Genomic DNA, 55,302 nt, shown 5'->3' on the forward strand with positions numbered 1-55,302 from the left:
TGGGCGAGGGCACCACGGTGACGATCAGCCTGCCGGTGAACGGGCCGAAGGGACGTTTGAAGGGCAAGGACGGCGGCGTGCTGGCGATGCCCGCGGTGATGACGAAGGGGGACAGGAATGGCTCGCTCCGCAAAACAGGCTAAGGCAGTCAAGCGCCGCGGCAGCACCTTCGAGGACGGCGCGATGGCCGTCGGCGGCATGATCTCGCGCAACCCTGTCCTGGTCGGCGGCTCGACCGCCTTCCTGGTGACATTGTTCTACGTCTCGGCCAATGCGCTGTGGTACCAGCCGTTTCCGCATGCCGGTGCGTTCTTTGCCACCAGGAGCATCGAGGACTTTCCGCGCACAGGCTCAGACGAGCCGGAAACCACCATCAACATCGTGCGCCCGGCGCCGGTCAAGAGCGACCCGACCGTCGAAGAGGTCCAGGGCATATTGAAGGACCTCGATTTCTACTCCGGCACCGTCGACGGCATTTCCGGTCCCAACACGCGCAAGGCCATCCAGGCCTACCAACAAAAGGTCGGTCTGCCGGCCTCGGGCGAAATCGACGCCGTGCTCCTCGACCAGCTCGGCGCCAGGCAGACGACAGCGGCCATTCCGCACCCGGTGACGAGGCCCGTGGACAGCGCCGCCGCCCCGGCCGTCGCCGATCCCACGCCCGCACCGATCCCGGCCTCTGCGCCGGCCGATGCAGAGGCGCAGGCGCCCGATGCCCGTATCGTCAAGATCCAGGCCGGGCTGAAGGCATTCGGCAATGACGATATGCAACTCGACGGCGTCGTCGGCGCCCGCACCAAGGCGGCGATCAAGGAGTTCCAGTCGCTGTTCGGCCTGCCCGAAACCGGCGAGCCCGACGAGCTCGTCTACGTCAAGATGCGCGAGATCGGCCTGACCAACTGACCCTTGGGCAGTGGCTGTCTGGGCCGTTTCTGTTTCCGGCTCGTTGCTGTAAAGAGCGGCGCATGTCCACCGGAAACCTCCTATGCGTGTAACCACCGATCTGTGGGTGTCGGCCATGTTGCGCCGGGTGTTTGCGGCTGGCGGTTTTGCCGCCGTGGTCAAGCGTGGTGCGACCGAGGCCGGCGCTGTCTTCGTGCTTGCGCGGAGCAGGCTGGGCGAGGTCACCCTGTTCGGGCCGGCGCCGCAAACGAGCTACGATTCGGCCAGGCCCGACGACCGTTTCTTCACCCTGCTCGGTTCGGGCGACGATGCCGCCGTGCTCGACGCCAGGTTGGAGCGCGAGAAAAAATTCGATCCTGATATCTGGGTGGTCGAGATCGAGGCCGGCGCCGTTCCGGTCGAGGAACTTTTGTCCGTCAAGACGCCTTGAGGGCCGCGGCCGGATCGTCGCCGTTCGACGCCTGACGGCTTTCGGCCTTCGCCGCATCCGGTCCTTTGCCGCGGATCGCCCGCGACAATGTCTCGGCCTTCCAGCTGCGCACCCTGTCCAGCGCCGCCTCGCGATGCAGCAGCCGGTAACGGTCGAGGAACAGCCGAATCGCCTGCGGATGCGGAAATTCCCTCGGATAGACGGCGACCGCGATCAGGAAGGCTCGGTCCTCGCTGAGGTCGAGTGCCCTGAGCGCAGTAAGCAGCGCGGCATAGCTCGATTGTTCGATCAATGACCGTGTCGTCTGGAAATCGATGTCGAGCGCATCGGCGAGTGCGGTCTGGAAAAAGGCGGCATTGCCGGTCAGCGCCGTCTCGCGCAGCTTGACGTAGCTCGCCTGGCCGAGGAACGGGTTGACGCTGGCATCCTTGCCGGCCGTATCGGGGCGCATCATCGCGCGCAGCCGGCGCCTGGCGTTCTCGGCGGCATTGCCGAGGGGCTCCCGCGTTTCCGTGCCCGCGGCAGCGACGGCCGCTTCGTTCGACGTTATCGCCTCGGCATTGCCCGGCGCTGCCTCGGCTTTCGCCGGCATTGCCTTCACGATCGTCTGCGGTGGCCGCATCCTGACCAGCGTTGGCTTTTCGAGCGCCTTGATCAGATCCGATATGGTCGGGTTCAAATCCTTGCGCCGCGCAATGGCGCGCGCATGCGGCAGGCCGTGCCGTCCGATCAGCGCGATGAGGTCGATGTCGCTCAGCGCGCGCGAGCGGATGAGCAGGGGAGCGGCGATGTCGACCGGCTCTTCGGCCAGTCGCCGCACCAGGGCGTTGGGCGCATATTCGCATTCGGAAAGTGCCGCGGCGACATAGCGGCGCGATTCGACCGACACCTCGTCGAACAGCGGCAGCGTCAGATCCTCGAGCTGGGCGATCTCGCGGCGCGACGGCCGGGTCAGCGAACAGAACGCCGACACCACGGCGCGGAACAGCCTTTCGGCCTTTCCCGATTCAGCCCGAATAGCGATTTGCCTGAAATCCGAAGATGACACGGAGGATACGCCCGACACTCGACACGACCTGGACCACGCTCGACCGGGACTGTGTCGGTTTCGCGATTACCAAGAACAAAGATCAAGTTAGCGACGATCCGTTAGCGCTCCGTTAACCCTCTGCCCGCCTTAATCATATTTGGAGGCGTTGCGTTGTGCTCCGGGGCAACCGAGAGGAATGCGCGAACCATGGGCATGGTACTGTCTTTCGTGCCGCGAACGGCACCAACCAATCGAGCAAGTCAAAACACCGGCACGCCGGCGGCGGTGATCATTTTCCCCGGCGTCCGCTACGAACCTTCGCCGCTAACCGGCGATGCGAGGCCGAGCGGTCCGGACAAGCCGGGTGCGCCGAGGACTCCTGTTCCGCATCATTAGGGTGCCGCGGTCGAAATCAGTAATCCTGCAGCTCGCAGGAACTCTGCTCCAGAAACCGTGAGACGACAGGCTTCCAGCTGTCGTCGGGCACGAAGGAGCGGATGACGAAGATGCCTTCCTCGATCGGCGCTTCGACGAAGATCGCGCCCTTCAGCTCGTCGGGCAGTTCCCTGCGCACATCGATCATCTGAGCCGGCGTCAGCACCACGGTGTCGAGCACGCCGCCGGTGGCGCTGTGGTCGTTGAAGGAATAGAGGTTGTGGCCGCTGCGGTCATAGACCGAGACCGACCAAAACGGCACGGTTCCCGGCGCCTTGACCCGCACCATTCCCTCGGCAAGATCGAAGCGGCAGGCCGCGGCGTAAAACAGCGGGTCGACGGATTTCACCACCGGCGCGCCGCCGGCCTCGGCGTCGAGCCTGGTCATCTTGTAGAGGTCCGAGGCCATCGCCAGTCGCGACCAGGCGTCGCGTTCGGAAAACTCCGGCACCAGCATCAAGACGACGATATGCACGATGCCGGCGCCGAGCAGGCCGAGCAGGACGCTGTGCAGCAACTTACGCATTGCAGCCGGCCTTCACGATCCTGGGCAGCGTCACATCGGAAAGGCCGGTGCTGCTGGCGATCGGCGTGTCGTAGAAGGTGAGCACGAAATACATCCGTCCGAAGCCCTCGGTCAGAAGCCAGTTGCCGGGGGTCGGGCGGTTGCCGACGGTGATGATCACCGAATTGTTGGGCTGGCGCAGCACCTGATAGGACTGCAGCGCCGCAAGCCTCGGCTTGTCGGTGTCGACCACGCCGAGCGATTGGTCGGCAGCATAGAGGGTCCAGAAGCGGGCGGTAGGAAAGCCGCCTTCGATCGTATAGGCGCATTCGCGCCTGAGCTGGTCGCCGCCGGCATCGCGTTCGGCGATGAAGGAGAGCCCTTCGGCCCGGCCGAGCGCCAGCACGCCCTCGCGTGCCACGCGTGCCTTCGAATAGGGGTCGGCTGCTTGCGTGCCGATCTCGGGGAAGGCGGTCCACTGGCCGATCCTGATCGCGCCGACGCCGTCCTGTGCCTTCAGCGCATACCAGACGCTTCCGCCGCCGCCGCCGATGGCGATGGCAAGCGCGATGAGCGTCAGAAAGGCGTTCTTGAGCATCAGGAGCCGGGAACAACAAAGGATTGCCGCTCGGGGATATCGCGGGGCAGGGGCTCGTGGCAAGGCCGGCATCCGGCTGAATTGGCCGCTCAGAGCGCCAACAGCGTCTCCGGCGCCTTGGGCGGCTCGAGCACGGGTGCTGCCTGGAACATCTTGGTCATCTCCCGCAGCGTCTGCGTGGTGCGGCTGGACAGCACCGGCGGGCGCTCGGCGGCGGCTTCAGCCTCCGCCTGCTCGGCGTTCTTCTTTGCCGCCTCCTCGGCCTTGGCCGCGACTTCGGGATCGATGAAGGGATGGTCGAGGCCGGGGATCGGCTTCAGGTCGATGTTCTGGTGCGCATAGACCATCAGCCGCTGCCACACCATCGCCGGCAGCGTGCCGCCGGTCATGTTCTTGGTCGGGGTGAAGTCGTCATTGCCGAGCCAGACGGCGGCTGTGTAGTTGCCGGTGAAGCCGACAAACCAGGCATCGCGGTAGGATTGCGTCGTGCCGGTCTTGCCGGCGACCACGATGTTGGGAAGCTGGGCGCGCCGTGCCGTGCCGATCACCGGCACTGCCGCCAGCATGGTGTTCATGTATTTCAGCGCCTGCTCCGACAGCACGCGGTGCGGCGGCGGCGCGTCCTTGGCGAAATCGTAGACCACCTCGCCGCCGGTGCGGGTGAGGAGCTGTGTGATTCCGTGCCGCGAACCGACGAAGCCGTTCTGCGCGAACACGCTGTAGCCTGTCGCCTGGTCCATGACGGTCATGCCCGACGTGCCGAGCACCATGGTCTTGTGCCCTTCGAGCGGCGACTCCACGCCCATCGCCTCGGCCATCGCCTTGATCGGGCCGATGCCGAGATAGTCCTTGGCCAGTCGCACCGGCACGGTGTTGATCGATTTGGCGATCGCCGTGATCAGCGTCACGTTGCCGGCCGAGCCGCCATTGTAATTGTGCGGCGACCAGCCGCCCCAACTGATCGCGCCGCCGGAAACAACCGAGTCCGGCGTGAAGCCGTGCTCCATCGCGGTGGCGTAGACATAGGGCTTGAAGGACGAGCCGGTCTGGCGCAGTGCCTTGGTGGCGCGGTTGAACTGGCTGGCGCCATAGTCGCGGCCGCCGACGATCGCCCTGACCGCGCCATTGGTCTCGATGACCACCACAGCCCCTTCAGTAACGTTGTATTCCTTGCCGAACTGGCGCAGGTGGAATTCGACGGATTCTTCAGCCGCCTTCTGGATGTTGGCGTCGAAAGTGGTGTGGGCGACAAGCGAGTGCTGGCCGGACTTGGCGGCGATCTTCTTGACCTCGTCGAAGGCCCAGTCGAGGAAATAGTCCGGGCTCTTCTGTTCGCCGCGATCGACGACGTCGGCTGGATGAAGCCTTGCCTGCAGCACCTGGCCTTCGGTCATGAAGCCGGAATCGACGAGGTTCGACAACACCACATTGGCCCGCGCTCGGGCGGCTGGCAGGTTGATGTGCGGCGCGTATTTGGTCGGAGCCTTGAACAGGCCGGCCAGCATCGCCGCCTCGGCAAGGTTGAGGTCCTTGACGCTCTTGCCGAAATAGAAATCCGCCGCCGCCTCGATGCCGAAGGTGCCGCCGCCCATATAGGCGCGGTCGAGATAGAGCTGCAGGATCTCCTTCTTCGACAAATTGGCCTCCAGCCAGAGCGACAGGAAGGCTTCCTTGATCTTGCGCTGCAAGGTGCGCTCATTGCTGAGAAACAGGTTCTTGGCCAGCTGCTGGGTGATGCTGGAACCGCCCTGGACGACGGAATTGGCCCGCACATTCTCGAAGATCGCGCGCGACAGGCCGAGCACGTCGATGCCGTAATGATCGAAGAAACGCCGGTCCTCGGTCGCCAGCACCGCCTTGATGACATGGTCGGGCATCTCGTCGACCGGCACCGAGTCGCGCTGGATGATGCCGCGCTGGCCGATCTCGTTGCCGTAGCGGTCGAGGAAAGTGACGGCAAAGTCGCCCTGCGTGCGCCAGTCGCCGGTGGTGATCTGGAAGGCCGGCAAGGCCAGCGCCAAGAGCACCACGATGCCGCCGGCGCCCAGCGTAAACCCTTCGCTCAGCACCTCGACGATGCCGCGCCGCCAGCCTTTGACGCGGAAACGCCGGGAAAAGATGGTCGCCGCTTCCCAGAACTGGCGCGCCTTGAAGCCGGTCTCGTAGAGCGAGGAATCGAGCCACGCATCCACCGCAAGCAGCGCCGCTGCGATCGGACCTCTTCTCTTGCGTGGCTTCAAAGGACTGGTCATTCCAGAATTCCGCCCCACGCCGTGACCTGAGAGCCGCATGCGGGCAATTTCAGGACGGCGCCCCGAAGAAGACTATTCGTCCATTTTAGCACTGCTCACAAGGGCAGCGAAGCCACACCGCGCGGTTTGTTGACCGGGGTAGAGAAGGCTTCGAGGCTGATACGTCTCGCCGATGTCAGCGCGCCGCGATGAAGCGCATGAAATGCGCCACGTCGGCCTCGCTCGGCTCCTGGCCAGTGAAGCTGCGCAGATAGGCGGCGAGATGGCTGACCCGGGCCTCGACCGGTTCCTTCAGATCGAGCACGTAGTAACCGATCTGCATGTAGTAGAGCACGCGGGCGCGGATGAAGGCGTCTTCCTCGTCATAGCCGTGCCGGCGGTACATGTCGCGGATGGCGACGAGGCGCTCGTCGTCGGCCTGGTCGATCATGCGCCGCACGTCATCGGAGCGGCGCGCCCATTCGCGGATGGCAAAGTCCAGCCGGGGATCGAACAGGCGCTCGTCGGCCCAGCATTCGAAGACGTTCATGACGCCCATGATGATGCTTTCGGCCGGCCGCTGGGCGCGTTCGACGATCGCCTTGGTGTTGGTGTCGTGCCAGTGCGCGAGCAACTGGTCGAGCAGGTCCTGCCGGCTCTGGAAATACCAGTAGAAGCTCGAGCGCGAGACGCCGAGCTTCTGGCCGAGCGGCAGCACGCGCACGCTTTCGATGCCGTCCGAAATCAGCGTCTGCAGCGCCAGATTGATCCAGTCCCAGCGCGTCACCTTGATGTTGCCGGGCGCCGGCTCGTCCTGGGGTGCAATCATGATCATGACCGCACAAGTGCCATGGCGCGCAGCGGCGTGCAAGTGGTCTGTACACAAGTGTCTAGACACATATGTACAGTGCCTGTATGGTGAGAGCATCCAACGAGAGGGAGAGGCTCGTGAAGTCGCACTATCGCGCAGTCGTCATCGGGGGTGGGGTGGTTGGCGCCTCGGTGCTCTACCATTTGGCGCGCTTCGGCTGGAGCGACGTGGCGCTGATCGAGCGCGCCGAGCTGACCGCCGGTTCGACCTGGCATGCGGCCGCCGGCTTCCATGCGCTGAACGCCGACCCGAACATCGCAGCGCTGCAGGACTACACGATAAAACTCTATCGCGAGATCGAGGCCGAGTCCGGCCAGAATGCCGGCCTGCACATGACCGGGGGCGTCAACATGGCCAGCGACCCCGCTCGCTGGGAGTGGCTGAAATCGGCCTGGGCGGTGTTCCAGTCGGTCGGTATCGAAACCGCGCGGCTGGTGAGCCCGGCAGAAATCAAGGAAATCTGCCCGATCGTCGATGTCGGCGATGTGCTGGGCGGCCTCTACGATTCCAACGAAGGCCATCTCGACCCCTACGGCACCACCCATGCCTATGCCGGGGCGGCGAAGAAGCGCGGTGCCGAAATCATCCTGCGCAACCGCGTGCTCGACCTCAAGCAGCGCGCCGATGGCGGCTGGGACGTCTTCACCGAACAAGGCACGATCGTCGCCGAGCATGTCGTCAACGCCGGCGGTCTCTGGGCAAAGCAGCTCGGCCGCATGGCCGGCGTCGAGCTGCCGGTGACGCCGATGGAGCACCACTATTTCATCACGGAGGACATTCCGGAGGTCGCGGCGCTCGACAAGGAGCTTGGCCTCGCCGTCGATCTCGACGGCTTTGCCTATCTCCGCCAGGAGCGTAAAGGCGTGCTGCTCGGCGTCTACGAGCAGAACCCGAAGCATTGGAACATGGATGGCGCGCCCTGGGACTATGGTATCGAGCTGATCCCGGAAGACATCGACCGCATCAGCCCGGAACTCGCCAAGGCCTATGAGCGCTTCCCGTGCCTGGCGACGGCCGGCATCCGCAAATGGGTCAACGGCGCCTTCACCTTCACGCCCGACGGCAACCCGATCGTCGGCCCAGTGCGCGGCTTGAGCAACTACTGGGTCGCCTGTGGCGTCATGGCCGGCTTCAGCCAGGGCGGCGGCGTCGGCAAATCGCTGGCCGAATGGATGATCCATGGCGAGCCACAGGCCGATATTTTCGGCATGGACATCGCCCGCTACGGCGCCTTTGCCGCGAACCGGGAGTATCTGAAGCAAACGACGCGGCAGTTCTACGCCCGCCGCTTCGTCATGACCTTTCCCAACGAGCGCCTGCCTGCCGGTCGGCCGCTGAAACGCCCCGGCGCCTATGACGGCATGACGGCGGCCGGATGCGAATGGACGGCTTCATGGGGTCTCGAAATCCCGGCCTATTTCGCGCCGATGGGGTTTCGCGAAAACACCACGCTGAAGCGCTCCAACGCCTTCGACATCGTCGGCGACGAGGCGCTGCAGGTCCGCCGCGCCGCCGGTCTTGTCGATACCTCCGCCTTCTCGCGCTACGCGGTGTCCGGGACGGGCGCGGAAGCCTGGCTCGACCGGCTGCTCGCCTGCAGGCTGCCGAAGCCGGGACAGGCGAGGCTGGCGCCGATGCTCGGTCATGATGGAAGGCTGAAGGGTGATCTCACCGTCTTCAACTGGGGCGGCGGTGAATACTGGATCATGGGCTCCTACTATCTCAGGGAATTCCACATGCGCTGGTTCGAGGCGCATGGGGCCGACGGTGTCTCCGTCGCTGACATTTCCGACGTGACATCAGGCTTCCTCGTCACCGGACCGAATGCCCGGGCGATTGTCGAACCCACCACGCATCAGGATGTCTCGACGAACGCCCTGCCGTTCATGGCTTGTGGCGCGTTCGACGTCGGCATGGCGCAAACACGGGTTGCCCGCCTGTCGATCGCCGGTGAGGTAGGCTTCGAGATCAATTGTCCGGCCACCATGCATGCCACCTTGCGCGACACCCTGCTTGCCGCCGGCGAGGATCTCGGCCTGGCGGAAGTCGGCTTCTATGCGCTGAATGCGCTCAGGCTGGAAAAGAGCTTTGGCATCTGGTCGCGCGAGTTCACCCAGGCCTACACGCCTGCCCAAACCGGGCTCGGCCGTTTCATAGCCTTCGGCAAGGGCGATTTCATTGGCCGCGATGCCGCGCTGAAGGAGCGCGATGGCGGTGGCGCCAGGCAATGCCTGGTGACGCTGGAGGTCGATGCCGTCGACGCCGACGCCAGCGGCTTCGAGCCAGTCTGGCACAAGGGCCGACGCGTTGGCTTCGTCACCTCGGGGGGCTATGGCTACACGGTCGGCAAGAGCCTGGCGCTGGCGCTTGTCGACCGCGATTTTGCAGCCGAGGGCACGGCGCTGTCGGTGCATATCGTTGGCGTCGAGCGGCCGGCGCGCGTCATTCTGGCCTCGCCCTACGACCCCGAGGGCAAGGCGATGCGGCAATGAGGAGGAACTGCCATGATCGATGATGCTGCACGCGACACCAGGCGCGAGCGCCGGCGCGGCCGCACCGGCGAGGCCGGTAGCGAGTCGAGCCGCCGCCCGGACTATCGCTCGCTCAAGAATCCCTTCCTGCCGCAGCCGGTCTTTTCGGACGACCAGGTGGCGGCGATCCACGATACGGCGCTGCGCGTGCTGGAGGAGCTTGGCATCAAGGTGCTGCTGCCCGAGGCGCGCGAGCGATTTGCCCGCGCCGGCGCGCTTGTCGACGAGGACAGCCAGATGGTGTGCATCGGCCGCGACATCGTGGCGACAGCACTTGCCTCGGCGCCAAAATCCATCCGGGCGCTGGCGGGCGACCGTAGCCGCGACCTGATCCTCGAACTCGGCTCGATGGCCTTCCTCGCCGGGGCCGGCGCGCCCAACGTCACCGATCTCGAACGCGGCCGGCGGCCAGGAACGCTTGCCGCTTTTGAGGAATTGACCAAGCTGATCCAGCACTTCGACGTGCTGCATATGCTTTGCCCGTGCATCGAGCCGCAGGACGTCGACAATCGCTTCCGCCACTATGCCGTCAACCGCGCCCAGCTGACGCTGTCGGACAAAGTCCCGTTCATCTTCGCCCGTGGTACGCCGCAAGTCGAGGACGGGTTCGAGATGGTGCGGCTGGCGCGCGGGCTCTCCGAAGACGCGTTCCTTGCCGGCGCCCATTGCTACACCGTCATCAACACCAACTCGCCGCGCCAGCTCGACATCCCGATGGCGCAAGGCATCATCGACTTTGCGCTCGCTGGGCAGATATCGATCATCACGCCCTTCTGCCTGGCCGGCGCCATGGCGCCGATCACGGTGGCAGGCGCCCTGACCCTGCAGCATGCCGAGGCGCTGGCCGGGCTGACGCTGGCCCAGATCGTGCGGCCGGGCGCGCCGGTCGTCTACGGCTCGTTCTCCTCCAATGTCGACATGAAGTCGGGCGCTCCCGCCTTCGGCACGCCGGAGCATGTCAAGGCGACGCTAGGCGCCGGCCAACTGGCGCGCTTCACCGGCCTTCCCTGGCGCTCCGGCGGCGGCAGCGCCGCCAACATCTCCGACGCGCAGGCCGCCCACGAGACGCAGTTCGCGCTGTGGGGCTCGGTGCTGGCCGGCGCAACGGTCTGCATCCACGCCGCCGGCTGGCTGGAGGGCGGCCTCAGCGTCTCCTTCGAGAAGCTGATCACCGACATCGAGGCGCTGCAGACCGTCGCCGAACTCTGCGCGGCGACCCCCGGCGACAATGACGCCATCGGCTTCGAGGCCATCGCCGAAGTGCAGCCGGGCGGACATTTCTTCTCGGCCGGCCACACAATGGCGCGCTACCGCACCGCCTTCTACGAGCCGCTGGTGGCCGACTGGTCGAATTTCGGCAACTGGACGCAGGCCGGCTCGAAGAGCGCGACCGAGCGCGCCACGGGTATCTGGAAGCGGCTGGTGGCTGATTTCCGACCGCCGGCGTCCGCCGCTGCTACGTCAGGCATCCTCGATGAGTTCACCGCACGCCGCACCGAACAGGGCGGCGCGGCACCCGTCTCGTGACCGGGGCATGCGCCCGTTACATCGGGCGCTTGTCGCCGGCCTTTTGGGGGTCGCGGCGTATCGTGCCGGCATCGGCTTTCCGGTGCTTGTCGGCGGCAAGCCTGCGAATGCGGTCGAAGCGGCTTTCCTCGGCTGTTTCAGTCGCCGGGACGGTATTTGGCTTCGGTACGAACGTAATCATTTGTCGATCTCCTTGCCGCTGGTCCGCGCCGGGGAAGATGCCCCGGCGGCTGTCTTTCAGGCTCTCGTGAAGAGTTCGTTTGTCTCGAAGAGGTCGAAGAGTTCAGGCTGCGAGAGCGACCGCACAGCTCGTGGCGCCCAGCCTGTCGGGCGATGTTTCTCCGGGCATGGTCGCCCAACCGCCTGTCTCAATGAACTGCCGCTTCTTGTAGCTGTCGGTCAGGGCTTTGAACTCGACAAGCTTGGCGGCGGCATCGGGCGCTGCGTTGAAGCGATCGACGCAGACGGCCGAGGCCAGTTTGCCGCGCGCTACATCGCCGGCCGTTGCCACCAACGAGCGCGAGGTGCCGCCTGTCACCCATCCGCCCCAGTTGAAACCGATGATCAGTGTGGCGATGAGGGTTACCGCGCATGCCCAGAAAAGCGTGGATTTGGCCGGCTGGTAGTCTTCCCATCGACGCGCGAGAGATGGCTTGCTGCTTTGTGTGGACACGGAACAGTTCCTTCCTGAATTGGCGTTGGAATCGGTCGCCCGGCCGGTCGCGGACTGGCCGGAATTTCATGGGAATTTCTTCTGGACCCGGCATACGCGGCCGCTGCCCCTGTATAGGCGCGTTGGCACTCGATAGATAGGAGTGCCAAAAATTATTCGTACGACGCTATGAAATATCGAAAAGTATTGTTTTGCGGAATCGTTTCCAAATTTTCAAGAATCAAAAATATTTCAAAAATTTGAATTTTAACAGCCGAGTGCCTATTTTATCGAACAAGTTCGTTCTCACGATTTCAAGCGCAAGGGAGATTTGGCGATGGCCGATGGCAGTCAAAGTATCATGGAAAAAGCTGAAGCCCGCTTCGTCGACAAGCAGAAAAAGACGGCGGAGCGAAACAAGGCGACCGCCGAATATATGTCCGAGGCCAAGGCCCGGATCATCAAGACGGCAAGGCTGCGCGAATTGCGGCTGGCCAAGGAAGAGGCCGATCGCGTGGCGGAGGCCCTGAACCCGACGCCGAAGAAGAAGCGGGTTGTCAAGAAGGTCGCCGCAACGGAGTTCAAGTCATGAGCCTCACATTCCCCAATCGCAGCCGCAGCTATGACGCGGCGGGTCGGCGCATCCGATTTGTCGGCCATGACGGCATGTTCCAGATTTCCTTCTCGGTCGCTGCGGATGCCATGTCGAAGATGCGGCCCGAAACCGCAGCCGACGAGGCCGGCTATCTCGCCGCCTTCGATACGGCCAGCAGCGCCATATACGACGTCGCCAGGACGGCCTACGACCGCACCCGCAAGAGCATGTATGTGCTGACCGCGGCTGATTTTCGCTAACTGGGTCGCGCGCGGCTCCCCGAAGACGAGTTGCTTGGCGGCGCATGCCGCGGACACCATTATCGATACCAACTCGCCGCACCAGCTCGATATCCCGATGGCTCCGGGCATCATCGATTTCGCCCGCGGCCACGCCCTTTCCTGTTCCAGTTCGGGCCGCCGCCACCGCCGGCGTACTCGACGACTTCATCGCGCGCCGCACCGAAGAGGGCGGGGCGCTGCCGGTATCTTGAGGCTCAGTGCAGCAGCGAGACCGCTTGCGCGAGTAGGTGGTGTCGCTGACCTGGCCGAGCATGAAGGCTGCCACGTCGGCGCGCGCCATGGTCGGCAGCAGCGACGCTGCGTGGATGCCGTTGTCGTGGCGGAGCCGGCCGGTTGCCGCGCCATTGCTGAGTTTGGGCGGCCGCACAATGGTCCAGTCTAGTCCGGACTGGACGATGAGGCGTTCCTTCGCCTCGTGATCCGCCACTTCATGGCGCAGCAGGAGCGGCACGACGATGCCGCCGAGCAGCGGCCCCAACTGCCGCCGGCTGTCGCGGACGCCAAGGAAGGATTGATAGATCAGCCGGGCAGGGCCGGTCCGCTGCATGGCATCGACGATGAAGCCGATGCCGGCAACCACGGCCGGGTCGTGCTTCAGCGGCATGCCGGCGCCGAGACAGCTGAACACGGCATCATGTCCGGCAACCGCGCGCTCCACCGCCTGCCAGTCGGCGACATCGCCGACAACCACCCGCAGATTTTTGTGGTTGATCGCAAGCTTGTCCAGCGTGCGAACGAAGGCACTCACCGCATGGCCCTCTGCCAGCGCCGCCTGGACAAGGACGCGTCCCGTCGCGCCCGAGGCGCCGAAGATCAGCAGTTTCATGGTCAGCCTCCTCGAACCCAGACCGGCTTGCGCCCGGCCACGAAGGTGATAGGCGCCCCGGCCGGGCCGGGCAGCAATCTTGTGTCCGCATAACCGGATTGTTCGACCAGCACCTCGGCCTCGCCATTTTCGAACACCGTGCCGCCCCACAATGCGGTGCGGAAGCGGGCGAGTGCCGCTCCGAGTGCGTCCGGTCCGGGGTTGACCATCGCCAGCAGCAGCCAGCCGCCGGGGCGCAGCGCGGCCCGGCAGCGCGCGATGATCGCCCTGACCTGCGGATCGGGGATGAAGGCGCTCGGCACGAAGGCGAGGTCGAACGCGTCCTCGTCGGCGATCTCCTGGCCAAGCCCGGTGCGGAGTTCGATGCGATGTTGGAGGCCGGCAGCTTTGACGTTGCACCGGGCCTGCGCAATGGCGTCCGGCAGCGGATCGATGCCGACTGCCCGCAGATTGGGCCATTGCCGAAGCATCGACACCGACAGCACGCCGACCCCGACGCCGATATCGAGGAACGCAGCGCCCGGTGCCACCAGCCTATCCAGCAAGCCTTCAAGCTGTGGCGCGATCGACCGCTTCAGCAGCGCCGGGAAGCCGGCCGAAACATCGCCCAGGGCTTGCCGCATGCTGGCTTCCAGATGCCGGGTCTCTCCGTCTGCTGATGGTTGCGACAGAAGCTTGCCGGCTGACAGCAGATCGACCCTGATGCCGGCCAGCACCGGCGCCAGTTCGGCCGCGTTCGCATCCGCCACGATGCCCGAGACACCGAATTCGCCAAGCACCGCTTCGATGCGCCGGGCGGTATCGCCGGCGAGGGGCTTGTCCTGCACACGCGCCTCCATCGCCAGGCCGAGTGCAGCAAGCGCATTCGCCGAAATCGCGTGCCGGGCCACGATCGTCCGCAAACCTTCGATGTCCATGGCTCGCCCCCTGAATTTTTGTCAGCTCCATTCTCGCGCGCCCGCCAAGTTCGGACGATTGGCGATTTCCGTGCATGCCTGTGCAAAACTGCACAGGCATGCGGCGACGAATTGGTCTAGAATTGGCTCGTGATCACCTCTGGCGAACCGGACTGGAACGACTTGCGCTATTTCCTCGCTGCAGCACGCGCGGGGACGTTGTCGGGCGCGGCGCGCGCGCTGGGCGTCCGGCACACGACGATCAGCCGGCGCCTGACCGCTCTTGAAAATGCTCTCGGAGTCTCACTTGTCGTGCGCGGGCCGCATGGCATCGAGATCACCCCGCTTGGCCGCACATTGCTGCCGCTCGGCGATGATGTCGAACGCGCCATGCAGGCAATGCTGTCGCTGGTGCGCTCCGGCAGCAGCCGTGTCCGGCTGGCGCTGCCGACCGGGTTCAGTCCGTTCTTTGCCGAGCGTATGGCTGCCTTCCATAAGGCCTGTCCCGACATCAGCCTTGAATTGATGAGCGGCAGCCGGCCGGTCGATCTGCAGCATGGCGAGGCGGAACTCGCAATCAGGATGGGTGCTGTCGCCGACGACACGCTGATCGTACGGAAACTTTGTGACTCGGGCTGGTCGATCTATGCCTCCCGGAGCTATCTCGACCGTCACCGGACGCCCGTCGATCCTCGCCGGCTGGCCGGACACGAAATCATCGGCTTTTCATGGCAGCCTTGCCGGTGTCCCTGGCGCCAGGTGGGTGGAGGCGCACGGCGCCGGCGCGACAATAGTCTTTCGCGTCACCGAGATGACGGAGATGCTGGCGGCGGCGCTAAGTGGCGCCGGTCTCGCCGTCATGCCCTGCATGCTGGCCGAGACCGAACCGCGCATGATACGCTTGGTGCCTGACGTTCTTGGCAGCCATCCGGTTTCGATCGTCTATCGCCGCGAAATCGGCGCCGAGGCGCCGGTGCGTGCGGTGATCCGCTTTGTTGCCTCCGTCATAAAGGCCCATTCCGCCTTGATCGGCGGGCAAAGGCCACGTGCGCCGGTCTCCTGAAGCGACGCGACCCGTCGCAGCGGAAAGTCTTATTCCGGAGATGGTGAGCGGCCATCATCCTGGCATGAGGCGCTGATTCGCGCCTTGCACCGAATTGCCGTCATCTGGCGAATTGTCCGTAACGCGGCTACGCTGTACGTCAGATATGTCATGCCGCGACGGGCGAGGGAGAAAACGATGACGGCGCCCGGCGATTTGCTGCAGGCCTTGTTCCTGAGATTGAAGAGCGATGCGTCGCTGTCGGCGCTGCTGGGCGGCGCCGGATTGCTCGAGCAGGCGACCGACAACGCCGCCTTCCCCCATGTGACCTGCGGCCACACCAGCGCTTTCGACCTGGACACCGGCGCCGACAACGACGCCGATCAGCTTGTCACGCTGCATGTCTGGTCGAAAGCCCATGGCGGAGCCGAGACGCGTGTCATCATGGACACCATCGAGGCGCGCCTTGCCGACGCGGCGCTGGCCATCGGTCCGCATGGCTTGACACGGTTGTCACTGGAATTCGCCGAGGCTCGCTATGACGAGGATCTCGCGGTCCACCACGGGCTGCTGCGCTTTCGCGCCATCACGCAGGAAAACGCCTGACGCGCTTTCAATATCGGCGAAACGGAGGCTAGAGCGGTTCATCGTTTCACGGAGATGCAGAACCGCTCTATCTCTTTGTTTTGACGCAATTCCGGACGGAAAACCGTTTCACACTTTTCCTGGAATTGCTCTCGACTGGACTTTCGCCGACTTCACCGGGTCGGGCGGTGGAATCTCAGCTTGATTGTCTCGCGTTGCAGGGGTGTGGCGGGCATGGTTTTTCGGGCGTTCACCGTTCATTTCACGTTCAGCACCGATGCGTTACAACGCTGACCATGAAAACGCTTCGCTCCCATTTCCGAACCGCGACGCTGGCGCTTGCCGCGGCCGGCCTGTTTGCGTCGCAGGCGACGGCAATGTCGGTCGTCGCGCCCGGCGACCCGCAGCCGATCGTGCTGGCTGCGTCGGACTGCTATGCGATCGGTCAGCAGGTTGCCGAGCAGAATGGCGGCACGCTGGCCAAGGCCTCTCAGACGACTCGCGGCGGCCAGGCAGTCTGTGTCATCGTCGTGCTGGTACCGGGCAAGGACGGTCAGCGTCCGCGCCGCTCCGAAATCGTCGTTCCGCTGAACTGACCCAACCTTCCATCTTACAGGCCTCCGTTTCCCAGGCCGCCGGAATCGGCCTATACCTGACCCCGGATCCGTCAACAGGTTCTAACCGTCATGCGCGTGCTCGTCGTCGAAGATGACAAGGATCTCAATCGGCAGATAGGTGATGCGCTGGTCGATGCCGGCTATGTCGTCGACCGCGCCTTCGACGGCGAGGAAGGGCATTTCCTCGGCGACACCGAACCTTACGACGCGGTTGTCCTCGACATCGGCCTGCCGCAGATGGACGGCATCAGCGTCGTCGAGCGCTGGCGCCGCGGCGGCCGCAAGATGCCGGTGCTGATCCTGACGGCGCGCGACCGCTGGAGTGACAAAGTGTCCGGTATCGACGCCGGCGCCGACGATTATGTCACCAAGCCGTTCCATATCGAGGAGGTGCTGGCGCGGGTGCGGGCGCTTATCCGCCGCGCCGCCGGCCATGCCTCTTCGGAATTGACCTGCGGGCCGCTGCGCCTCGACACCAAGGCCTCCAAGGCCGATGTCGACGGCCAGCCGCTGAAGCTGACCTCGCATGAATTCCGGCTGCTGGCCTATTTGATGCACCATATGGGCGAGGTCGTGTCGCGCACCGAACTGGTCGAGCATCTCTACGACCAGGATTTCGACCGCGATTCCAACACCATTGAGGTCTTCGTCGGCCGGCTTCGCAAGAAGATGGGCATCGACATGATCGAAACCGTGCGCGGCATGGGCTACCGCATGCGTGAGCCGGAGGCGTAAGGCGGAACCTCTTCCTGCAAAACCGGTCGTCTCCAAGACGCTTTCGGCGCGGTTCTGGCCACGCTCGCTGGCGTTTCGCGTCATAGCCTTCTCGACCCTGTGGGCGATCCTGACGCTGGTCGTCATCTTCACCCTCATCACCACGCTCTACCGCCAGGCCAGCGAGCGCGGCTTCGACAGCCTGCTTTCGGCGCATCTGTTCAACCTGATCGGCTCGGTCGGCGTTTCCGAAAGCGGCCAACTGACCGGCGCGCCGGACCTCGGCGACCTGCGCTTTTCCGAACCGAATTCGGGCTGGTATTGGTCGGTTGAACCGGCCTCCGAGGGCGTGTATGGCGAACTGCACTCCTCCTCGATGACCAAGGCGATTCTTTCGCCGAGCGTCGCCGAGGTTCCCTTCAACGCCAGCTTCCAGCGCAGCTATGGCACCGAAGGCATCCATGGCGAGGAGCTGGAGGTGTTCGAAAGCGAATTCGTCCTCGATGCCAAGAACCGCGCCGCGCGCTTTCGCGTCATGGGCAACCAGACCGAGCTGGAGCAGGAGATTGCCAGCTTCCAGCGCCGGCTCTTGACCTATCTGTCGCTGTTCGGCGTCGGCATGATCGCCATCAACGCCTTCGCCATCCTGATCGGCTTGCAGCCCCTGCGCCGCGTCCGCAACGCGCTCGCCATGGTGCGCGAGGGCACGGCGCAGCGGCTCGACGGCAGTTTTCCGGCCGAGATCGAGCCGCTGGCCAACGAGACCAACGCGCTGATCGAGAACAACAAGCGCATCGTCGAGCGTTCGCGCACGCAGGTCGGCAATCTCGCCCATTCGCTGAAGACGCCGCTGGCCGTGCTCATCAACGAGGGACGGGCGCTCGGCGGCGCCAAGGGCCAGCTCATCACCGAGCAGGCCGCCTCGATGCAGAAGCAGGTCGACCACTATCTGCAGCGTGCGCGTGTCGCCGCCCAACGCGACAGCGTGGTCTACCGCACGCCGGTGGCGCCGTTGGTTCAGCGCATGGTGCGCGTGCTGCAAAAGCTCAACCCGCGGACAACCCTCACGCTTTCGCTGCCGGCCACCGACATCATCTTTGGCGGCGAGCGCGAGGACCTGGAGGAATTGCTCGGCAATCTCCTCGACAACGCCATGAAATGGGCCAAGGGCGCGGTCGCCGTGTCTGTCTCGCCTGTCCCCGGCAAGGACACCAATTTGTTCGAGATCGCCATCGAGGATGACGGTCCGGGCATTCCCGAGGACAAGGCGCGCGAGGCGTTGAAGCGCGGACGGCGCCTCGACGAGACCAAGCCGGGCACAGGGCTCGGCCTTGCCATTGTCGCCGACCTCGTCAACGAGTATGGAGGCAGTCTGGCGCTGGAACGCTCCGCCACGGGCGGGTTGAAGGCGGCGGTGCGGTTGCGGAGCCTTCATTAATGCTTTCCGGGGTCAGTCGACATCGACGGACGGTGCGTGTTATGGCGGCATGTCGATTGGTCCCGAAGTGCTGGGCTGCGGCCAAATTTCCGACAAATATCAACACTATGGCCATGCCAACTTCTCCGATGGCGCGGCCCCAAGCTCATCCTGCTCGAGAAATCCGGTTGTTGGCATGAAGATTCGCGTCGCGCTCCTTTCCGCACTGCTCGCCGTTTCCGGTTGTGGGACGTTGGGCAAGGGCGGCCCTGGCGCGGCGATCACGCCGGCGCCCGCCGCCACGCCTCCGGCCGGCAGCAAGGTGGCAACGACGATCATTTCGGCCATGGGCGGCGGCCTTGTCGGCGGATCGATCGGCTCCGGCCTGAGCGATGCCGACAAGCGCAAGGCGCTGGAAGCCGAGTACAAGGCGCTCGAATACACGGCGAGCGGCCAGAAGGTGACATGGAAGAGCGACAGTTCGGGCCGTTCCGGTGAAGTCGTCGCCGCTCAGCCCTACCGGGTCGGCTCGCAGGATTGCCGGCAATACACCCATACGGTGTTCAACGGCACCGCCGGCGCCACCGCGCGCGGCACCGCCTGCCGCAATGCCGACGGCAGCTGGACGCCGCTGACCTGATCAATGCATGTCGCCCAAACGTGCGCCGCGGTTTTGGGATAACGACATGCATCAAGAGGAAGCCGGATCGGGTTCAGATCCGATCCGGTTGACATCGGTCAAGGACAGACGACGCACGAGCCGTCAAAGCGTCGCAGGATGCCCATGTTGGCAGGGCAGGGCTCTGCCGGTATTGGATGAAAGATGCTGTTCTGGGTCATAGCCGCAATCCTCACGCTGGGCGCCAGCCTGGCGGTGCTGCTGCCGCTGGCCGGCGGCCCGAAGGGCGCGTCGGCCGCTGGTGATCACGACCTCGAAGTCTATCGCGACCAACTGTCCGAACTTGACCGCGACGTGGCGCGTGGCCTGATCCAGCCGGCCGAGGCCGAGGAGGCGCGTGCCGAGATCGGCCGCCGTATCCTGCGCCTGGGCGCTGCCGGGCAGGTGGACACGGCGGCGGCACGACGGCCGTCGGTGGCGACAAGGCTGGTGGCGACAGTGGCGGTGCTGGCGGTTCCGCTGGTCAGCTGGGGGCTTTACATCAAGCTCGGCTCACCCGATTTGCCCTCGCAGCCGCTCAGCGAGCGGCTCGCCAAGAATCCCGCCGACTCCTCGGTGGACGAGCTTGTAGCGCGCGCCGAGGCGCATCTGGCCGCCAACCCTTCCGATGGCCGCGGCTGGGACGTGCTAGCGCCGGTCTATCTGCGCCTGCAGCGCTATTCCGACGCGGTGAGCGCCTATCGCAACGCCATCCGCCTCGACGGCGAAAGCGCCGCCCGCCAGGCCGGCCTCGGCGAGGCGATCGCCAACGCCGCCGGCGGTATCGTCTCGGCCGAGGCGCAGGACGCCTTCGAGGCGGCGCTGAAGCTCGATTCGGCCAATCCGAAGGCGAGCTTCTATCTGGCGATGGGCCTGGCGCAGGAAGGCCGTGCTGCGGAGGCGACGGCGGCCTGGCAGAAAATGCTCGGCACGCTGCCGGCGGAATCGCCCTGGCGCCGCGCCGTCGAGCAGGCGCTCGTGCAAAACGCGAACAGGGCCGTCGCCTCGGGAACGCCCGCCAATGGCCCGGATGCGCAGGCGGTCGAAGCGGCGCAGTCGATGTCGCCTCAGGACCGCCAGGCGATGATCGAAACCATGGTCGCCGGGCTTGATGAGAAGCTCAAACAAAACCCGCGTGACACGGAAGGATGGATGCGGCTCATTCGTTCCTATGTCGTGCTTGGCAAGGCCGACCAGGCGCGCGATGCGCTGAGCCGCGGCATTGCCGTCTTTGGCGTCGACAGCGAGGAAGCCAGGAAATTCACCGCCTTTGCCGCCTCGCTCGGCCTGACGGCGACGGAGTAGTCATGACGCGCAAGCAGAAGAGACTGTCGGTGATCGTCGCGGGGCTGGCTTTCCTTGGTGCCGCCACCGGTCTCACCTTCTACGCGCTCGGCCAGAAGGCCTCCTATTTCTACATGCCCGGCGATCTCGCCACGGCCAGCGTCCAGCCCGGACAGCGCATCCGGCTGGGCGGCCTCGTCGAGAAGGGCACGATCGAGCGCGGGCAGGGCGCGACCGTCGCCTTTTCGGTGACCGACAAGCAGAAATCGGTCAAGGTCACCTATACCGGCATCCTGCCCGACCTGTTCCGCGAGGAGCAGGGCGTCATCACCGAGGGCAGCTTCGGTCCGGACGGCGTCTTCGTCGCCGATAGCGTGCTGGCCAAGCATGACGAGCGCTACATGCCCAAGGAAGTCGCCGACGGGCTCAAGGCCAAGGGTGTGTGGCAGGAGAGCAAGAGTGAGTAACGCGCTTGGTTGAAACCGGACACTTCGCCCTCGTGCTCGCCTTTGCGCTGTCGCTGGTGCAGATGCTGGTGCCCCTCTATGGCGCGCACGCCGGCAACCAGAAGATGATGGCGGTCGGCGGCCCGGTGGCGGTGACCGGCTTCGCGCTTACAGCGCTTTCTTTTGCGGCGCTGGCAACCGCCTATGCAAGCTCCGACTTCTCGGTGGCGAGCGTGTGGGAAAACTCGCATTCGCTGCAGCCGCTGATCTACAAGATCACCGGAACCTGGGGCAATCACGAAGGCTCGATGCTGCTCTGGGTGCTGATCCTGACCTTCTTCGGCGCCCTTGTCGCCGTCTTCGGCGCCAACCTTCCGGCAACGCTCAAGGCCAATGTGCTGGCCGTTCAGGGCACAATCGGCGCCGCCTTCTTCCTGTTCATCCTGGCGACCTCCAATCCCTTCACCCGGCTCAACCCGGCCCCGATCGAGGGCCGCGATCTCAACCCGGTGCTGCAGGATCTCGGCCTCGCCATTCATCCGCCGCTGCTCTATCTCGGCTATGTCGGCTTCTCGATCTGCTTTTCCTTCTCGGTCGCCGCCCTCATCGAGGGCCGTATCGACGCGTCCTGGGCGCGTTGGGTCAGGCCATGGACGCTGGTCGCCTGGATGTTTCTCACCGGCGGCATCGCCATGGGCTCCTACTGGGCCTATTACGAGCTCGGCTGGGGCGGCTTCTGGTTCTGGGACCCGGTCGAGAACGCCTCCTTCATGCCCTGGCTGGCGGGCACGGCGCTGCTGCATTCGGCCATCGTCATGGAAAAGCGTTCGGCGCTGAAGATCTGGACGCTGCTCTTGGCGATCCTCACCTTCTCGCTGTCGCTGCTTGGCACCTTCCTTGTGCGCTCCGGCGTATTGACCTCGGTACATGCCTTCGCCACCGACCCGACACGTGGTGTCTTCATCCTCTGCATCCTGACGCTGTTCATCGGCGGCTCGCTGGCGCTGTTCGCCTTGCGCGCCTCGAGGCTGACGGCCGGCGGCCTGTTTCATCCGATCTCGCGCGAAGGCGCGCTCGTCCTCAACAATCTGTTCCTGACCACCGCCACCGCCACCGTTCTGGTCGGCACGCTCTATCCGCTGGCGCTCGAAGCCATCACCGGCGGCAAGATCTCGGTCGGCGCGCCGTTCTTCGACCTGACATTCGGTCCCCTGATGTTGCCGCTCTTGGCGATCGTGCCGTTCGGGCCGCTGCTTGCCTGGAAGCGCGGCGATGTCTTCGCCGCCGCACAACGCCTGATGGCGGCCTTTGCCGCCGCACTTGCCGCCATGCTGATGACGGGCCTGTTCGTCGATGGCGCCTCGGTGTTCGCAGCCCTTGGCGTCGGCCTCGGCGTCTGGCTGATCTGCGGCGCGCTCACCGATCTCGCCGTCAAATCAGGCTTCGGCTCGGTGACGCCTGCCCTCATGCTGCGGCGCTTCGCTGGCCTGCCGCGCTCGGTGTTCGGCACCGCGCTCGCTCATCTCGGCCTTGGCCTGACGCTGCTCGGCATCGTCGGGACGCTCAGCTTCGGCACCGAGAAGATCCTGTCCATGCATGCCGGCGAGACCGTCGAACTGTCCGGCAACACGCTGCGCTTCGAAGGGCTCTACCCGGCGCAGGGGCCGAACTACAGCGAGGATCGCGGCCGCTTCGTCGTCATCGGCGCCGACGGCAATGCCAAGGGCGAAATAAGCTCGGCCAAGCGCTTCTTTCCGGTGCGCCAGACGACGACGACCGAATCCGGCATCAGGACTGTTTGGTTCAGCCAGCTTTATCTTTCGTTGGGCGACGAGGGCAATGACGGCTCCGTCGTCGTCAGGCTGTGGTGGAAGCCGCTGGTGACGCTGATCTGGGGTGGCGGCCTGGTGATGATGGCGGGTGCTGCAATGTCGCTGATGGACCGCCGCCTGCGCGTCGGCGCGCCGTCGCGCCGCAAGAAACTCGTGCCTTCCGCGAGCCTGTCGTGACGGGCAGGGCTCGGCTTGCCTCGCTGGTGCTGTTGCTGGCCTTGCTGTTCGCCGGCAACGCCTTCGCGGTGAAGCCGGACGAGGAGCTCTCGGATCCGGCGCTGGAGGCGAGGGCGCGAACCCTGTCGGAAGGGCTGCGCTGCATGGTCTGCCAGAACCAGTCGATCGACGAATCCGACGCCGACCTCGCCCGCGACCTGCGCATCCTGGTGCGTCAGCGGCTCGTCGCCGGCGACAGCGACCAGCAGGTGATGGATTACATCGTTTCGCGCTACGGCGAGTTCGTGCTGCTGAAGCCGCGCTTCAGCCTGCGCAATGCCTTGCTCTGGGGCACGCCGGTGCTTCTGCTCCTCGCAGGCGGGATCTTCATCGTGCTCACGGCGCGATCGCGCCGTTCGACGGCAACGAACGCCCTGACCGCCGAGGAGCAGGCGGCGCTGGACAAGATGCTGGGTGACTAATTTGGCCATTCCTCCGGCGGCCAGTCCCGCGATGCGTGAATGATGTGCAAGATAACGACGCCCTCACTGCCGGCGATTGGCCGCAGCTCATAGGCAATGATGTAGGGCAGGCGGCCGATGGGCTTCTCATAGGTGCCTGTTACCCGGCCAGGCCGGCCCGTCGCCATGTCGCCAAGACCCTGGCCCACATCGCGAATGCGATCCGCGAGGCGTCTGGCGGCGGCCGGATTGTCCCGCGCGATGAAGGCGACTTGCTGTTTGATGTCGTCCAGCGCTTCTCGCGACCAGTTGACAATCCGCTTCACGCCTTGCCCGCGCGCTTGGCTTCCGCCGCTTCGATCACGGCGTCGATTTCCGCCATGGCTTCGTCGTGGGGCACGACACGGCCAGCCGCCGCGTCAGCCATGCCGCGTTTGATACCTTCGATTATCTCAAGCTCTCGATCGACATAGGCCGAAACCGCTTCGGCCGCGAGGAAGGATTTGCTCCGCCGAGTGTCGGCGGCGATCCGCTCAAGCTTCAGCTTGGTTTCGGACGAAACCCGAATGGTCATGGTGGTGCTTGCTGTCATGGTGAAAGCCTTGTGCTGAACTGTGTACAACATAGTGTCGCAGGCGGGTGCGACCAAGGGATTTGTGCGCCGTTGTCGCCGGTACATTACAAAAGTTTCATGCACTGGAAATGGCGCCGTAATGTGCGCCTCTCTATTCCTCTCGCCTGAGGATGTCCTGTCCAAGCCGCATCCAATCAAAAAGAGGATACGAGACCCATGAATATTGCCCCCAATTCATATTCCCGCACCCGCAAGCGCCTTCTGGCCGCCGTTGCCTCGCTGGCTGTTGCCGGCGCTATCGGCTTTGGTGTCGTCACCTCCGGAACGGCTCCGGTCCTGGCCGACGCCGTGCGTGTCGAGGCGCCGCAGGTCACCGGCTTCGCCGATATCGTCGAGCGCGTCTCGCCGGCGGTGGTTAGCGTCAAGGTCAAGGCCAAGATCGAGCCGGCGGCCGATGACGGTTCCGATCAGTCGGACGACCAGGACGGCATGAACAACCTGCCCGACAATCCGCAGCTGCGCCGCTTCTTCAAGGAATTCCGTGGCTTTGGCGATCAGGGCGGCCAGTTCGGCAACCGCCGCTTCAGCCACCGCGACCACAACAACGACCAGCCCCGCCCGGTGGCGCAAGGCTCCGGCTTCTTCATCTCCGATGACGGCTATCTCGTCACCAACAACCATGTGGTCGAGGAAGGCTCGGCTTTCACCGTGGTGATGAATGACGGCAAGGAGCTCGACGCCAAACTGATCGGCACCGACCCGCGCACCGATCTCGCCGTGCTCAAGGTCGATGGTGTCGGCAAATTCACCTATGTCGACTTCGCCGACGATTCCAAGGTCCGCGTCGGCGACTGGGTGGTGGCCGTCGGCAACCCGTTCGGCCTCGGCGGCACCGTCACCGCCGGCATCGTCTCGGCCCGCGGCCGCGACATCGGCGCCGGACCTTATGACGACTTCCTGCAGATCGATGCCTCGGTCAACCGCGGCAATTCGGGCGGCCCGACCTTCAACCTCAACGGCCAGGTCGTCGGCATCAACACCGCGATCTTCTCGCCCTCGGGTGGCAGCGTCGGCATCGCTTTCGACATCCCGGCTTCGACCGCCAAGCAGGTCGTAGAAGACCTGATGAAGAACGGCTCCGTCCAGCGCGGCTGGCTCGGCGTCGAGATCCAGCCGGTCACGTCCGACATCGCCGAGTCGCTCGGGCTGAAGTCCGAGAAGGGCGCGCTGGTGTCGAGCGCGCAGGACGACGGCCCCGGCAAGAAGGCCGGTATCACCGCCGGCGATGTCATCACCCAGGTCGACGGCAAGGACGTCGCTTCGCCCAAGGAACTCGCCCGTCTGATCGGCGCCTACTCGCCCGGCAAGCCGGTTGATGTCACCGTGTGGCGTGACGGCAAGAGCGAGACCATCAAGGTCGACCTCGGCAAGCTGCCGGCAAGCGACAAGCAGGCCTCGGCCGATCAGCAGCAGCCCGCAGCTCCGGCAAAGCCCGACACGCTGGCCGATCTTGGCCTCACCGTCACCAAGTCCGAAAAGGGCCAGGGGCTGGTGGTGACCGATGTCGACCCGGACAGCGCCGCCGCCGATCGCGGCATCCAGCCCGGCGATGTTATCACCTCGGTCAATTCGGTGGAGGTGAACGGAACCGACGATGTCACCAAGGCCATGGCCGACGCGGTGAAGTCGGGCCGCAAGGCGGTGCTGATGCAGATCACCCGCGACGACTCGAACCGTTTCGTCGCCCTGCCTGTCGCCAAGGGCTGACGTTTCAGAACTTTTCCGGTGCGGCGGTTTCAACACCCCGAGCCGCCGCACGGGAAAGCACGGGGCCTGAATGCGTTAGTCAGTCATCGTGTTCCGCCCCCGGCGGCAGCGGGCTTCCCATCGCCCATTGCCGCTTAACCTCAAAGGCCATGATGCCCATGCCGGCCGCCACTCAATCTTCCAGCGAAATCGCGTATAACGGCTCTATGAAGATTCTTGTCATAGAAGACGATCGCGAGGCCGCGGACTACCTTGAGAAAGCCTTTGCCGAGGCCGGGCACACCGCCCATGTCGCCGGCGACGGCGAAACCGGCTTCACGCTTGCCGATGCCGGCGACTATGACGTCATGGTGGTCGACCGCATGCTGCCGCGCCGCGACGGCCTGTCGGTCATCGCCGGCCTGCGTTCGCGCGGCAACACCACGCCGGTGCTGATCCTGTCGGCGCTGGGCGAGGTCGACGACCGCGTCACCGGCCTGCGCGCCGGCGGCGACGACTATCTGACCAAGCCCTATGCCTTTTCCGAGCTGCTCGCCCGCGTCGAGGTGCTGAATCGCCGCGCCAGCGCCCGCGAAGCCGAAACCGTCTACCGGGTCGGTGATCTCGAGCTTGACCGCCTCTCCCACTCTGTGCGTCGCGCCGCGCGCGAAATCACGCTGCAGCCGCGCGAATTCCGCCTGCTCGAATATCTGATGCGCCACGCCGGCCAGGTAGTGACCCGCACCATGCTGCTCGAGAATGTCTGGGACTATCATTTCGATCCTCAGACCAACGTCATCGACGTCCATGTCTCGCGGCTGCGCGGCAAGATCGAAAAAGGCTTCGACAAGCCGATCCTGCATACGGTTCGCGGCGCCGGCTACATGCTGAAGAGCGGCTGAACCCAGCATGGCCCTGTCCCTGCCGGCCATCATGAGGACGACGGCGGCGCGGCTCTCGGCGCTCTATTTCCTGCTTTTCGCGCTCTGCGCCGTGCTGCTGGTCTTGTACATGACCTCGCTGTCGGCGCGCATGCTGACCGCGCAGACGCAGGAGACCATCAATGACGAGGTGCTCGGCCTTGCCCGCGCCTATCAGCGCGGCGGGCTGCCGGTTCTGGTCCGCGTGGTCGAGGCCCGCTCCCGCCAGCCCGGCGCCAACCTCTATCTGATCGCCGACACCAACGGCCAGATCCTGACCGGCAATGTGCAGAGTCTGGAGCCTGGGGTGATCGAGACCGAAGGCTGGACGACGGAGCCGTTTTCCTACCGGCGCTTCGGCGAGGGCGAGCTCGAACGGCAGCGCAATACGGCCGCCGACCAGAACGAGACGCAGTCTGGCCAGAACGAAGTCCAGGCCGAAGGCGAGAAGGGCCACAACGCGATTGCGCTGGTGCTGCGCCTGCCCAACCAGATGATCATGCTGGTCGGCCGCGACCTCGGCGAGCCCGAGCGGTTCCGCGCCGTCATACGCCGCTCTCTGATGCTGGCGCTGGGCATGATGGGGCTAGGCGGGCTGTTGATCTGGTTCTTCGTCGGGCGCGCGGCGCTGAAGCGCATCGACAGCGTCTCCGAAGCCAGCCGCCGCATCATGGGCGGCGATCTGTCCGGGCGCCTGCCGGTCACCGGCGCCGGCGACGAATTCGACCGCCTGTCCGAGAACCTCAATGCCATGCTGGCCAGGATTGCCACGCTGAACGAAGGGCTGAAGCAGGTTTCGGACAACATCGCCCACGACCTGAAGACGCCACTGACAAGACTGCGCAACCGCGCCGAGGCGACGCTTTCCGGCAAGCAAAAGACCACCGATTACCGGCAGGCGCTGGAAGGCACGATTGCCGAGTCGGAGCAGCTGATAAAGACCTTCAACGCCATCCTGATGATCTCCAGGCTGGAGGCGGGTTATTCCTCCGAGAGCACCAGCCGCGTCGATCTCGCCGCTGCCGTGCGCGACGTCGTCGAACTCTATGAGCCGGTGGCCGAGGAGGCGGGCGTGACGTTGGAGAGCTCGGTCGAGGGTGATTTTGCCGTCAACGGCAATCGCGAACTGATCGGCCAGGCGCTGTCGAACATCGTCGACAATGCGATCAAGTACTCGACCGACGCGACCGGCAAGCCCGCGGTGCGCGTGGCGCTCGGGCGCGTCGGCGGCGAAATCAGGCTTGCCGTCTCCGACAATGGCCAGGGCATTCCCGACGATGCCGACCGCGCCCGCGCGACCGAACGTTTCGTGCGGCTGGAAAAGAGCCGCTCGCAGCCGGGGTCGGGCCTGGGCCTCAGCCTCGCCAAGGCAATCATGACTTTCCATAACGGCAGGCTTGATCTTTTACCCGCCAATCCCGGATTGTCCGTGGTCATGGGTTTTCCCGCACGGGAGGACCATTGATGGCCGCGAGGAAGCCTGTGCAGCGGATCGAGACCGAATGGCGTCTGCAACCGGTGGCAAGGCTTTTGCCGCTGGATGAAAACCGCGCCCGGCGTGAACTGTCGGAGATCGCCGACGCCGCCGAGGAAGAGGGCCTGCCCCGGCTGGCGAAGTTCCTGGCAGCCGAGGGTACCGTTCAGGATCTGCTCGCCGCGGTCTTCGACCTGTCGCCGTTCCTGCGTGATCTGGCGCGCCGCCGGCCCGGGATTCTCGATCAGCTGTTCGACGCCGATGTCGAGGCGCGGCTGATGGCGATTGGCGAGGCAATCGGCAAGGCGGCGTTTACCGATTCCGGTTCGGAAACGAGCCTGATGATGGAACTGCGGCAGTGGAAGGCCGAGGCGCATTTCCTGATCGCGCTCGCCGATCTTGCCGGCGAGGCCGAGCCCGCGTTGACGGTGCGCCGCCTCAGCGACCTCGCCGACGCCTGCACCCGTGCCGCCGTCGACTTCCTGCTTCGCGACGCGCATGGGCAAGGCAAGCTCAAATTGCCCCATCCCGAAATGCCGGCGCTGCAGTCGGGCTGGATCCTGCTCGGCATGGGCAAGCTCGGCGCGCATGAACTGAACTTTTCGTCCGACATCGATCTCGTCGTCTTCTTCGATCTGGAGGCGCCCGCTGTCGTCGATCCGCTCGATGCCACGGAGTTGTTTTCACGCCTGACCCGCCGCCTGGTGCGCATCCTCCAGGACCGCACCGAGCACGGCTATGTCTTCCGCACCGATCTGAGACTCCGCCCCGACCCCGGCTCGACACCGCTAGCGATCCCGGTTGAGGCCGCCCTTCACTACTACGAGGGGCGCGGCCAGAACTGGGAGCGCGCCGCCATGATCAAGGCGCGCCCGGTGGCCGGCGATCTCGCCGCCGGCGCTGCCTTCCTGAAGGAGTTGCAGCCCTATGTCTGGCGCAAATACATGGACTACGCCGCGATCGCCGACGTCCATTCGATCAAGCGCCAGATCCACGCCCACAAGGGCCATGGCGAGATCGCGGTCAAGGGCCACAACGTCAAGCTCGGCCGTGGCGGCATCCGCGAGATCGAGTTCTTCGTCCAGACGCAGCAACTCATCGCCGGTGGCCGCTTCCCGGAGCTGCGCGGTCGCGAGACGGTGCCGATGCTCGGCCAGCTCGCGGCGCGCAGCTGGATCACCGCCGACGCGCGCGATGCGCTCACCAGGCAATACTGGTTCCTGCGCCGCGTCGAGCACGCCATCCAGATGGTCGCCGACGAGCAGACGCATATCCTGCCCGACACCGACGAGGGACTGGAGCGCATTGCCCGCATGCTGGGCTTTGCCGATGCCAAGGTTTTTTCCGAAGCCTTTCGTGCGTCGCTGCAACAGGTCGAGCGCCACTACGCGGCGCTGTTCGAAACCGCGCCGGAACTGTCGGCCGGCGTCGGCAATCTGGTCTTCACCGGTGATGTCGACGATCCCGACACGCTGCAGACCTTGCATCGCCTCGGCTTCCAGCGGCCAAGCGACATCTGCCGCGTCATCCGCGGCTGGCATTTCGGCCGCTATCGCGTCACCCAGTCGGCGGAAGCGCGCGAGCGGCTGACCGAGCTGACGCCGGCGCTGCTAAAGGGGTTCGGCCAGACGCGGCGGGCCGACGAGGCGGTGATGCGCTTCGACGAATTCCTCGCCGGACTGCCGGCCGGCATCCAGCTGTTTTCGCTGCTGCAGTCCAACCCGGCGCTGCTGAAACTGATGGCGACGATCATGGGCGCGGCACCCAGGCTCGCCGCCATCATCACCAGGCGGCCGCATGTCTTCGACGGCCTGCTCGACCCGGCTCTGCTCAACGAATTGCCAAACCGCGCCTATCTGTCGGCGCGGCTTGCCGCCTTCATCGAAGGCGACCGCGCCTATGAGGACGTGCTCGACCGCTTGCGCATCTTCGCCTCCGAGCAGAAGTTCCTGATCGGGGTCAGGCTGCTCGCCGGCGCGATCGATCCGGCGCGCGCCGGCCGCGCGTTTTCCGACCTCGCCGATCTCACCATCGAGGCCGCTCTGCAGGCCGTCATGGCCGAGTTCGCGCTGCGCCACGGCCGGATCGCCGGGGCCAGGGTGGCGTTGCTCGGCATGGGCAAGCTCGGCAGCCGTGAATTGACGGCGGGCTCAGACGTCGACCTCATCCTGCTTTACGACCACGACGCCGATGCTGAAGAGTCCGACGGCGTCAAGGCGCTCGCCCCATCCCACTACTACACCAGGATGACGCAGCGGCTGATCGCCGCCGTCTCGGCGCCGACGGCTGAAGGCGTGCTCTACGAGCTCGACCTGCGCTTGCGTCCCTCCGGCAACAAGGGGCCGGTTGCCACTCATGTCGATGCCTTCAAAAAGTACCAGCGCCAGGATGCCTGGACCTGGGAGCACATGGCGCTAGCGAGAGCGCGCGCCATCGGCGGCGATGCGGCACTCTGCGCCGAGGTCGAGGCCGAGGTGGCCGCCGTGCTTGCCCTGCCGCGCGATGCCTCCAAGGTGATGGCCGAGGCTGCCGAGATGCGGGCGCTGATCGAGAAGGAGAAGCCGCCGCGCGATCGCTGGGACATCAAGCTGATCCCCGGCGGGCTCATCGACCTCGAATTCATTGCCCAGGTGGCGGTGATATCAGGCCATGTCGAGGCCGGCCGCAGGGTAACCGCGACGGCCGAGATCCTGGCGCGGCTGGCGCCGGATTTCGCCGGCGCTGACATCAGGCAGGAACTATGCGATGCCTACCAGCTTTATCTGGCGCTGACCCAGATGATCAGGCTCTGCCTCACCGGCGTCTTCGAACGCGACGACGTTCCGCCGGGTCTGTCCGATCTGCTTCTGGCGGTCACCGACCTGCCGGATTTCGGTGTGCTGGAAGCACACCTCAAGGAGACGTCGCGAAAGGTCAGAAAGGATTTCGACCTTTTGCTTCGTCTGGGACAGCCGCAACAACGAGCGGCGGTTCCCGATCGCATCGGGGGTGACGATGCAACAGGAGAAGACCAATGAGAAAGTCGACCAAACTTGCCCTCGCTTTCGCAGCCCTTGCCGGCGCCGTCGGCACCACGGCCTATGCCGAAAACAATGCCAGCGCCAAAATGCGCGACGACATGATGATGCGCCTCGACAAGGCGATGAAGGATTCAGACGGCACCATCACCTTCGACCAGTTTTCCGCCGCCATGAACGCACGGCTGAAGAAGATGGTCGCCGACAATGGCGGCAAGCTTACCGCCGCCCAGCTCGCCGATGTGCTGGAGAAGGCACGCTTCGAGCGCATGGCCAAGCGCATCATCGAACGCTACGACACCAGGGGCGACGGCACGCTGACCGCCGACGACATCACCAGCCGCGAGAAGAAGGTCTTCGCAATGCTGGACAGGAACAATGACGGCAAGATCGAGAAGAGCGAACTGCCGAAAGGCGGCCGTTTTGCCCGTCACCGTCCATGGGACGGTAACGACGAAGACGGCATGCAGTGACCCCGGATACCGGCTCCGGCGGCGCAAGCCGCCGGCGCTTGTGGGAAGGTAGGCCGATTGCCATGACCAAAACCTATCTCGCCAATATCTACCGCGACTACATCGCCTGCCTGAACAGCCAGGATTGGTCAAAGCTCGGGCAGTTCGTTGACGACGAGGCGATCCACAATGGCCGGCGGATCGGCTTGTCGGGGTATCGCGGCATGCTGGAGAGCGACTTCGAGGACATTCCGGACCTCTATTTTGACGTCCGGATGCTGATTTCCGATCCGACCTACATAGCGAGCCGGATTGCATTCGACTGCACGCCAAGGGGAAGGTTCCTTGGCCTCGACGTAGACGGCAGGAGAGTGTCTTTCGCGGAGAACGTGATCTACGAATTTCGCGGCGGAAAGATCGTCGAGGTGTGGTCGGTCATCGACAAGGCGGCCATCGAAGCTCAACTTTAGGCCGCCACCTTCACCGGCGTCGCCTTCTTGACCGGGATGCGCACCGACACGATGGTGCCGACGCCTTCGGTCGAACGGATCTTCAATGCGCCGCCCTGCAGCTCGGCCAACGAGCGCGAGATGGCCAGCCCAAGGCCGGATCCCGCGTGGTTCTTGGAAAACTGGTTCTGCACCTGTTCGAACGGCCGGCCGAGCTTGCCCAGCGCTTCCTTGGGGATGCCGCAGCCATTGTCCTCGATGGTCAGCACCAGCGCGCCCGAGGTGTTGCGCGCCCTGACCGAAATGTGGCCGCCCTGTCCGGTGAATTTTACCGCGTTGGACAACAGGTTGATGACGATCTGCTTGATCGCGCGGCGGTCGGCGTAGAGCCGCATCGAATCGGCGATACGAGTTTCCACCGCGATCGATTTCTCGGCCGCCTGCAGCGAGACGACTCGCACGGTCTCCTTGATCAGCGGGCAGAGGTCGATCTCCTCGCGGTCCACCGAGAACTGGCCGGCCTCGATCTTCGACATGTCGAGTATATCGTTGATGACGCCGAGCAGATATTTGCCGCTACCGTTGATGTCGGTGGCATACTCCTCGTAGCGCGGCGAGCCAAGCGGCCCGAACAGGCCCTGTTCCATCAGCTCGGAAAAGCCGATGATGGCGTTGAGCGGCGTGCGCAATTCGTGCGACATGTTGGCTAGGAATTCGGATTTGGCCCGGTTGGCCGCCTCCGCGCGTTCGGTCTCCTTCATGTATTTGCGATTGAGCTCGACGAGTTCTCGCGCCCGCTCCTCTTCCGCCCGGCGGGCGAGGCTGAGATCGTGGATCGTCGCCATCAGCCGGCGTTCGCTGTCGACCAGCTTTTCCTGGTGCAGCTTGATCTGGGTGATGTCGGAGCCGACCGAGACGGTGCCGCCATCCCTGGTCCTGAGTTCGTTGACCTGCAGCCAGCGACCGTCGGCAAGCTGCCGCTCCAGCGTCACGCCGCCTTGCGGTCCGTTGCTGTTGGCCAGCCTGCGCTCCGAGGCGAAGGCCAACATGCGCTCTTCCAGCGCCGTGCGCGCCGCGCCCGGCATCACGTCGCGGTCCGAAAGGCCGTTGTCCTTCTGGAATTTGGAATTGCACATGATCAGGTGCTCGGAGGCATCCCACAGCACGAAGGATTCGTTGATGTTCTCGATCGCCGTCCTGAGGCGCAGGTCCGCGGCTTCCGAGCGCAGCGCCAGATGCCGCTGCTCGGTGACGTCGACGGCGATGCCGATCAGCTGGATCTCGGGCGCTTCCGGGTCGATCACCTGGGCCCTGGCGCGCATCCACACCCATTGCCCGTCGGCATGGCGCATGCGGAACACCTGGTCGATATGGTCGATCTCGCGCTCGACGATGCGGTTGGCAAGTTCGAACAGGTCGCCATCCTCGGGATGGATGATCTCGTCGACTTCGCCGAACGACAGCATCGTGTCGCAGGGCTCGTAGCCCAGCATGTCGTACATCGAGCGCGACCAGTACATCTTGCCGCGCACCATGTCCCAGTCCCACAGGCCGCAGCGGCCGCGCACCAGCGCCATGTCGATGCGCTGGTGTGCTTCGAGGTAGATGCGGTCGGCGGCCTGCGCCCGCGCCGCCTGGCCGAAATAGGCATAGAGGATGATGATCAGCACGCCTGCCGTCAGCACGAATAGCGTGACGTTGAGCGAGACCGTCTTGCGCCAGCTGTCGAAGACCGCTTCCTGCGGCACCAGCACGGCGGCTGCATTCTTGCGGCTCGCCGTCAGGCTCACCGCCGCATACCAGTCCCGTCCGGCGATGCTGACGTTCATGACGCCGGCGCGCTCGCCGAACATGAACAGCGGCTGGCCGCCCTGGACAAGGTTGTCGAGAGAGCGTCCCTGCCAGCCGGTCGACAGCGGCGATACGGCAATGATCTTGAAGGCGCCGTCGGTGACGGCAAGCACATGGCTTCGGCCCATGGCGCCCAGCCGGCCGGCATTCTCCAAGAGGTCCAGCGCGCCGGTGGAGGCGGCGTTGGGATCGGCGGCAATCGCGCTCGCCATCTGGCCCGCCGCCAGCGAAAGGATGGCCTTGGTGTCGCGCTCCACCTCGTCGCGCTCGTTCATCAGCGACAGGCAGCGCAGCGCCGCGATGACGATCAGGAACAGGATGATGAGGGCCGGGATCGAACGGCGCAGCAAGGGCTCGGCTGCCAAGAGCCGCCGGTAGGCGGGTTCAGCGATCAGCCGCGTGTTGCCCGCAAGACCGTCGCCCCGCGCCTCACGCCGCTCAAAAGCCGTCCCTCCGGGCGCGCCCCACGCGTCCGCCTTGGCCATAAATGGCTACTCCCCGAATTCCCTGTGCTTGACGACCCGGCAACACCGCACGTCCGAATCGTCCGTAAGGAATCAAAGGTGATTCGCCTTGTCCAGAGGCGCGGCCAAAAAAGATTAAAAATCGACTAAAATAATGCCAAAGCTGCGATCTCTTTCCCCTTGAGGGGAGGGATCATGCCAGCGTCCGCTCCACAATGTCGCGCAGATCGGCCGACAGGTTCTCCGCACCGGCGATCGTCAGCAGCGCCTCCCTGGCCTTGGCCTGCCGCACAGGCTCGAGCGAGCGCCATGAGCGCAGCGCCGTTGCCAGCCTGGCCGCCACTTGCGGGTTGCGCTTTTCGACCTCGAGCACCGTCTCGGCAAAGAAACGGTAGCCTTCGCCGTCGGGGCGGTGGAAGCCGGTCTGGTTGGCGCTGGAGAACGTGCCGACCAGCGAGCGCACCCGGTTCGGATTGGCCATCGAGAATCCCGCGTGCTTCGTCAGGGTGCGCACCGTCTCGACGGTTTGCGGCCCGGGCACGCCGGCCTGGATCTGGAACCATTTGTCCATCACCAATGCGTCGCTGCCATATTTCGCCTCGAAATCGGCCAGGGCCTTCGCCGCCTCCGGCGAACCGCGATGGCGGTGCGCAAGCACGGTCAGCGCAGCGGCGCGGTCGGTCATGTTGGTGGCGGAGCGGAAATGCCTGGCTGCGAGTTCGGTGCCTTCCGGCAGCAGCGCTAGATAGTCGAGCAGGATGTTGCGCAGCGCCCGCCGCCCGGCGCTCGCCGCGTCCGGGCTGAACGGCCCCTTGTCGGCAAGGCGGTCGTAGAGGCTCGAGAAGGCTTGCCCGTTGGCCTTGGCGATCGCCAGCGCAAGCGCCTCGCGGGCGGTCAAGATCGCATCCGGGTCGATGCCCTTGCCGATGTCGCGGGCGATGTCGGCTTCGCCGGGAAGCGCCAGCGCCAGCGCCCGGTAGGCCGGCTCCAGCGCCTCGTCGGCGGCGATCTTGCCGGCAAGCTCGCTCAGCCGCGCCGTGTAGACCGGCTCTTTGCCGCCGAGGATCTGGCGGAAGGCTGCAATCAGTGCGTCGGTCAATAGCGTGTTGAACGCTTGCCAGCGCGAGAAACTGTCGCTGTCATGGCCGGCCAGGAAGAACTGGTCGTCGGCCTTCTGCTCGACCGAAAGCGTGATCGGCGCGGAGAAGCCGCGGTTGAGCGACACCGCCGGGCGCTCGGCCACGCCCGAGAAGCGCACAACCTGCCGGCGCTTGCGGATATGGATGACGCCGTCCTCGACGGTAGCGCCCTCGACGCCGTCATAGGCGACCGGTCTGCCGTCGGCGCCGACCAGGCCGAAGGCCAGCGGAATGTGCATCAGCCGCTTGCGGCTCTCCGACGGCGTCGGCGGCACCGACTGTTCGATCTCCAGCGTGAACTCGCGCGCCGCCGGATTGTGCGTCGAACTCACCGTCAGGTTCGGTGTGCCGGCCTGATGGTACCAGAGCGCAAACTGCGACAGGTCGCGCCCGGAGACATCCTCGAACACCTTCAGGAAATCCTCGATCGTCGCCGCCTCGCCGTCATGGCGTTCGAAATAGAGATCCATGCCGGCGCGGAAGGCCTCAGCGCCGAGGATGGTGCGGATCATGCGCACCACTTCCGAGCCTTTTTCGTAGACTGTCGCCGTGTAGAAATTGTTGATCTCGCGGTAGCGGCGCGGCCTGACCGGATGCGCCAGCGGCCCCTGGTCCTCGGGGAATTGATGCGCGCGCAAGGTGCGCACCTCGGCGATGCGCTTCACCGCCCGCGAGCGCTGGTCGGCGGAGAATTCGTGGTCGCGAAAGACCGTCAGCCCTTCCTTCAGGCAAAGCTGGAACCAGTCGCGGCAAGTGATTCTGTTGCCTGTCCAATTGTGGAAATACTCATGCGCGATGATCGCCTCGATATTGGCGAAGTCGGCATCGGTCGCGGTCTCCTCGTCGGCCAGCACATATTTGTCGTTGAAGATGTTGAGGCCCTTGTTCTCCATCGCCCCCATGTTGAAGTCGGAGACGGCGACGATGTTGAAGACGTCGAGGTCGTACTCGCGCCCGAAGGCTTCTTCATCCCATTTCATCGACCGCTTCAGCGCATCCATGGCGTAGCCGGCGAGCCACTCCTTGCCGGGCTCGACATAGATGCCGAGCTCGACCGTGCGGCCGGATAGGGTGACGAAGCTGTCGGCGACCTTGCCCAGCGCGCCCGCCACCAGCGCGAACAGATAGGACGGCTTGGGAAAGGGATCGTGCCAGACCGCATAGTGCCAGCCGTCGGCAAGGTCGCCGCTGCCGGCCGGGTTGCCATTGGACAGAAGCAGCGGCGCCTCGTCCAGCTTTGCCTCGATGCGCACCGTGTAGACCGACAATATGTCGGGACGGTCGAGGAAATAGGTGATGCGGCGAAAGCCCTCGGCCTCGCATTGGGTGCAGTAGACAGAGCTGGAGCGATAGAGCCCCATCAGCGTTTCGTTGCCAGCCGGCGCGACTTCGGTCTCGATCAGCAACTGGAAGCGGGGCGCCGCCGGCGCCTGGGAAATTGTCAGTTGATCCGGTGTCGCCAGGAAATCCGCGGGCTGAAGCTCGCGGCCGTCGATGGCGACACGGATGAGCGTCAGCCCGTCGCCATCCAGAACCAGCGGCGCGGATGCCACGACGCCGTCACGACGTTCGATCGTCAGGGTTGCGGTGACGCGGGTCGCCTCCGGGGAAAGGCGGAAAACAAGGCTGGTTTCCAAAATGAGATAGTCGCTGGGGCGATAGTCTTCGAGCTTGAAGACATGGCCGGTATCGGTGCGCATTCCCTTGGGTTTCCCGTCGATTTGCGTGGCGGAAAGTGTGTCCGCTGGTCCAAAAAGTTTGAAGTCCGCGCTCTTTACACGAAACGGTCACTCGACAAAACTGCGGCAGTGCCTATTTCAGGCACTCGTTCCCAATCATCATCGCGAGGCATTCATGACCGTCGTCACACCGAAATTCGGCATGGGCGCTTCAGTGTTGCGGCGCGAGGACCAGGCTTTCATCAAGGGTGAGGGGCGTTACACCGACGACATCAGCCCTGCCGGCCTGTTGCACGGCTATGTGCTGCGCTCGCCGGTCGCCAAGGCGAGCTTCACCATCGCCTCGACGGAAGCGGCAACGGCCGCGCCTGGCGTCCATCTGGTGCTGACCAGTGCCGATCTCGCCCATCTCGGAAAGCTGAAGTCCGGTGTCATGCAGCGGCAGCCCGACGGCACCAAGGCACCGACCCGCGATATCCCGATCCTGTGCAGCGACAGGGTCAATTATGTCGGCGATGCCGTCGCCTTCGTCGTCGCCGACAGCCGCGCGCTGGCGCAGGACGCGGCCGAGATGGTCGAGGTCGACTACGACAGCGAGGACGCCGCCTCCGGCACCGCCACCGCGCTGGACGAAGCCACGCCGCTGGTCTGGCCGGAACTCGGCTCCAACCGCGCCTTCACCTACCACATCGGCGACAAGGCCAGGACTGCGGCCGCCTTTGCCAAGGCCGCGCACGTCACCCGCATCGAGTTCGTCAACAACCGGCTGGTCTGCAACTACATGGAGCCGCGCTCGGCGATCGGCGAATGGAACGTGGACGAGAACCGCTTCGTACTGACCACGGGGTCGCAGGGCGTGCACTCCATGCAGTACATCATTGCCGACCTGTTCAAGATCAAGAAGAGTGAGCTGCGCGTCATCACGCCGGACGTCGGCGGCGGCTTCGGGCCGAAGAGTTTCGTCTACCGCGAATATCCGCTGGTGCTGGAGGCGGCGAAGCGGCTTGGACGTCCGGTCAAATGGGCGGGCGACCGCACCGAGCATTTCCTCACCGACGCGCAAGGTCGCGACAACGTCGTGCAGGCCGAAATGGCGCTCGACAAGGACGGCCGCTTCCTCGGCATGAAGGTCGAGCTATTGGCCAATATGGGCGCCTATGTCTCGCAATACGGGCCGTTCATCCCCTATGTCGGCGTCACCATGTCGACCGGCGTCTACGATATCGGGGCGCTCGACGTGTCGGTGACCGGCCTCTACACCAACACCTGCCCGGTCGACGCCTATCGCGGCGCCGGTCGCCCGGAAGCGGCCCTGCTGCTGGAGAAGCTGGTCGACGCCTGCGCCCATGATCTTGGCCTGCCGGTCGAGGAAATCCGGCGGAAGAATTTCATCCGCCCCGAACAGTTCCCCTACCGCACGCAGACCGGCCGCCTCTACGACACCGGCGAATTCGCCGGCCATATGGACCGCGCCATCGAGCAGGCCGAGTGGAAGGCGTTTCCAAAGCGGCTCGAGCTGTCGAAAGCAGGCGGAAAGGTCCGCGGCATCGGCATGGCGACCTATATCGAGGCCTGCGCCTTTCCGGGTTCCGAGCCGGCCTTTGTCGAACTCAACGGCGACGGCACGGTGACGCTGAAGATCGGCACCCAGACCAACGGCCAGGGCCATGCCACCGCCTATGCGCAGTTCCTGTCGGAGAAGCTCGATCTGCCGATCGAAAAAATCCATGTCCGCCAGGGCGATACCGACGAGCTGAAGGACGGCGGCGGCACCGGCGGCTCGCGCTCCATTCCCCTTGGCGGCGTATCGGCTTCTCGCGCGGGCGAGGACCTAGCCAACAAGATCAGGCGCATCGCCGCCGACGAGCTCGAAGCCTCGGCCGGCGACATCGAACTCTCCGATGGCGTCGCCCGCATCGTCGGCACCGACCGCACGATCGATTTTTCCAGCATCGCCAAGGCGGCCAAGACCCCGGATGATCTCAAGGGTTTCGGCGAATTCGTCCAGGACGAATGCACCTATCCGAATGGCACCCATATCTGCGAGGTCGAGATCGACCCCGACACCGGCACGACGGACATCGTGCGCTACACCATCGTCGACGATTTCGGCGTTACCGTGAACCCGATCCTGCTCGCCGGACAGGTGCATGGCGGCGTCGTCCAGGGCATCGGCCAGGCGCTGACCGAAGATACGGTCTATGGCGAGGACGGGCAGCTGTTGACCGCGAGCTTCATGGACTATGCCATGCCGCGCGCCGACAATTTCCCGTTCTTCCATTTCGAGACCCGCAACGTGCCCTCGACCACCAATGCACTAGGCATCAAGGGCGCCGGCGAGGCCGGCACGATCGGCGCGACGCCGGCCGCGCTCAACGCGGTGACCGACGCGCTCTGGCGCGCCTATGGCATCAGGCACATCGAGATGCCGGCGACACCGGCGCGCATTTGGGCGGCGATCCAGGAAGCATCGCCGGCGTGACGGCGGAGAACGGGGCCGAGCCGAAGGCTGCCGGCGATCATGCAGTCGGCCACAGCACCCTGCGGGGCATCGCGCTCAAGATCGTTTCGGTGGCGGTCTTCGTCGGCATGTCGACCTGCATCAAGGCGGCAGGCACGGTGCCGGCCGGACAAATCGTCTTCTTCCGCTCCTTCTTCGCCATCTTTCCGATCATCGCTTTCCTCGCCTTCAGGGGAAAGCTCGGCACCGCATTCACGACCAAACGGCCGTTCAACCACATTGCGCGCGGTGTCGTCGGCGTCGGCGCCATGGGGCTCGGCTTCTTCGCGCTGACCAGGCTGCCGCTGCCGGAGGCGATAACGCTCAACTATGCCCAGCCGCTGCTGGTGGTGGTGTTCTCCTCGATCTTCCTCGGCGAGGCGATCCGCGTCTATCGCTGGAGCGCGGTCGCGGTCGGCCTTGTCGGCGTGCTGATCATCTCCTGGCCGGAACTGACGCTGCTGCGCTCGGGCCCCGCACTTGGCGACCAGGAGGTGCTCGGCGTCATTGCCGCGCTGATTGCCGCGGCGATCTCGGCCGTCGCCATGCTCCTGGTGCGCAACCTCGTCCAGACCGAGAAGACGGCGACCATCGTGCTCTGGTTCTCGTCGACGGCGAGCGTCATGTCGCTGTTGTCGCTGCCGTTCGGCTGGCAGGCGCTGACGCCGGTGCAGACAGCGCTGCTGGTCGCGGCCGGGTTCTGCGGCGGGCTCGGCCAGATCCTGATGACGGCGGCCTACCGCCATGCCGAGGCCTCGGTCGTGGCGCCCTTCGAATACACATCGATGATCCTCGGCGTCGTCGTCGGCTATCTGGTGTTCGGCGACGTGGCGTCGCTGAACATGCTGGTAGGCGGCGCAATCGTCGTAGCGGCTGGCATCTTCATCATCTGGCGCGAGCGGCAACTGGGCCTGGAACGTACCCGCACACGTAGGGCAACGCCGCCGCAGGGGTGAGGCTGACTTCGTTTTGCAGAGTTCCTTCAAACCCCGCGACCTTTCCGGTTACGACACACTCGCCGCCCGCTCCTTCGCCATCCGCACCAGCACCGTCCTCGTCTGCTCGTCGGACGGGAAAAAAGATTCGATCGCCAGTTCCGACAGCGTCACATCGAGCGGCGTGCCGAAGATGGTGATGGTGCTGATGAAGGACAGCACCTGGTCGCCATGCGCGAGCCTCAGCGGATGCACGATACCATCAGGCTCGACTGGAACGGGACGACCGCCCTTGAGGCCGGACGGATAGGACCGCAGTTCGCGCTCCAGTTCGACCAGAACCGGGTCGCCGCTGGCGTCGTTCTGGTGCTTCAGCCGCTCCAGCAGATGCGCCCGCCATTCCGCCAAATTGACGATGCGCGGCGCGACGCCACCCGGATGCAGGCTGAGCCGCAGCACATTGACCGGCGGCTTGAGCAGCGACGTTTCGCTGACATCCGCCAGTAGCGGGCCGATGGCGGCATTCGCCGAAACCAGGGTCCAGTGGCGGTCGACCGCCAGCGCCGGGAAGGGCTCGTGCCCCCTGAGCACGGTCTCGACCGCGGCCATCGCCGGCGCCAGCGAGGCATCGGTGAGCTGCCGCTCGCTGAAGCTCGGCGCAAAGCCCGCCGCCAGCAGAAGCTGGTTGCGTTGCCGGAGCGGGATCGAAAGTTGCTCGGCTAGATGCAGCACCATGTCGCGCGAAGGCGCGGCGCGGCCGCTTTCGACGAAGCTCAGATGCCGCTGCGAGATCTCGGCCTCCATGGCAAGGTCGAGCTGGCTCATGCGCCGGCGCGTGCGCCATTCGCGGATCAGGCTGCCGGCGGAGGTCTGGGTTGTTGTCATGGCCGAAGGACTAGGCTGGCGGGAGAGGGATTTCAATTACCTGGGAGGTCATAGTGCTGCTCCCTTCTCCCCTTTTTGTGGGAGAAGGAAGAGGCGCCAGCCCTCAACCCAATCCCCGCAGCTTCGCCTTAACTTCGAGAAAATCCCGCCAGGCCAGCTTCTTGTGCGCCGGCGTCCTCAGCAGATAGGCCGGATGCAGCGTCGGCATGGCCGGAATGGCGATGCCGGACGCGGTGGTATGGACGCGCCAGTTGCCGCGCAGACGCAGGATGCCCTCGGTGGTGTTGAGCAAGGTCTTGGCCGAGGGGCCGCCGAGATTGACCAGCACCTTCGGATTGACCAGCTCGATTTGCCTTTCGATGAACGGACGGCAGATTTCGGTCTCGTGCGGCGTCGGCGTCCGGTTGCCGGGCGGCCGCCACGGGATGACATTGGCGATATAGGCCGATGTCCGGTCGAGGCCGATCGCCGCCAGCATGCGGTCGAGTAACCGGCCGGAGCGGCCGACGAAGGGCAGGCCTTCAAGGTCCTCGTCACGGCCGGGCGCTTCGCCCACCAGCATCAGGTCCGCGTTCGGGTTGCCGTCGGCGAATACGAGGTTCTTGGCGGTGAATTTGAGGTTGCAGCCATCGAAGGCCGCCATGTGCTGGCGCAACTCCTCAAGCGTCGAGGCCGTCGCCGCCAGTTGCCGTGCAAGTGCGGCCTGCGCCTCGTCCGGTACCGTCGCGGCTGAAGGCGCACGCGGGGGTGGCGCGTCCGGCAACCGGCTCATGTCAAGCCGTGACGGCGCTGATGGCGGTTGCTGTTGAACGTTTTCGCGCGCGGGCGTCGCTGCCATCTGCGCGCGCTCCGCCGGTTTCGCCGCCTCGGCCAACCGGTTCACTGGCGCGTCCTCGAGCGCTTCGTCGACGCCGGCGCTGGCATAGAAGGCGAGCAGGTCGGCGAGGTCGGATCGGTTGATGGGGGAGGCGGCAGTCATGCCGCCACCATCGTCCGCGCGACATGAATTTGCAAGGTTGGACCGCGCGTTGAAGCATGGCGGCATACTTCATCCGGTGGGTATGCGCGGATCCTGCACCAGATAAAACGTCCAGCGCGGCGTGTAGTCGGTAATCAGGAATTCGAAGCGACCCGTCATCAGCGGATCGATCTTGCCGTTCTTGAACAACAGCCGGTCATAGGGTTCGAAGTCGCGGTCGAAATCGGCAAAACTGCTCGATATGATGTAGTCGGGTGTCTTGTTGCGCTGGTCGAACGACAGGCCGTCGCCGAACACGCTCGGCTGGTTGAGGATCTCCTGCAGCTCGAACTGGAACTCTACCCAGGCCTGGCCGCTGTTGTTGAGCACTTCGATGCGCATGTACATGATGCCGTTAGCGACATCGCCGGCCCTGCCGAACGCCTCGATCGGTTTGGTCGTGCGGATGGTCAGCGTCACCGGTGTCGCCGAATTCAGCTCTTCGGTGATGACGATCGGATCGTCCTTGGTGCCGATGCCCGAAGCGCCTGTGATGTGGAAGCCGCCGAGCTCGTCGGAAAAGGAATAGGCGCCGGTCGCCCAGACCTTTAGCTGCTCGCCATGGGCTTCGGTGACAGCCAGCGGCGAGAGGAGCAGAAGAGCCACGCGGCAGGCCTGGCCGGGCGTTGAGAAAAAGCGCGTCAATGAAAAGCCGGATGGCTCAGGCGGGCGCATGGGGCGAAGTATGGCCGATAAGCAAGCCGTCGAACAATTGAAAAAGCGGCAGCCGAATGCTTCTCCCCATCAGCCGCGACTTTTTGTCGAAATCGGTATTGTCACGCCAGCGCCGGTTTCCCGTCGCGAATTGATGCGCTATGCAGCGGATAAGCCAGCAAGATACCCGGATGGGATAAGCCAGTGCGGAGGGGTTGATGAGCGACATCGAACGCGAGAGCATGGAATTCGACGTGGTCGTCGTCGGCGCAGGCCCTGCCGGCCTCGCTGCAGCGATCCGTCTCAAGCAGGTCAATCCCGAGCTTTCCGTCGTTGTCCTGGAAAAGGGCGGTGAGGTCGGCGCCCACATCCTGTCCGGCGCCGTCGTCGATCCGATCGGCATCGACCGCCTCCTGCCAGGCTGGCGCGAGGAGGAGGGGCATCCCTTCAAGACGCCGGTCACCGACGATCATTTCCTGGTTCTAGGCCCCGCCCGCTCGTTCCGCCTGCCCAATATCCTGATGCCGCCACTGATGAACAACCACGGCAACTACATCGTCTCGCTCGGCAATGTCTGCCGCTGGCTGGCGACCAAGGCCGAGGCGCTCGGCGTCGAGATCTATCCGGGCTTTGCCGCGGCGGGCCTGCTCTACAACGATGCGGGTGCCGTCACCGGCGTCATCACCGGCGACATGGGCGTCGAGAAGGACGGCACGCACGGCCCGTCCTTTGCGCCGGGCATGGCGCTGATGGGCAAATATGTGCTGATCGGCGAGGGTGCGCGCGGTTCGCTCGCCAAGCAGCTGATCGCCAAATACAAGCTTTCCGAAGGCCGCGAGCCGGCCAAGTTCGGCATCGGCCTCAAGGAACTCTGGCAGGTCAAGCCGGAGAACCACAAGCCGGGCCTGGTGCAGCATTCCTTCGGCTGGCCGCTCGACATGAAGACCGGCGGCGGCTCCTTCCTCTATCATCTCGAGGACAACCAGGTGGCGGTCGGTTTCGTCCTCCACCTCAATTACAAGAACCCTTACCTGTCGCCGTTCGAGGAATTCCAGCGCTTCAAGACCCATCCGGCCATCGCCGGCACCTTCGCCGGCGCCAAGCGGCTGGGCTATGGCGCGCGCGCCATCACCGAGGGCGGCTTTCAGTCGGTACCGAAACTGTCCTTCCCGGGCGGCGCGCTGATGGGCTGCGCGGCGGGCTTCGTCAACGTGCCGCGCATCAAGGGCTCGCACAATGCGGTGCTGTCGGGGATGCTGGCGGCCGAGCATGTCGCCGAGGCCATCGGCGCCGGCCGCGCCAATGACGAGCTTTCTTCCTACGAGGCGGCGTGGCGTGCGACCGACATCGGCAAGGATTTGAAGAAGGTGCGCAACGTCAAGCCGCTGTGGTCGCGCTTCGGCACCATCATCGGCGTCGGCCTGGGCGGCCTCGACATGTGGCTGAACACGCTGTTCGGCTTCTCGCCCTTCGGCACGCTGAAGCACGGCAAGGCCGACTATGCGACGCTGGAGCCGGCCGCCAAGCACGAGAAGATCGCCTATCCCAAGCCCGACGGCGTGCTGACCTTCGACCGCCTGTCCTCGGTGTTCCTGTCCAACACCAATCACGAGGAAAACGAACCGGTGCATCTGCTGGTCGCCGACATGGCCCTGCAGCAGCGCTCCGAGCACGATGTCTTTGCCGGGCCTTCGACGCGCTACTGCCCGGCCGGCGTCTATGAATGGGTCGACAAGGATGGCAACGCCGCCGCCGACCCGACGGCCAAGGATGTGCGCTTCGTCATCAACGCGCAGAACTGCGTCCACTGCAAGACCTGCGACATCAAGGACCCGAACCAGAACATCAACTGGGTTCCGCCCCAAGGCGGCGAAGGCCCGGTCTATCAAAACATGTAAGCCACGCGCCGACCGGGCCGTCTCGACCGCCGCCGGCCAAGATGCCGGCGAAGGCCCGGTCTACCAGAACATGTGAGACATAAGGACTGTTGAAACTGTCACGCGCCTATGTTTCCATTGCCGGACGATACGGAGATGGCCAATGCGCCTGGCGGTTCTGACATGTTTGGTGGCGATCGCTGCCCTGTGCGGTTCTGCTGCGGCCGCCTCGGCCGGCAGCAAGGTGGTGGTCAAGACCAGGACCTATGACATCACCGGAACCACGGGACTGGCGCTGATGGAGGCCATGGACCGCAGGGGACCGAAGCACGGCTTCATGACGCATGCCATCGCGCAGACCGGCTATACCGTCGATTGGGACCTTGACGCTGGCCAGGACAATGGCGTCTGCCGCATGCGGCGGGCCAACGGCACGCTCAATCTCTTCTATACGTATCCCCGCGTCGCCTCAGCCACGACGCCAGCCCTCCAGAAGCGCTGGAAGCGGTTCTTCACCGGCGTCCGCGCTCATGAGGAGACCCACGGCCGCATCGCCCGGGAGATGATTCGCGTCACCGAGAGGTCGATCCGGGGGCTGAAAGTTGCCGACGACCCGTTCTGCTACAAGACACGCCGCGAGGCGCGGCGGCGTATCGAGGCCACCTATGCCGTATACGAGGCGAAGCAGAACGCTTTCGATGCCCGCGAGCATCGCAACGGCGGTTATGTCGAACACCTCATCACCGCTTTGATCAAGCCTTGAAGACCGGGTTCTGAACCACCCATGCTGGCAGGACAGAGGGGCGCGAAGGATCGCGACAAGTCAATTTTTCGTCTGACCCCACTGCATCACCGCCGCGAGCGCCGTCTCATGCTCGTCGTCAGGCTTTTTCTCCTCGGGCCGCAGCGAGAACTCCACCATCACAGGAAGATGGTCGGAGCCGGTGTCCTCCAGCCGCGACGCCGAATGGATGACGACGGCGCCTTTGCTGAAGACCTGATCGATCGGCAGCCCGGCGTAGCGCCGCAGGAAGTCCGGTAGCTGGAGAAGGATCCAGGTCGGCCCGGCCGAGGGCATCGGTGTCAGTTTGCCGAGCGAGGCGACGCGCCGCACGGTCGCACTCCACGGCACGGCGTTGCAGTCGCCCGCCATGATTGCCGTCTCGCCGAGCGAGGCCAGTTGCTGTGACAACTCGCCGATCTGCCATGACTGTTCTCGCGGCCATGGCCAACTGAGATGGATGGCGGCGACATCGACGGCGCTGCCGCCGAAATCGACCTTCGCGATTGCCATCGCGCCGCGCCGTTCACAAAAGGGCTCGGTGCCGGCGACGAACGGTCGCCTGGACAGCAGTGCGACGCCGAACACGCCATTCGGGTAGGGGCAGAGGATCCGATAGGGATAGGCATTGGTGATATAGCCAAGCTCGGTCGTCCACATCTCCGACACCTCGTCGAGGGTAATCACGTCGGGGTTGGTCCGGCCGATCAGCGACAGCACCTTCTTCGGCGTCGGATTGTCGTAGCGCAAATTCATCTGCAGCAGTCTGTAGATGGGCTGGTCGACCGGCTTGTCGACATAGGCGGCCTGCACCTGCCACAGGCGCGGCAAGGCGTTCGACGTCGTGGCGAAGGCCGCCACCGCAAAGACGAGCGCCGCGGCCGCCTGCAGGCGAAACGAAGTGGCAAGCAGCGGCAAGGCGCACAGTGCCATCAGCACGGCCAGATGGACGCGGAAGTGGGAGAATGAATCGAAAGCCGGATGCAACGCGCCAAAAAACCCGGCCACCAGCGCGGCAGAGAGACCCAGCATTGCCAGGAACGCCATCGAAGCCATCATGTTTCGCACGCGTGCCATCAGACCAGGGTTTGCATCGCCGAGGTGTCCAGCCTGTTTATCGGCCAAAATGCGGCCCAATCAAGATGACCAAATGGCTCACCGGGAGCCTGCGGGCCGCGCCTACTGGAAGGCCGTCTCCGAAAAGCTTCGGAGCTTGCGCGAATGCAGCCTCTCCATCGGCATCCCGGCCAGTTTTTCCATCGCCCTGATGCCGATGGTCAAATGCTGCGCCACTTGCCGCTTGTAGAATTCGGTCGCCATGCCGGGCAGCTTCAACTCGCCATGCAGCGGCTTGTCGGAGACGCAAAGCAGCGTGCCGTAGGGCACGCGGAAGCGGAAGCCGTTGGCGGCGATGGTTGCCGATTCCATGTCGAGCGCGATCGCCCGCGACTGCGATAGCCGCTGCACCGGCCCGCGCTGGTCGCGCAGCTCCCAGTTGCGGTTGTCGATGGTGGCGACGGTGCCGGTGCGCATGATGCGCTTGAGGTCGTAGCCGGAGAGCCCGGTGACTTCGGCGACCGCTTCCTGCAGCGCCACCTGGATCTCGGCCAGCGGCGGGATCGGCACCCAGACCGGCAGGTCGTCGTCCAGTACATGGTCTTCCCGGACATAGGCATGCGCCAGCACGTAGTCGCCCAGCGCCTGCGTGTTGCGCAGGCCAGCGCAGTGGCCGAGCATCACCCAGGCATGCGGCCTCAGCACCGCGATATGGTCGGTGATCGTCTTGGCGTTGGACGGGCCGACGCCGATATTGACCATTGTGATGCCGCCATGGTTTGGCTTCTTCAAATGATAGGCCGGCATCTGCGGCAGGCGCTGCGGCGGCGTGCCTTCACCGGGCATCGTCGCTCCGGACTTGGTGACGACATTGCCGGGTTCGACGAATTCGGCGTATCCGCTGTCGCCATTGGCCATCAGTTCGCGCGCGCGGGCGACGAACTCGTCGATGTAGAACTGGTAGTTGGTGAACAGCACGAAGTTCTGGAAATGCTGCGGCGTGGTCGCCGTATAGTGCGACAGCCGGTGCAGCGAATAGTCGATGCGCTGCGCCGTGAACGGCGCCAGCGGCCTCGGCTCGCCGAACGCCACTTCGAAGGTGCCGTTGGCGATCTGGTCGTCGGTGCCGTCGAGATCCGGCACGTCGAACAGGTCGCGGATCGGCCGCTTGATGCGCTCGGCGGCAGCGCCGTCGACATGAGTGCCCTCGAGGAAGGCGAAATGCAGTGGGATCGGCGTGGTCGATTCCGAAACCGTGACCTGAACGCCGTGATTGCGCATGATCAGGCGAAGCTGTTCGATGAGATAGCTCTCGAACAGCATCGGCTGGGTGATGGTGGTCGAGAAATGCCCCGGCGTCGGCATATGGCCATAGGCCTGCCGCGAGTCGATCTGCGTGAAGGAACTCGTGGTGACGCCGATCTCCGGGTAGAAGGCCCGATAGCGCTTGTTGTTGTCGCCGCCCGCGGCCAGCGCCGTGAAGGAATCGCGCAGGAACTTGGTGTTGCGGTCGTAGAGCGCCTGCAAGGCCGCGACCGCCTTCTTGGCGTCGTCGAAGCTCTGCTTGCCGAAAGGCTCCGGCATGACGACCGATTCGATGGCTTGGGGGTAGATTCGCTTTTCCATGGCTCAATATAGAGACTTGGAGGGGCGCTTGGGAGGGGGAGGCGAGCCGAACGTGACCGGGCGGCAAGTTTTTTCTTCAGCCGCGCCGCAGGCTGACCAGGAGCACAAAGCCGACGCCGTTCTTCTTCAACGCCGGCGCCTCGATCGTCGAGCCCGCATCGGCGCGCATCATCGGCACGGCCAGCACCGGGGCGGCGAGAAGCGTCAGGATGAGCGCTGTCCGCGGCAGGAGCCGAAGGATCGTCAGGGCGCTGGTGGCGATGCGGTTCATGGTCGTTTGCTTTTCTCTGGGTTTCTGGTGCTTTGTCGTTTCAGTGGCGAAGATGGTTCGAACAGCCGAAGCTGCAGGAATTGGCAGCGTCCCAGGAGCGGGCCGGACGGCCCTCTTCGGCGACGAGGATGGCGAACAACATGCCGAACAGGCTCATCAGCAGGCAGACGATGGTGAAGCGGCGAGCGAGCATTGGCGTGGTGTCCTCCTTCAATGCCGAGAGAATGCCCGAATGCCTCTGAACCGGCTCTGATGCCGGCGTTCATCTGCGGTTCAAATTGATTGACGGTGTTTTGGACGTCGCGCAGGGGCGTGAGGTCGAGGCTGTGCGCCTGCCCCTTGGCAACAACAAGTCGGCGGCGCCACTGCGCCGCGCAAAAAGAAACGGGGCCGCGAAGGCCCCGTTCTCTCATTCTTTGGCGGTGAAGACGATCAGAGCTTGTGCCAGGTCTGGCTCTTGCAGATCAGGCCGCCGAGCACGCAGCCGCTCATCTTGAGCGAGGTGCCCGAAAGCGTTGCCTTGCCGGAATAGGTCTTGTCGTTTGCCGGATCGGTGATGTTGCCGGCATATTTGTTGTCGCCGGCGGGCTTGAGCGAGCCGATGGTCTTGCCGGCATATTTGCCGGTCTTCAGCGTGATGGAAAACGAACCGCCGCCAACGATGGCTGCGGTATCGCCGGCCTGTGTCTTCCAGTTGCCTTCGATCGGGTCGGCCCATGCCGCACCGGTCACGATCAAGGTGGCCGCCAGGGCCAGGCTCACTTTTCGAAACATGTCTGTCCTCCCTATGGGTTTCGATGGGGCTCCGTTCCGCCTTCCCGCCCCTTACGCAAACGTAAGCTAATCCAGCTTCCAGCAAAACAAAAGCGGTGCCGCCACGGAAGGTTTCGGGATTTATTCGCTACCGTCGGCGAACAAATGAAGCGATCTCGACCTACAGCGCCGCGCGTCCTCTTGGACGCGCAAAGGACGCTGTAGCACTTTAATTTGGCGCATGATCCTTTCCGAAAATCGATTTCGATTTTCGAGGTCATGCGCTGGTGATTGGTTCCCGTGGTTAGCGGAGTCTTGACCCGGCTGCTCGGAATTTTCGTCAAATTTTTCGCAAGCAGGCTGAATTGCTGGCTTTGTATCCTTAACGAATTTCCGCGTTTACCTCTTGTTTTAGCTTTGTTTTCCTCAAATTAAGCACGCCATTTAACGACGGATTCAAGGCTCGGCTGCATTCTCGAAAGCATCGAAAGAGCGGCCCCCCAAAGGGATACCAAGGGACAGAGGGAGGCAGCTCTCGGGAGCCAGACAGGGGATTTGAAATGGCACGTTTTGAAATGCTTGAAGCCGGCTTCGGCGCCATGGGGGCAACTGCCCAGGCCGACATTCTTTTCGAACTGGGCATGATGTATGCGACCGGCCGCGATTGCGAGACCGACGTCATCGCCGCCCACAAATGGTTCAACATCGCCGCCATCAAGGGTTCGGTCCGCGCCGCGGAGCTGCGCTCGGAACTGTCGGCCGCGATGTCCAAGGCCGAGATCGCCAAGGCGCTGCGCGAAGCGCGCGAATGGATGACGATGCACTGAGCACCGGGCTCCCGGTGCCCTGAGATCACGGGGCAGGAACGCTTTTGGGTCAAGGCCGCGAAAGACGGCCGGCCCACCAGGGACAAGGCCGCGAGAAGACGGCCATATTAACAAGACCAAGAACACGGCAGGCCGACTCCGGCCAAGCGGTGCGGCAGACAGGGAAGTGAGCGGGGTTTCGGGGCGCGGGGGCGTTCGGGGAAACTCCATTGGCAAAAGCCGCGACCGGCCGGGACAAGGCCGGCGCGGCTTTTGGCTTTCTTGGCCCGGGCAAGATCAGGCCGCGTCTATGACTGAAGTATGTTCGGCGGTGATACTGCGCAGGCCCAATCGAGTGCCGGCGATGCGCCAAGACATGCCGGGCGAAGGGTGAAATTGTCCCGCCTTCTGGAAGAAGCGTGGCCGGAAGGGTCGCGCGTGAGTGGAGGAGCACTATCATCATGAAAAAATTGGGTATTTTGAGCGCGGCCGTATTGGGCCTGATGATGAGCGCACCGGTTGCGTTTGCCGACGACATCACCGTCTCGGTGGTCGGCCCGATGACCGGCCAACTCGCCAACATCGGCGACCAGTTCAAGCAGGGCGCACAGGCAGCCGCCGACGCCATCAATGCCGCCGGCGGTGTCAACGGCAACAAGATCAAGCTCGACATCCAGGACGACCAGTGCGATCCGAAGCAGGCTGTCTCGGTCGCCAACCGCATCGTTGCCGACGGCACCAAGTTCGTCGACGGCCATGCCTGCTCGGGCTCGAGCATTCCGGCCTCGGCCGTCTATGCCGAAGCCGGCACGCTGATGATGAGCCCGGCGTCGTCAAATCCGGAGCTGACCGATGCCGCGGCAAAGGCCGGCTGGCCGACGATCATGCGCCTCTATACGCGCGACGATGCGCAGGGCGCCTTCATCGGCCCGTGGATCGCCAAGAAATATGCCGGCAAGAACGTCGTCATCCTGCATGACAAGAGCGCCTACGGCCAGGGCGTTGCCGACGCCGTCAAGGCGACGATGAACGCCGGCGGCCTCAACGAGGTGAATTACGAAGGCATCAATGCCGGCGAGAAGGACTATTCGGCTCTCGTCACCAAGTTGAAGGAGCTGAAAGCCGACGTCGTCTATTTCGGCGGCTACCACCCCGAGGCCGGCCTCATCCTGCGCCAGGCTGCCGAGCAGAACGTCAAGTTCCAGCTGATCATGCCGGACTCGATCGCCTCGCCGGAATTCTGGCAGATCGCCGGTCCGGCCGGCGAAGGCACCATGTTCGTCTTCCCGTCCGATCCGCAGGCCAAGCCCGAAGCCAAGGATGCCATCGCCAAGATCAAGGCCGGCGGCTTCGTGCCGGAAGGCTTTACGCTGTTCTCCTATGCCGTGGTCCAGGCTTTCGCCGAAGGCATCAAGCGCGCCGGCAGCGACGATCCGGCCAAGGTCGCCGAGGCGTTGAAGAACGGCCAGCCGATCAGCACCGTGGTCGGCCAGGTCACCTTCGACGAGAAGGGCGACCTGAAGAACGCCAGCTACGACATCAACCAATGGCACGACGGCAAATACGCGCCGATCCAGCCGTAAGCGCTGCCGCCTGTCGGCATCTTGGAATGGCCGGCTTGCCCGGCCATTTTAATTTTCGGGCAGCCGATGTTTGACTGTGACTCAGCCCTGGGCTTGCTCGGCAAAGCGTACCAGCACGGTGCCGTCGCTGACCTGCGCGCCCTCGACCGCGATCTCGGCGATCACTCCGTCATGCGGAGCGGCAATCGTGTGTTCCATCTTCATCGCTTCCAGGATCAGCAGCGGCTGGCCCTTGGTGACGGCGTCGCCTTTGCCGACGCGCACCAGCTTGACCAGGCCCGGCATCGGCGCGCGCAGGCTGTCTGAAGCGGCGGCGGCTTCGTCCGCCTTGGCCAGCGGGTCCGGCACCGCGAAATTATAGCTGGTTGCGCCTTCGAACACGGTGACGTGGCCGGGCCAGCGGGCGAGACGAGGGGTGGCGCGAAGATCGTGCGAATTGACATCCTCATAGGGGGCACTCAGCGCCACCTCGAAGCGTCCGTCCGGCCGCACCGAAACCCGCGCGAGGATATCCTCCTCGCCATGGCGCAGCCGCGTGCGCCGCGCCACGGTGTGAAAATGCGCATAGCCGGCAAGCGACGACCAGGGATCGTCGGACAGCGTTTGAACCCCGGCGCCAGACGCTGCAAGCGCTGCCGCGGCAACGGTCTCGCCGCTCGGCGGCGGAACGACGGTCAGCGCCTCCTGATGCCGGCCGATCAGACCGGTGTCGACATCGCCGGCTGAGAACTCCGCATCGGCGGCAAGCGCCGCCAGAAACGCGGTGTTGACGGTCGAGCCGGCAATCTCTGTCTGCGACAGCGCTGAGCCGAGCGCGTCGAGTGCTGATTGCCTGTCCCTGCCGTGGACGATCAGCTTGGCGATCATCGGGTCGTAGAAGGGCGAGATCGCATCGCCCGCCCGTACGCCGGTCTCGATGCGCATGGTGGCGCCTTCCGGTGCTGCGTCGGGAAATTTCAGATGATGCAGCGTGCCTGTCGCCGGCAGGAATCCCTTTGCCGCGTCCTCGGCATAGATACGTGCCTCGAAGGCATGGCCTGAAAGCTGGATCTCGCTCTGCGTCTTAGGCAGCTTTTCGCCGGCCGCCACCCGCAATTGCCACTCGACCAGATCGGTGCCGGTGACCATTTCGGTGACCGGGTGTTCGACCTGCAGGCGGGTGTTCATTTCCATGAACCAGAAGCGGTCCGCCTTCAGCCCTTGCGAGGCATCGACGATGAATTCGATCGTGCCGGCGCCCGAATAGCTGATCGCCTTGGCGGCCTTGACCGCCGCTTCTGTCATCGCCTTGCGCAATGCCGGCGTCATGCCGGGAGCGGGGGCTTCCTCGATCACCTTCTGGTGGCGGCGCTGCGCCGAGCAGTCGCGTTCGTAAAGATGCACGGCGTTGCCGAAATTGTCGCCGAACACCTGCACCTCGATATGCCTGGGCTTGTCGACATATTTTTCCACCAGCACGCGGTCGTCGCCGAAGGCGGCCTTGGCCTCGCGTCGCGCGCCCGACAGCGCTTCGGAGAAATCGTCGGGATGCTCGACCCGCCGCATGCCCTTGCCGCCGCCGCCGGCGCGCGCCTTGATCAGCACGGGATAGCCGATCTCGCGCGCCTTGGAGGCGAGCAGCACGATCTCCTGCGCCTCGCCATGATAGCCGGGCACCACAGGCACGCCGGCCTTTTCCATCAGCCGCTTGGCCGCGTCCTTCAGCCCCATGGCGCGGATCGAGGCCGCCGACGGGCCGATGAAGGTGAGCCCCGCTGCGGTCACCTGGTCGACGAAGTCCGGGTTCTCCGAGAGGAAGCCGTAGCCGGGGTGGATCGCTTGCGCGCCCGTCGCCAAGGCCGCGGCGACGATCTTGTCGCCGCGCAGATAGCTTTCGCCGACCGGCGAGGCGCCGATATGCACGGCTTCGTCGGCCATAGCGACATGCATGGCTTTGGCGTCGGCGTCGGAATAGACGGCGACACAGCGCACACCCATCTTGCGCGCCGTGCGGATCACCCGGCAGGCGATCTCACCGCGATTGGCGATCAGGATCTTGGCGAACATGGAGCCTCCCGGGTTTGCTTCGGGCGGCGCCAGTCTGGCAGGAACCAGCCTACTTGGAAGCCGCGATCGCGCAAGCTCCGCCGGTTGTGACCTTGTAATGAGCGCGGGTGGCCTTGCAGGATTTTATCGCGAGTTCCTCGGCCGCCTTCTGCGATTGCGCATTCAGGTGCGCGCCGCAGATCATGTAAAGCGACGTTACCCGCATATAAGGCGTGGTCGCATAGGCCGAGTGGCCACTGGCCGCCACATAGGCGTTGTACGTCTTGGTGCACGGGTCCTTCGGATTTCCCGACAAAGTCGGCCAGAACCGGGTGTCGCCCTTGTTTCCCGCCAGCGACCCGGCCATGCCGGCTCCAGGCACCGCCACAATAAGCAATCCAGCCAACATCGATGCGGCCGCACGTTTGACAGTCATGGCGTTCATTCTGCTTTCCCCAGGAAAAAAGTCTTGGCAGCCTGCTACCTATTTGGACGCCGCGATGCTGCAGGGGCCGGCCGTGGAAACTTTCCACTGTTTCCGCCCGGATTCGCAGGATTTCAGTGCTTTGGCCTCGGCCGCTTGCTGCGACGATGCGTTGAGCGAGACGCCGCAGATCGTATATTCCGCCGACCAGTTGAATGGGGTCATTGCATAGGCGGAATGGCCCCGTGCTGCGACGTATCCGCGGTAGTGCTTGCCGCAGCCACCCGTCGAGCCTGGCGCTCGATAGACAGGGTAACGCACGTCGCCCTTGCTTCCCGCCAGCGATCCGGCCGCCTCGGCGCCGGGCGTTATGAATATTAGAGATCCTGCAAGTATCGAGACGGTCGACTTGCGACAATATTCCAGAATCATTTCCACCCCACCCAAATTCCCCAATGCAGGGTGAGCAATAGCGAATATATTGCGCCTCCGCCAGTTCGTTGGTGAAAATTCGTATTTGCGGGTTGTGGAATATCTTTTGGTCCACGAAGTTCAGTGCTCCCCAAGGCCAGCAACGACCCGCCGGTATAGTTCGGCCGTTGGCGCGTCGAAGCAGCAGAAAGTCACGGTTTGCGGCAACGCGTTCTGCGTGACGAAGGTGCCAACCGTGGCGACGGCGATCTCCGTCGCCTCATCCTTCGGGTAGCGGTAGACGCCGGTCGAGATCGCCGGAAACGCCACCGTCCGGCATTCCCGGCCCGCGGCGAGTTCGAGCGAGCGGCGGTAGCACGAGGCGAGC

53 protein-coding genes and 2 pseudogenes (2 of these 55 only partly in view) are annotated in these 55,302 nt (G+C 64.6%); 30 read left to right on the forward strand and 25 right to left on the reverse strand.

Features of this window, described 5'->3' with window-relative positions:
* The 3 genes from ACSQ3Z_RS13090 to ACSQ3Z_RS13100 form a co-directional block, all read left to right on the forward strand.
* A protein-coding gene (locus tag ACSQ3Z_RS13090; RefSeq protein ID WP_436171673.1) for an ATP-binding protein crosses the window boundary here: on the forward strand, positions 1–143 show its 3' end. 1,588 nt of this gene lie to the left of the window's left edge; only the last 143 of its 1,731 coding nucleotides appear in the window; the start codon falls outside the window, past its left edge; it ends in the stop codon at positions 141–143.
* Complete coding sequence (locus ACSQ3Z_RS13095; protein WP_436171674.1) at positions 118–903, forward strand: peptidoglycan-binding domain-containing protein; 786 nt, start codon at positions 118–120, stop codon at positions 901–903. The genes ACSQ3Z_RS13090 and ACSQ3Z_RS13095 overlap by 26 nt, the downstream gene beginning before the upstream one ends.
* A gap of 82 nt (positions 904–985) precedes the next feature.
* Positions 986–1,333 carry a DUF1491 family protein gene (locus ACSQ3Z_RS13100; protein ID WP_436171675.1) on the forward strand — a complete coding sequence of 116 codons (348 nt, stop codon included), beginning with the start codon at positions 986–988 and terminating at the stop codon, positions 1,331–1,333.
* On the opposite strand, the gene ACSQ3Z_RS13105 is transcribed toward ACSQ3Z_RS13100, so the two are convergent.
* The 5 genes from ACSQ3Z_RS13105 to ACSQ3Z_RS13125 form a co-directional block, all read right to left on the reverse strand.
* On the reverse strand, positions 1,320–2,381 hold the full coding sequence (locus tag ACSQ3Z_RS13105; RefSeq protein ID WP_436171676.1) for a hypothetical protein: 1,062 nt from the start codon (positions 2,379–2,381) through the stop codon (positions 1,320–1,322). The genes ACSQ3Z_RS13100 and ACSQ3Z_RS13105 overlap by 14 nt on opposite strands.
* Before the next feature lie 394 nt (positions 2,382–2,775).
* A complete protein-coding gene (locus tag ACSQ3Z_RS13110; RefSeq protein ID WP_436171677.1) occupies positions 2,776–3,324 on the reverse strand; it encodes a DUF1254 domain-containing protein in 549 nt (182 codons plus the stop codon).
* Positions 3,317–3,901 (reverse strand): DUF1214 domain-containing protein, encoded by a 585-nt coding sequence (locus ACSQ3Z_RS13115; RefSeq protein WP_436171678.1) that lies wholly within the window; start codon positions 3,899–3,901, stop codon positions 3,317–3,319. The genes ACSQ3Z_RS13110 and ACSQ3Z_RS13115 overlap by 8 nt, the downstream gene beginning before the upstream one ends.
* An 89-nt stretch (positions 3,902–3,990) precedes the next feature.
* Positions 3,991–6,153 (reverse strand): transglycosylase domain-containing protein, encoded by a 2,163-nt coding sequence (locus ACSQ3Z_RS13120; RefSeq protein WP_436171679.1) that lies wholly within the window; start codon positions 6,151–6,153, stop codon positions 3,991–3,993.
* A 175-nt stretch (positions 6,154–6,328) separates the two neighbouring features.
* Positions 6,329–6,967, reverse strand: a complete 639-nt coding sequence (locus ACSQ3Z_RS13125) for a TetR/AcrR family transcriptional regulator (RefSeq protein ID WP_436171680.1) — start codon at positions 6,965–6,967, stop codon at positions 6,329–6,331.
* A gap of 113 nt (positions 6,968–7,080) precedes the next feature.
* Between ACSQ3Z_RS13125 and ACSQ3Z_RS13130 the strand changes: the two genes are divergently transcribed.
* On the forward strand, positions 7,081–9,495 hold the full coding sequence (locus ACSQ3Z_RS13130) for a GcvT family protein (RefSeq protein WP_436171681.1): 2,415 nt from the start codon (positions 7,081–7,083) through the stop codon (positions 9,493–9,495).
* A 12-nt stretch (positions 9,496–9,507) separates the two neighbouring features.
* The gene (locus ACSQ3Z_RS13135) at positions 9,508–11,061 is read left to right on the forward strand and encodes a trimethylamine methyltransferase family protein (protein ID WP_436171682.1); all 1,554 of its coding nucleotides are present in this window, start codon (positions 9,508–9,510) and stop codon (positions 11,059–11,061) included.
* A 16-nt stretch (positions 11,062–11,077) separates the two neighbouring features.
* Here ACSQ3Z_RS13135 and ACSQ3Z_RS13140 read toward each other — a convergent pair whose 3' ends face one another.
* Both ACSQ3Z_RS13140 and ACSQ3Z_RS13145 read right to left on the reverse strand, forming a co-directional pair.
* The gene (locus ACSQ3Z_RS13140; RefSeq protein ID WP_436171683.1) at positions 11,078–11,242 is read right to left on the reverse strand and encodes a hypothetical protein; all 165 of its coding nucleotides are present in this window, start codon (positions 11,240–11,242) and stop codon (positions 11,078–11,080) included.
* 102 nt (positions 11,243–11,344) lie between these two features.
* Positions 11,345–11,734, reverse strand: a complete 390-nt coding sequence (locus ACSQ3Z_RS13145) for a hypothetical protein (RefSeq protein ID WP_436171684.1) — start codon at positions 11,732–11,734, stop codon at positions 11,345–11,347.
* Positions 11,735–12,050: 316 nt separating this feature from the next.
* Here ACSQ3Z_RS13145 and ACSQ3Z_RS13150 point away from each other — a divergent pair, with 316 nt between their 5' ends.
* Positions 12,051–12,305 carry a hypothetical protein gene (locus ACSQ3Z_RS13150; protein WP_436171685.1) on the forward strand — a complete coding sequence of 85 codons (255 nt, stop codon included), beginning with the start codon at positions 12,051–12,053 and terminating at the stop codon, positions 12,303–12,305.
* Positions 12,302–12,568 (forward strand): DUF1488 domain-containing protein, encoded by a 267-nt coding sequence (locus tag ACSQ3Z_RS13155; protein ID WP_192183447.1) that lies wholly within the window; start codon positions 12,302–12,304, stop codon positions 12,566–12,568. Before ACSQ3Z_RS13150 ends, ACSQ3Z_RS13155 begins: the two co-directional genes overlap by 4 nt.
* A 286-nt stretch (positions 12,569–12,854) precedes the next feature.
* Here the strand turns inward: ACSQ3Z_RS13155 and ACSQ3Z_RS13160 are convergent.
* Both ACSQ3Z_RS13160 and ACSQ3Z_RS13165 read right to left on the reverse strand, forming a co-directional pair.
* Positions 12,855–13,436, reverse strand: a pseudogene (locus tag ACSQ3Z_RS13160) (NAD(P)-dependent oxidoreductase); the annotation flags it as partial.
* A gap of 2 nt (positions 13,437–13,438) precedes the next feature.
* Entirely contained in the window at positions 13,439–14,353 is a 915-nt protein-coding gene (locus tag ACSQ3Z_RS13165; RefSeq protein WP_436171686.1) for an SAM-dependent methyltransferase, read from the reverse strand.
* A gap of 129 nt (positions 14,354–14,482) precedes the next feature.
* Here ACSQ3Z_RS13165 and ACSQ3Z_RS13170 point away from each other — a divergent pair.
* The 11 genes and pseudogenes from ACSQ3Z_RS13170 to ACSQ3Z_RS13220 all read left to right on the forward strand — a co-directional run.
* Positions 14,483–15,028: pseudogene (locus ACSQ3Z_RS13170) on the forward strand (LysR family transcriptional regulator); the annotation flags it as partial.
* Positions 14,979–15,395: a LysR substrate-binding domain-containing protein gene (locus ACSQ3Z_RS13175; RefSeq protein WP_436171687.1), complete on the forward strand. Its 417-nt coding sequence runs from the start codon at positions 14,979–14,981 to the stop codon at positions 15,393–15,395. The pseudogene ACSQ3Z_RS13170 and the gene ACSQ3Z_RS13175, both read left to right, overlap by 50 nt.
* A 177-nt stretch (positions 15,396–15,572) precedes the next feature.
* On the forward strand, positions 15,573–15,980 hold the full coding sequence (locus tag ACSQ3Z_RS13180) for a DUF3168 domain-containing protein (RefSeq protein WP_436171688.1): 408 nt from the start codon (positions 15,573–15,575) through the stop codon (positions 15,978–15,980).
* A gap of 275 nt (positions 15,981–16,255) precedes the next feature.
* Positions 16,256–16,555, forward strand: a complete 300-nt coding sequence (locus ACSQ3Z_RS13185) for a hypothetical protein (RefSeq protein WP_436171689.1) — start codon at positions 16,256–16,258, stop codon at positions 16,553–16,555.
* 90 nt (positions 16,556–16,645) lie between these two features.
* A complete protein-coding gene (locus ACSQ3Z_RS13190) occupies positions 16,646–17,311 on the forward strand; it encodes a response regulator transcription factor (protein ID WP_436171690.1) in 666 nt (221 codons plus the stop codon).
* Entirely contained in the window at positions 17,295–18,728 is a 1,434-nt protein-coding gene (locus ACSQ3Z_RS13195) for an ATP-binding protein (RefSeq protein WP_436171691.1), read from the forward strand. The genes ACSQ3Z_RS13190 and ACSQ3Z_RS13195 overlap by 17 nt, the downstream gene beginning before the upstream one ends.
* A gap of 175 nt (positions 18,729–18,903) precedes the next feature.
* Entirely contained in the window at positions 18,904–19,347 is a 444-nt protein-coding gene (locus ACSQ3Z_RS13200) for a hypothetical protein (RefSeq protein ID WP_436171692.1), read from the forward strand.
* A gap of 183 nt (positions 19,348–19,530) precedes the next feature.
* On the forward strand, positions 19,531–20,670 hold the full coding sequence (ccmI, locus tag ACSQ3Z_RS13205) for a c-type cytochrome biogenesis protein CcmI (protein WP_436171693.1): 1,140 nt from the start codon (positions 19,531–19,533) through the stop codon (positions 20,668–20,670).
* Between the two features lie 2 nt (positions 20,671–20,672).
* On the forward strand, positions 20,673–21,116 hold the full coding sequence (gene ccmE / locus ACSQ3Z_RS13210) for a cytochrome c maturation protein CcmE (protein WP_436171694.1): 444 nt from the start codon (positions 20,673–20,675) through the stop codon (positions 21,114–21,116).
* Positions 21,117–21,121: 5 nt separating this feature from the next.
* On the forward strand, positions 21,122–23,104 hold the full coding sequence (locus tag ACSQ3Z_RS13215) for a heme lyase CcmF/NrfE family subunit (protein WP_436171695.1): 1,983 nt from the start codon (positions 21,122–21,124) through the stop codon (positions 23,102–23,104).
* Entirely contained in the window at positions 23,101–23,565 is a 465-nt protein-coding gene (locus ACSQ3Z_RS13220; protein WP_436171696.1) for a cytochrome c-type biogenesis protein, read from the forward strand. The genes ACSQ3Z_RS13215 and ACSQ3Z_RS13220 overlap by 4 nt, the downstream gene beginning before the upstream one ends.
* On the opposite strand, the gene ACSQ3Z_RS13225 is transcribed toward ACSQ3Z_RS13220, so the two are convergent.
* On the reverse strand, positions 23,562–23,870 hold the full coding sequence (locus ACSQ3Z_RS13225; protein WP_436171697.1) for a type II toxin-antitoxin system RelE/ParE family toxin: 309 nt from the start codon (positions 23,868–23,870) through the stop codon (positions 23,562–23,564). The two genes, ACSQ3Z_RS13220 and ACSQ3Z_RS13225, sit on opposite strands and share 4 nt — an antisense overlap.
* Complete coding sequence (locus ACSQ3Z_RS13230) at positions 23,867–24,136, reverse strand: CopG family ribbon-helix-helix protein (protein ID WP_436171911.1); 270 nt, start codon at positions 24,134–24,136, stop codon at positions 23,867–23,869. Before ACSQ3Z_RS13230 ends, ACSQ3Z_RS13225 begins: the two co-directional genes overlap by 4 nt.
* Before the next feature lie 198 nt (positions 24,137–24,334).
* Here ACSQ3Z_RS13230 and ACSQ3Z_RS13235 point away from each other — a divergent pair, with 198 nt between their 5' ends.
* The 6 genes from ACSQ3Z_RS13235 (at position 24,335) to ACSQ3Z_RS13260 (ending at position 32,197) form a co-directional block, all read left to right on the forward strand.
* A complete protein-coding gene (locus tag ACSQ3Z_RS13235; protein ID WP_436171698.1) occupies positions 24,335–25,885 on the forward strand; it encodes a Do family serine endopeptidase in 1,551 nt (516 codons plus the stop codon).
* A gap of 206 nt (positions 25,886–26,091) precedes the next feature.
* Positions 26,092–26,766, forward strand: coding sequence for a response regulator transcription factor (locus ACSQ3Z_RS13240; RefSeq protein ID WP_006199726.1), 675 nt, complete (start codon positions 26,092–26,094; stop codon positions 26,764–26,766).
* A gap of 7 nt (positions 26,767–26,773) precedes the next feature.
* Positions 26,774–28,249, forward strand: coding sequence for a sensor histidine kinase (locus ACSQ3Z_RS13245; RefSeq protein ID WP_436171699.1), 1,476 nt, complete (start codon positions 26,774–26,776; stop codon positions 28,247–28,249).
* Positions 28,249–31,275 (forward strand): bifunctional [glutamine synthetase] adenylyltransferase/[glutamine synthetase]-adenylyl-L-tyrosine phosphorylase, encoded by a 3,027-nt coding sequence (locus tag ACSQ3Z_RS13250; protein WP_436171700.1) that lies wholly within the window; start codon positions 28,249–28,251, stop codon positions 31,273–31,275. Before ACSQ3Z_RS13245 ends, ACSQ3Z_RS13250 begins: the two co-directional genes overlap by 1 nt.
* Positions 31,272–31,748, forward strand: a complete 477-nt coding sequence (locus ACSQ3Z_RS13255) for a hypothetical protein (RefSeq protein ID WP_436171701.1) — start codon at positions 31,272–31,274, stop codon at positions 31,746–31,748. The genes ACSQ3Z_RS13250 and ACSQ3Z_RS13255 overlap by 4 nt, the downstream gene beginning before the upstream one ends.
* A gap of 62 nt (positions 31,749–31,810) precedes the next feature.
* Positions 31,811–32,197: an ester cyclase gene (locus ACSQ3Z_RS13260; RefSeq protein ID WP_436171702.1), complete on the forward strand. Its 387-nt coding sequence runs from the start codon at positions 31,811–31,813 to the stop codon at positions 32,195–32,197.
* Here the strand turns inward: ACSQ3Z_RS13260 and ACSQ3Z_RS13265 are convergent.
* Together ACSQ3Z_RS13265 and pepN are read right to left on the reverse strand one after the other, a co-directional pair.
* Positions 32,194–34,512 (reverse strand): PAS domain-containing sensor histidine kinase, encoded by a 2,319-nt coding sequence (locus ACSQ3Z_RS13265; RefSeq protein ID WP_436171703.1) that lies wholly within the window; start codon positions 34,510–34,512, stop codon positions 32,194–32,196. The two genes, ACSQ3Z_RS13260 and ACSQ3Z_RS13265, sit on opposite strands and share 4 nt — an antisense overlap.
* A gap of 172 nt (positions 34,513–34,684) precedes the next feature.
* Positions 34,685–37,330 carry an aminopeptidase N gene (pepN, locus tag ACSQ3Z_RS13270; protein ID WP_436171704.1) on the reverse strand — a complete coding sequence of 882 codons (2,646 nt, stop codon included), beginning with the start codon at positions 37,328–37,330 and terminating at the stop codon, positions 34,685–34,687.
* A 154-nt stretch (positions 37,331–37,484) separates the two neighbouring features.
* Between pepN and ACSQ3Z_RS13275 the strand changes: the two genes are divergently transcribed.
* Together ACSQ3Z_RS13275 and ACSQ3Z_RS13280 are read left to right on the forward strand one after the other, a co-directional pair.
* Positions 37,485–39,791 carry a xanthine dehydrogenase family protein molybdopterin-binding subunit gene (locus ACSQ3Z_RS13275; protein WP_436171705.1) on the forward strand — a complete coding sequence of 769 codons (2,307 nt, stop codon included), beginning with the start codon at positions 37,485–37,487 and terminating at the stop codon, positions 39,789–39,791.
* Positions 39,788–40,765, forward strand: coding sequence for a DMT family transporter (locus ACSQ3Z_RS13280; RefSeq protein WP_436171706.1), 978 nt, complete (start codon positions 39,788–39,790; stop codon positions 40,763–40,765). Before ACSQ3Z_RS13275 ends, ACSQ3Z_RS13280 begins: the two co-directional genes overlap by 4 nt.
* Positions 40,766–40,813: 48 nt before the next feature.
* Here ACSQ3Z_RS13280 and ACSQ3Z_RS13285 read toward each other — a convergent pair whose 3' ends face one another.
* The 3 genes from ACSQ3Z_RS13285 to ACSQ3Z_RS13295 form a co-directional block, all read right to left on the reverse strand.
* Positions 40,814–41,629 carry a helix-turn-helix domain-containing protein gene (locus ACSQ3Z_RS13285; RefSeq protein WP_436171707.1) on the reverse strand — a complete coding sequence of 272 codons (816 nt, stop codon included), beginning with the start codon at positions 41,627–41,629 and terminating at the stop codon, positions 40,814–40,816.
* Between the two features lie 103 nt (positions 41,630–41,732).
* The gene (locus ACSQ3Z_RS13290) at positions 41,733–42,608 is read right to left on the reverse strand and encodes a uracil-DNA glycosylase (protein WP_436171708.1); all 876 of its coding nucleotides are present in this window, start codon (positions 42,606–42,608) and stop codon (positions 41,733–41,735) included.
* Between the two features lie 69 nt (positions 42,609–42,677).
* Positions 42,678–43,322 carry a hypothetical protein gene (locus ACSQ3Z_RS13295; RefSeq protein WP_436171709.1) on the reverse strand — a complete coding sequence of 215 codons (645 nt, stop codon included), beginning with the start codon at positions 43,320–43,322 and terminating at the stop codon, positions 42,678–42,680.
* 197 nt (positions 43,323–43,519) lie between these two features.
* On the opposite strand from ACSQ3Z_RS13295, the gene ACSQ3Z_RS13300 reads away from it, so the two are divergent.
* Entirely contained in the window at positions 43,520–45,199 is a 1,680-nt protein-coding gene (locus tag ACSQ3Z_RS13300; protein WP_436171710.1) for an electron transfer flavoprotein-ubiquinone oxidoreductase, read from the forward strand.
* Positions 45,200–45,341: 142 nt separating this feature from the next.
* The gene (locus ACSQ3Z_RS13305; RefSeq protein ID WP_436171711.1) at positions 45,342–45,941 is read left to right on the forward strand and encodes a DUF922 domain-containing protein; all 600 of its coding nucleotides are present in this window, start codon (positions 45,342–45,344) and stop codon (positions 45,939–45,941) included.
* A gap of 60 nt (positions 45,942–46,001) precedes the next feature.
* Here ACSQ3Z_RS13305 and ACSQ3Z_RS13310 read toward each other — a convergent pair whose 3' ends face one another.
* The 5 genes from ACSQ3Z_RS13310 to ACSQ3Z_RS13330 all read right to left on the reverse strand — a co-directional run bounded on the left by ACSQ3Z_RS13310 (position 46,002) and on the right by ACSQ3Z_RS13330 (position 49,686).
* Positions 46,002–47,036: an endonuclease/exonuclease/phosphatase family protein gene (locus tag ACSQ3Z_RS13310; RefSeq protein WP_436171712.1), complete on the reverse strand. Its 1,035-nt coding sequence runs from the start codon at positions 47,034–47,036 to the stop codon at positions 46,002–46,004.
* Positions 47,037–47,138: 102 nt separating this feature from the next.
* Entirely contained in the window at positions 47,139–48,599 is a 1,461-nt protein-coding gene (locus ACSQ3Z_RS13315; protein ID WP_436171912.1) for an AMP nucleosidase, read from the reverse strand.
* A gap of 118 nt (positions 48,600–48,717) precedes the next feature.
* Positions 48,718–48,912, reverse strand: coding sequence for a hypothetical protein (locus tag ACSQ3Z_RS13320; RefSeq protein ID WP_436171713.1), 195 nt, complete (start codon positions 48,910–48,912; stop codon positions 48,718–48,720).
* Between the two features lie 40 nt (positions 48,913–48,952).
* Positions 48,953–49,105: a hypothetical protein gene (locus tag ACSQ3Z_RS13325; protein WP_436171714.1), complete on the reverse strand. Its 153-nt coding sequence runs from the start codon at positions 49,103–49,105 to the stop codon at positions 48,953–48,955.
* 239 nt (positions 49,106–49,344) lie between these two features.
* Positions 49,345–49,686, reverse strand: a complete 342-nt coding sequence (locus tag ACSQ3Z_RS13330; protein WP_436171715.1) for a DUF2147 domain-containing protein — start codon at positions 49,684–49,686, stop codon at positions 49,345–49,347.
* Between the two features lie 539 nt (positions 49,687–50,225).
* Here ACSQ3Z_RS13330 and ACSQ3Z_RS13335 point away from each other — a divergent pair.
* Both ACSQ3Z_RS13335 and ACSQ3Z_RS13340 read left to right on the forward strand, forming a co-directional pair.
* Positions 50,226–50,492 (forward strand): sel1 repeat family protein, encoded by a 267-nt coding sequence (locus tag ACSQ3Z_RS13335; protein WP_436171716.1) that lies wholly within the window; start codon positions 50,226–50,228, stop codon positions 50,490–50,492.
* A 440-nt stretch (positions 50,493–50,932) separates the two neighbouring features.
* Entirely contained in the window at positions 50,933–52,054 is a 1,122-nt protein-coding gene (locus tag ACSQ3Z_RS13340; RefSeq protein WP_436171717.1) for an ABC transporter substrate-binding protein, read from the forward strand.
* An 81-nt stretch (positions 52,055–52,135) separates the two neighbouring features.
* Here ACSQ3Z_RS13340 and ACSQ3Z_RS13345 read toward each other — a convergent pair whose 3' ends face one another.
* The 4 genes from ACSQ3Z_RS13345 to ACSQ3Z_RS13360 form a co-directional block, all read right to left on the reverse strand.
* A complete protein-coding gene (locus tag ACSQ3Z_RS13345) occupies positions 52,136–54,100 on the reverse strand; it encodes an acetyl/propionyl/methylcrotonyl-CoA carboxylase subunit alpha (protein ID WP_436171718.1) in 1,965 nt (654 codons plus the stop codon).
* 49 nt (positions 54,101–54,149) lie between these two features.
* A complete protein-coding gene (locus ACSQ3Z_RS13350; protein ID WP_436171719.1) occupies positions 54,150–54,524 on the reverse strand; it encodes a hypothetical protein in 375 nt (124 codons plus the stop codon).
* 39 nt (positions 54,525–54,563) lie between these two features.
* The gene (locus tag ACSQ3Z_RS13355; RefSeq protein ID WP_436171913.1) at positions 54,564–54,935 is read right to left on the reverse strand and encodes a hypothetical protein; all 372 of its coding nucleotides are present in this window, start codon (positions 54,933–54,935) and stop codon (positions 54,564–54,566) included.
* A 120-nt stretch (positions 54,936–55,055) separates the two neighbouring features.
* Positions 55,056–55,302, reverse strand: partial view of an O-acetyl-ADP-ribose deacetylase gene (locus ACSQ3Z_RS13360; protein ID WP_436171720.1) — the end only. It continues 284 nt past the right edge of the window; 247 of the gene's 531 nt are visible here — the last part of the coding sequence; its start codon lies off the right edge, out of view; its stop codon occupies positions 55,056–55,058.

It is taken from the genome of Mesorhizobium sp. LjNodule214, from assembly GCF_964252735.1.
Lineage (GTDB): Bacteria > Pseudomonadota > Alphaproteobacteria > Rhizobiales > Rhizobiaceae > Mesorhizobium.

Excerpts from the sequence above, each read along its gene's own strand:
- ACSQ3Z_RS13140 (WP_436171683.1), bottom strand. The coding sequence starts at position 11,242 with ATGATTACGTTCGTACCGAAGCCAAATACCGTCCCGGCGACTGAAACA.
- pepN (WP_436171704.1), bottom strand. The coding sequence starts at position 37,330 with ATGCGCACCGATACCGGCCATGTCTTCAAGCTCGAAGACTATCGCCCC.
- ACSQ3Z_RS13110 (WP_436171677.1), bottom strand. The coding sequence starts at position 3,324 with ATGCGTAAGTTGCTGCACAGCGTCCTGCTCGGCCTGCTCGGCGCCGGC.
- ACSQ3Z_RS13135 (WP_436171682.1), top strand. The coding sequence starts at position 9,508 with ATGATCGATGATGCTGCACGCGACACCAGGCGCGAGCGCCGGCGCGGC.
- ACSQ3Z_RS13330 (WP_436171715.1), bottom strand. The coding sequence starts at position 49,686 with ATGTTTCGAAAAGTGAGCCTGGCCCTGGCGGCCACCTTGATCGTGACC.
- ACSQ3Z_RS13260 (WP_436171702.1), top strand. The coding sequence starts at position 31,811 with ATGACCAAAACCTATCTCGCCAATATCTACCGCGACTACATCGCCTGC.
- ACSQ3Z_RS13190 (WP_436171690.1), top strand. The coding sequence starts at position 16,646 with ATGCGCGTGCTCGTCGTCGAAGATGACAAGGATCTCAATCGGCAGATA.
- ACSQ3Z_RS13235 (WP_436171698.1), top strand. The coding sequence starts at position 24,335 with ATGAATATTGCCCCCAATTCATATTCCCGCACCCGCAAGCGCCTTCTG.
- ACSQ3Z_RS13165 (WP_436171686.1), bottom strand. The coding sequence starts at position 14,353 with ATGGACATCGAAGGTTTGCGGACGATCGTGGCCCGGCACGCGATTTCG.
- ACSQ3Z_RS13285 (WP_436171707.1), bottom strand. The coding sequence starts at position 41,629 with ATGACAACAACCCAGACCTCCGCCGGCAGCCTGATCCGCGAATGGCGC.
- ACSQ3Z_RS13350 (WP_436171719.1), bottom strand. The coding sequence starts at position 54,524 with ATGAACGCCATGACTGTCAAACGTGCGGCCGCATCGATGTTGGCTGGA.
- ACSQ3Z_RS13325 (WP_436171714.1), bottom strand. The coding sequence starts at position 49,105 with ATGCTCGCTCGCCGCTTCACCATCGTCTGCCTGCTGATGAGCCTGTTC.
- ACSQ3Z_RS13150 (WP_436171685.1), top strand. The coding sequence starts at position 12,051 with ATGGCCGATGGCAGTCAAAGTATCATGGAAAAAGCTGAAGCCCGCTTC.
- ACSQ3Z_RS13115 (WP_436171678.1), bottom strand. The coding sequence starts at position 3,901 with ATGCTCAAGAACGCCTTTCTGACGCTCATCGCGCTTGCCATCGCCATC.
- ACSQ3Z_RS13095 (WP_436171674.1), top strand. The coding sequence starts at position 118 with ATGGCTCGCTCCGCAAAACAGGCTAAGGCAGTCAAGCGCCGCGGCAGC.
- ACSQ3Z_RS13305 (WP_436171711.1), top strand. The coding sequence starts at position 45,342 with ATGCGCCTGGCGGTTCTGACATGTTTGGTGGCGATCGCTGCCCTGTGC.
- ACSQ3Z_RS13310 (WP_436171712.1), bottom strand. The coding sequence starts at position 47,036 with ATGGCACGCGTGCGAAACATGATGGCTTCGATGGCGTTCCTGGCAATG.
- ACSQ3Z_RS13185 (WP_436171689.1), top strand. The coding sequence starts at position 16,256 with ATGAAAACGCTTCGCTCCCATTTCCGAACCGCGACGCTGGCGCTTGCC.
- ccmE (WP_436171694.1), top strand. The coding sequence starts at position 20,673 with ATGACGCGCAAGCAGAAGAGACTGTCGGTGATCGTCGCGGGGCTGGCT.
- ACSQ3Z_RS13320 (WP_436171713.1), bottom strand. The coding sequence starts at position 48,912 with ATGAACCGCATCGCCACCAGCGCCCTGACGATCCTTCGGCTCCTGCCG.
- ACSQ3Z_RS13180 (WP_436171688.1), top strand. The coding sequence starts at position 15,573 with ATGACGGCGCCCGGCGATTTGCTGCAGGCCTTGTTCCTGAGATTGAAG.
- ACSQ3Z_RS13265 (WP_436171703.1), bottom strand. The coding sequence starts at position 34,512 with ATGGCCAAGGCGGACGCGTGGGGCGCGCCCGGAGGGACGGCTTTTGAG.
- ACSQ3Z_RS13335 (WP_436171716.1), top strand. The coding sequence starts at position 50,226 with ATGGCACGTTTTGAAATGCTTGAAGCCGGCTTCGGCGCCATGGGGGCA.
- ccmI (WP_436171693.1), top strand. The coding sequence starts at position 19,531 with ATGCTGTTCTGGGTCATAGCCGCAATCCTCACGCTGGGCGCCAGCCTG.
- ACSQ3Z_RS13340 (WP_436171717.1), top strand. The coding sequence starts at position 50,933 with ATGAAAAAATTGGGTATTTTGAGCGCGGCCGTATTGGGCCTGATGATG.
- ACSQ3Z_RS13275 (WP_436171705.1), top strand. The coding sequence starts at position 37,485 with ATGACCGTCGTCACACCGAAATTCGGCATGGGCGCTTCAGTGTTGCGG.
- ACSQ3Z_RS13345 (WP_436171718.1), bottom strand. The coding sequence starts at position 54,100 with ATGTTCGCCAAGATCCTGATCGCCAATCGCGGTGAGATCGCCTGCCGG.
- ACSQ3Z_RS13120 (WP_436171679.1), bottom strand. The coding sequence starts at position 6,153 with ATGACCAGTCCTTTGAAGCCACGCAAGAGAAGAGGTCCGATCGCAGCG.
- ACSQ3Z_RS13295 (WP_436171709.1), bottom strand. The coding sequence starts at position 43,322 with ATGCGCCCGCCTGAGCCATCCGGCTTTTCATTGACGCGCTTTTTCTCA.
- ACSQ3Z_RS13200 (WP_436171692.1), top strand. The coding sequence starts at position 18,904 with ATGAAGATTCGCGTCGCGCTCCTTTCCGCACTGCTCGCCGTTTCCGGT.
- ACSQ3Z_RS13250 (WP_436171700.1), top strand. The coding sequence starts at position 28,249 with ATGGCCGCGAGGAAGCCTGTGCAGCGGATCGAGACCGAATGGCGTCTG.
- ACSQ3Z_RS13175 (WP_436171687.1), top strand. The coding sequence starts at position 14,979 with ATGCCTCCCGGAGCTATCTCGACCGTCACCGGACGCCCGTCGATCCTC.
- ACSQ3Z_RS13300 (WP_436171710.1), top strand. The coding sequence starts at position 43,520 with ATGAGCGACATCGAACGCGAGAGCATGGAATTCGACGTGGTCGTCGTC.
- ACSQ3Z_RS13355 (WP_436171913.1), bottom strand. The coding sequence starts at position 54,935 with ATGATTCTGGAATATTGTCGCAAGTCGACCGTCTCGATACTTGCAGGA.
- ACSQ3Z_RS13255 (WP_436171701.1), top strand. The coding sequence starts at position 31,272 with ATGAGAAAGTCGACCAAACTTGCCCTCGCTTTCGCAGCCCTTGCCGGC.
- ACSQ3Z_RS13240 (WP_006199726.1), top strand. The coding sequence starts at position 26,092 with ATGAAGATTCTTGTCATAGAAGACGATCGCGAGGCCGCGGACTACCTT.
- ACSQ3Z_RS13290 (WP_436171708.1), bottom strand. The coding sequence starts at position 42,608 with ATGACTGCCGCCTCCCCCATCAACCGATCCGACCTCGCCGACCTGCTC.
- ACSQ3Z_RS13125 (WP_436171680.1), bottom strand. The coding sequence starts at position 6,967 with ATGATCATGATTGCACCCCAGGACGAGCCGGCGCCCGGCAACATCAAG.
- ACSQ3Z_RS13230 (WP_436171911.1), bottom strand. The coding sequence starts at position 24,136 with ATGACAGCAAGCACCACCATGACCATTCGGGTTTCGTCCGAAACCAAG.
- ACSQ3Z_RS13245 (WP_436171699.1), top strand. The coding sequence starts at position 26,774 with ATGGCCCTGTCCCTGCCGGCCATCATGAGGACGACGGCGGCGCGGCTC.
- ACSQ3Z_RS13315 (WP_436171912.1), bottom strand. The coding sequence starts at position 48,599 with ATGCCGGAGCCTTTCGGCAAGCAGAGCTTCGACGACGCCAAGAAGGCG.
- ACSQ3Z_RS13100 (WP_436171675.1), top strand. The coding sequence starts at position 986 with ATGCGTGTAACCACCGATCTGTGGGTGTCGGCCATGTTGCGCCGGGTG.
- ACSQ3Z_RS13155 (WP_192183447.1), top strand. The coding sequence starts at position 12,302 with ATGAGCCTCACATTCCCCAATCGCAGCCGCAGCTATGACGCGGCGGGT.